Raw genomic sequence first — 57,671 nt, forward strand, 5'->3', positions numbered from 1 at the left:
TCTCTTGATACGTAAGGCAACTTTTTGCCCACGAATAGGAAAATCCTGAATGGAAACTTCTGGAAGAAAGCCCTTTGATTCGAGCTCAGTTATCCCGTAACCAGAGGGAGCTATATTCTTCTCTTCMAGAWAGATCTGAAGCTCTTTCGACTCTTTTTCGACTTTGAGTATTTCGAAATAATCCAGAATGCCTTCTGGTAATAAAAAACTGATAAGGGTTTGTTCGGCTGGATTCAAGGGAATTTGTAATTACTATTAACTACAAAAGAAACAAATTATTCGATTACCCCCAACTTTTCCGCTTGATCCCNATAAGGGTTTGTTCGGCTGGATTCAAGGGAATTTGTAATTACTATTAACTACAAAAGAAACAAATTATTCGATTACCCCCAACTTTTCCGCTTGATCCCTGTTTTGAACACTATAATCTTAAAAAAGCCAATAAACCAAAAAAGCCTTACATTTCTGTAAGGCTTTTGGAAGTGGTGCCACCTGGATTCGAACCAGGGACACAAGGATTTTCAGTCCTTTGCTCTACCGACTGAGCTATGGCACCATCCGTTTGGGATTGCAAATGTAGTGTTCTTTTTTCAAAAGCAAAACTTTTTTTCAATTATTTCATTCTTATACTGATTATCAATTAATTAATTTTTTATCATGCTAAAAATATGCCTTAAACAATGCTTAGAATGAGTACAAACAAATAATTTTATATATTTTTTTATGCATGCATAGTAATTTATTTAGATTAATATCCTAATTTAGCGTAAACAATCTAATATTGCATGGTGGCACAGATCCTCTTTCTAGTACTTACACTTGCAGCAATTGCGCTGTTTACAGTAAACCTGCGTAAAATAATTCGCAATATCCGCTTAGGCAAACCGGTCGATCGCAATGATCAGCCACAAAAAAGGCTAATGACAATGCTTCGTGTAGCCTTTGGACAATCAAAAATGGTAGTGCGCCCCATCCCTGCTTTTCTACACTTTTTTGTTTACATCGGCTTTGTAATCATTAACCTTGAAGTGCTCGAAATTATGATCGATGGACTTTTTGGCACACACCGCATTTTTAATGGATTAGGCAGTTTATATAACTTTTTAATCGGTTCGTTCGAAATACTTGCCTTTACCGTTTGGGTTTCCTGCGTTATTTTCCTGATCCGCAGAAATGTCATTAAACTTAAGCGCTTTAGTGGTGTAGAGATGAAAAGCTGGCCAAAATCGGATGCTAATTACATTTTAATTACTGAGATTTTATTAATGAGTGCATTTTTGCTCATGAATGCCGCAGATGCCAAACTGCAACTCCTGGGAGCCAGCCATTATATTAGCGCAGGTGCATTCCCGGTGAGTCAGTATTTGATGAACATCCTGCCTTCAACTGAAAGTGCATTGATCATTGTGGAACGCAGCTGTTGGTGGTTTCACATCATCGGAATTTTAGCATTCTTAAACTATCTTCCCTACTCCAAACATTTTCACATCCTGTTCGCTTTCCCAAATACGTATTTTTCCAATTTGGAACCTAAAGGTGAATTTACCAATATGGCTTCAGTTACCAATGAGGTAAAAGCGATGCTCGATCCATCTTTTGTTCCGGCAGAAACTGAGCCTGGTAAATTCGGTGCAAAGGATGTAACCGATTTAAGTTGGGTAAATTTAATGAATGCTTATACCTGTACCGAATGTGGTAGATGTACATCTGTATGCCCTGCAAACATCACTGGCAAACTTTTATCGCCAAGGAAAATCATGATGGATACCCGCGACCGCATTACAGAAGTTGGCAAAAACATTGACAAACACGGGACTGAACATCAGGATGGAAAATCTTTATTGGACGATTACATCAGCAGAGAGGAAATATGGGCTTGTACCAGCTGTAATGCATGCGTAGAAGCCTGCCCGGTAAATATAGATCCTTTACAAATTATAATGGAGCTTCGCCGCTTTGCAGTGATGGAAGAATCGCAGGCACCTGCAAGCATTAATGCCATGTTGGGGAATATAGAAAATAACCAGGCACCCTGGAAATACTCACCGGCCGACCGCTTTAACTGGGCACAGGAAAATTAACAAAAACAGTTTTCAGTTGGCATTGAATTAAAATAATAATTACATCAGGCTTGAACCTGATACTAGATAATACAACAATGGAATTTAAAGTACCTACAATGGCCGAATTAATGGCCGCAGGTGAAGAACCGGAAATATTATTTTGGGTTGGATGTGCAGGAAGTTACGATGAACGGGCACAGAAAATTACCCGCGACATTTGTAAAATCCTTCATCATGTAGGTATAAAATACGCTGTTTTAGGAACCGAGGAGAGCTGTACTGGCGATCCGGCGAAAAGAGCAGGGAACGAATTTCTTTTCCAGATGCAGGCCATGACCAATATTGAGGTTTTGAATGCCTATAACATTAAAAAAATAGTAACCGGCTGTCCGCATTGTTTCAACACCATCAAAAATGAATATCCTGGCTTAGGTGGCTCCTACGAGGTGATTCATCATACGCAGTTGATACAGGATTTAATTAACGAAGGAAAGCTTAAAGCCGAGGGTGGCGAAAGCTTCAAAGGTAAAAAAATCACCTATCACGATCCATGTTATTTAGGTCGCGGGAACGGGATTTATGAAGCTCCACGCAAAGCCCTGGAAGTTTTGGATGCACAGCTTGTAGAAATGAAACGTTGCAAAAGCAATGGCTTATGCTGTGGTGCAGGTGGCGCACAAATGTTTAAAGAACCGGAAAAAGGAAAAAAAGATATCAATGTTGAACGTATCGATGAAGCTTTGGAAACCAATCCACAGTTTATTGCAGCAGGATGCCCATTTTGCATGACCATGCTGAGCGACGGTATCAAATTAAAAGATAAGGAGCAGGAAGTTAAGGTACTGGATATTGCAGAAATTACCGCAAGGGCAAATGGGTTGTAAATAATTTCACGAAAATTTCTCTATGGTTTCATCGTTTTGAGCGGAGTGGAAGGTAGTCGAAGAATCTCCATTAGGCGATGGCCACAGTCGAGAGGACGATAAGCCGCAATTAATCATCAGATTTTACTTCTGCTTTAGACACTTCAGCCGGCGGTAGCTTCGTAATATTTTCCAGGTTATTACGAATCTGGTTCAATTCTTCTGCTTCCATATTTTTTACCGGTATAATGATCTGCGTAGCCATCGAATCTACATCGCCTCCCCTATCTTTATAGGTCTGCACAATCACATCATCTCCTTTGGTACGGATATACAGTTTACCTGAATTTGTTGTCCCATAATAATCCATATCTTTAAACTTAGCGAGCTTGAACGCGAAATATTCAGTTTTACCGTTATTAAAATAACGCTTATAACGGCAGAACCCATTGTTGGTAACATTAAGTTCATAACGTTTAACCTGGCTATTTTCCTGACTGGTATCGTAGTGATCGGTAAATGATTTTTGCAGAAAACTGGTGTATTGCTCCATAGATGCCGGATCGGAAAAAGCACATAAAAACACACAAAAAGCCGAAATAAGGGATATTTTCAAGCAGAGTGTAAACTTTTTCATCAGGTTGGCGTTTTAAACACACCAATTTAATTAAAATCATAAATTTGTACATGAGTTTTTCTCCACAATCAAGAGTTTGGATATACCAAAGCGATCGAAAGTTTACTTCAACCGAAGAAAATGAGATCATAAACAAGTTATCATCTTTTACCAACCAATGGAAGGCGCATGGTAATGAACTGCTGGCTAAAGCAGAAATCCGTTATGGTTTTTTTATTATCCTGATTGTTGACGAAAGCAAGGCCGGTGTTACCGGTTGCTCTATCGATAGCTCCGTAAAGTTGATCAAAGAAATTGAGCAGGAATATCATGTCGATCTTTTTAACCGTTTCAATATGGCTTATAAAGTAAATGGAGAGGTTGTGGTAAACAGCAAAGAAGATTTTGAAACCTTGGTGAATATTAAACAGGTTACTCCAGAAACAATTGTATTTAACAATATGGTTCAAAATTTGGCAGAACTTGAAAGCAAGTGGGAAGTTCCATTTCGAAACAGCTGGCATGCTACTGTTTTTGCACATCTACTTTAATAATTATGTTCATTGTAGACCTTAAATATATCGTTCCACTTGAAGAGCTGGATGAACACATGAAAGCCCATGTGCAGTATTTAAAGAAGTATTATGATAAAAACATTTTTGTGGCTTCCGGCCGCAAAGTGCCACGGACCGGTGGCATAATCTTAGCCCTCGCTAAAGATGAAGATGCATTAAAAAAAATTCTGATGGAAGATCCCTTTTACAAGCACCGATTGGCCGATTTTACCATTACCCAGTTTTTAACCTCGCAATACCATCCTGATCTTGAAAGCCTCTTGGGCTAACCAATCGTAAAACGTATAGTGCTAATGCAGATTATTTTTAGTTCAGCACCAAACAATTAGCGCGCAAAAAACATTATATTGGTTAACTCAACTAATGTGTATGAAGCGCTGGCTCAAAATCTCTTTAAAAATCCTATCGGTTTTTGTTATCCTGATTATATTGACCTGGTTGGCAGGCGCATTTTACATTAGCAGAAATAAAAAGGAAGTACTCGCCTCCATCCTATCCCAGCTGAACAAAAACCTGAACGGAAAGATTACCGCAACGAGTATGGAACCCACGCTTTTGAAAAGTTTTCCGGGAGTTTCGGTATCATTAAACGGGGTTTTATTGAGAGACAGTTTATGGGCACAACATAAGCACGACCTATTGAAAGCGCAGGATATAGATGTATCCTTAAATGTACTTTCGCTTATTGTAGGCAACATTAACATTCAACAGATTGCCATCAACAATGCGGATATATACATCTACACTGATACTACAGGGTACAGCAATACCAGTATTTTTAAAAGTAAACCCAAAACAGCAGAGAAATCTACCTCCAAATCATCTGCACTGGAAATCAAGAAAATAGATTTTAATAAAGTAAACCTGGTATTGGATAACAAAAAACGCTTCAAACTCTTTAATTTCAACATCGATCAGATCCAGGGTAGAATGGAGTATCCGGATAGCGGCTGGACAGGTAAAATTAAACTGGCCACTAAGGTAAATAGTTTCGCCTTTAATACACGAAAGGGAAGCTTTTTGAAAGATAAAACCTTAAGCGGAATGCTCAAGGCACATTACAGTCGCGATTTGGATGCTGTTATATTGAGCCCTGAAATACTGAATATAGACAACCATCCTTTCAAAATCGGTGCTAAAATTGAACTTGACAAGTCTGCATTCGCCATCAGCATCGCTGTGGATGATATATTGTTCAAAGACGTTGCTTTACTTTTATCCCCTAATATTTCTTCTAAATTGTTGAAATTCGGAATCGAAAAACCGGTAAACATCCGAGGCAATATTGTTGATGACGGTTCAGGGAAATATGGCGATCCTTTGATTAAGGTAGGGATAACAGTGCGGAACAATATCGTTTCAATTCCGGCGGGTAAATTAACAGACTGTAATTTTGATGGATCTTTTACCAACCGGGATACCGTTGGTGGTGTTATCGGGGATGAAAACTCCTCCATTAAGTTCCACAGGCTTACCGCAAAATACTTTAATGCACCGCTCAAAATCGATACTTTTACCGTTAATAACCTCTCGCGACCAATTGCTACCGGATTGGTTACTTCACAGTTTCCGTTATCGAACCTCAACAATTCATTGGGTACGAATGACTTTGAATTTAAAAACGGAACCGCAAACCTAAGGTTATATTGCAAAGCCGATATTGATAATTTCAGGTTTACAAAGCCTGTTGTTTCAGGAAAAATAGCAATTGCAGATGCTGATATATTGTATATTCCCAGAAAGCTCCATTTGGTAAAAAGTGCCCTGAATATCAATTTCAACCAAAATGATTTATCAATACAGAACGGGCATTTCCAGCTTGGCAAAAGCGAGCTGAATGTAAGCTGTAGTATTGCCAATTTTGCCAACCTTTACTACACTGCACCTGAAAAAATATTGGTTAACCTGAAAATGTCGAGTCCACAATTGTACCTGAAAGAATTTTTACCTTTTTTAGGTCCAAGAACTGCAAAAAAAACACAGTCAGGTGGAAATAAAAAAGTAGTTTCCAAGGAACTGAGCAATGTGCTCGAAGTTTCGAAAATGAATATCCGTTTAACGGTCGATAAAGCCATTTACAATAATTTCCTGGCTAAAAACCTCGATGCAGACATCTCTTTACGTGGTGGCGGCATATTCTTTAATAAGATAAGTGTGGCCCATGCTGGCGGACAACTATCTTTAGACGGGAATATTATGCAGGAAGCTGCCTCAAATAGTTTTAAGATCAATTCAAAGATCAGCCATGTGAGCGTTAAAGACTTCTTCTATTCCTTTGATAATTTCGGACAGAATACCATTACAAACAAAAATTTAAAAGGTTACCTGTCCTCGCTGGTTAACATTTCCGGCAAAATATCCCATACCGGAAAAATTCTTCCCAGATCAATCAATGGCAAAGTGGTTTTCAATCTTAACAATGCAGCACTGGTAAATTTTGATCCAATGGTTAAAGTTGGAAAGTTTGCTTTTGCAAACCGGAATTTATCAAATGTTGAAATTAAAAACCTGGATGGAACACTCACTATTAAAGGCGATAAAGTAGAAATCAGTCCGATGCTCGTAAATTCCAGCGCATTAAATTTTAATGTAAAAGGTACATATGCGCTTGGCGTGGGTACAAACGTAGCCATGGATATTCCGCTGAGAAACCCTAAAGGAGATGAAAATCTGACCAAAGCAGAAAAACGGGAAGCCCGTATGCGTGGTATCGTACTGCATTTAAAAGCTGTTGACGATGATAAGGGCGGAATAAAGATCAGATGGAATAAAGACCACGATTAATCAATTATTCACTGATTCACAATTTAATCATTAAAAATCAAGCGGCCCGAGCCTGTTCATATTTCTAAGAATTAAATACTGGCGGTGCCTGATGTACGGAGTTGCATTCTTTGGTGTCCACCTTCTTGGGTTTGGAAAACAGGAAGCGATTAATGCAGCTTGCTTTTTGGTTAATTTGGTACACGATTTACCATAATACTCCTGTGCAGCAGCCTCGGCACCGTAAATGCCATCGCCCATCTCGATAACATTTAAGTAAACCTCTAAAATTCTTTCTTTACTCCAAAAAATCTCGATCAATAGCGTAAAATAGGCTTCAAATCCTTTCCTGATCCATGATCTGCCAGGCCATAAAAAAACATTTTTAGCAGTTTGTTGTGAAATAGTACTTCCACCCTTTACCTTTTTACCTTTTGCGTTACTGGCGAAAGCTTTTTCGATGGCCTTCATATCAAAACCAATATGCTTTAAAAAGAGTTGATCTTCTGCTGATACCGCTGCCCGTTTCATGTTATCAGACATATCATCAAACTTTACCCACTTTTTTTCAGTTTTAAACGGCTTTCCGTCAGCCTTGCGCTCAATGTTTCGCAATACCATTAAAAGCGTAATTGGCGGATTGATAAAACGCAACGCAATTACCCAAAATACAGAAACCAGCAAAAAATATAAAAATACCTTTGTGGCAATGTTGGTAATCCTTTTAAGGAGGGGATGTTTTGTCTTATTTTTGGTTTTGCTTGTCCGGGTTTTCGCCATGTGGCAAAGGTAATTAAAGCGGCGGAAGATGGGAAGTACCGGAGCGGTGAATGATAAAAAAAATATTTAAAGCAACCAGAAATAAAACGCTCCTGCAAAATTATCGTTGTAAACCTATAATACAAGTTAAAATCACTTTGTTTATGTATTTTGTGATTCAGATTTTCAAACTGACCCCAAAAAAAAATCAACCAAATGAAAAAACTATTTTACCTCATTCTTGCTGTTACTTTATGGAGCTGCAGTACAAGCAAAAATATCACCAACAGATCAGAAAAATGGATAACACTTTTTAACGGAAAAGACATTAAAGACTGGAATGTGAAAATTCACCACCACGATTACAACGTAAATTTTGGAAATACTTTTAGGGTGGAAAACGGAATAATACAGGTTCGTTATGATCAATACGGTGATTTTAATGATCAGTTCGGCCATCTTTATTATAAAACACCATTTTCTTATTATCACCTCAAATTAAAATACCGTTTTGTTGGCGAACTGCAAAAAGGTGCCCCAAGTTATACTTTACGCAACAGTGGGCTAATGTTCCACTCCCAAGATCCAAAAACAATGCCCAAGGAGCAGGATTGGCCAATTTCGATTGAAATGCAGTTTTTAGGAGGTTTGAGTGATGGAAGGCCCCGCCCTACCGGAAACATGTGCTCACCTGGAACTGATATTTTTTATCAGGGTAAATTATACGACGGCCATTGCCTTGATTCAAAATCCAAAACCTACGATGGCGATCAGTGGGTATCAGCAGAGCTAATTGTTATGGGCGATTCGCTGGTTACACACATTATCAACGGAGATACTGTTTTACAATACAGCAAACCTCAAATTGGCGGAGGTGTGGCCAACCGTTACGATCCTAAAATAAAGATTGATGGTAAAGCGCTTAAGCAGGGTTTCATTGCCTTGCAAAGTGAAGGTCAGCCTGTCGATTTTAAGGATATCCAGATTATGGAACTTCCTCAACAGGGCAACAAAAAATCTAATTAAACATTTTTCGATATCATACGTTACAAGAGCATGAAAGTTGCACTAATTACAGGAGGAAGTAAGGGAATCGGTTTTGGTATTGCCGAAGCCCTCCTAAAAAACGGTTACAAGGTAGCCATAACCAGCAGAACAATTGCAAGCGCAAATGAAGCCGCATCTCATCTTGTAGCTCATGGCGATGTATTGGCCATTGAGGCAGATGTTGCCAATTTCACTTCTCAGCAGGAAGCAGTTAACCTAATTCTGGAAAAATGGGGCCAGTTAGATGTACTCATCGCCAATGCTGGAATAGGTCATTTTGCGCCTATTGATGAATTAAGTATTGATTTATGGAAGGAAACCATTGATACGAACCTAACAGGTGTTTTTTACAGCATCAAGGCTACGGTTGATGAAATTAAAAGAACAAACGGACATATCTTTACCATTTCAAGCTTGGCAGGAACAAACTTTTTTGCCGGTGGATCGGCCTACAATGCCAGTAAGTTTGGTTTAACAGGTTTTACCCAATCGGTGATGCTTGATTTAAGGAAATATGGTGTAAAGGTAAGCACAATTATGCCGGGTTCGGTAGCAAGCCATTTCAATGATCATCAACCCGATTCAGAAAATGACGCCTGGAAAATTCAGCCGGAGGATATGGGCAAACTTATTGTTGATTTATTGGCTATGCCAGCCCGAACATTGCCTAGTAAGGTAGAAATCAGGCCAACAACGCCTAAAGGCTAACTGAAGGATAATTTTCTATACAGCTTATTCATTGAACTTGCGGGGATTTATTATTTCCGCAGGTTATTGTTTTCATTACTGCATCAATTTAATATTGACTTAAGTTTTGTAAATTCTATCAACTCAACATCAAATGCCCTGACTTTGTTACAAGATTAAAGCAAATATGCCCTGACTTTGTTACAAGATTTGTTAAAATATGCCCTGACTTTGTTACAAAACACAGATTATGGCGTTTACGATACCTCTTGAATAAACTACAGAACAAAGCCTATAACATCATCCTAAAATCTATTGATTAGATCATAAAAAAAGTCCCGATTTGCATCGGGACTTTTAATTGATTCGTTAAAGAATGCTTATTCAGCAATTACTTCGAAAGGAACCTGAACTTTAACTTCTTTGTGTAAGTTTAAGTTAGCAACATATTCGCCAACAAATTTTGGTTCAGTTTCGAAAGTAATACGACGACGGTCTACATCAAAGCCTTGTGCTTTTAATGCTTCAGCAATCTGGATGGTATTAACCGCTCCAAAGATTTTTCCGCTTTCGCCAGCTTTAGCACCGATAGAAAGTTTAACATCAGTTAAACGCTCAGCAACACCTTCAGCATCTTTCTTAATTTTATCTTGTTTGAAAGCAGCTTGCTTTAAGTTTTCTGCTAAAACTTTTTTAGCAGAAGAAGTAGCCAATGCTCCAAATCCTTGAGGGATTAAATAGTTACGGCCATAACCTGGCTTTACTGTAACTACATCATCTTTCTCGCCAAGGCCTTTAATATCTTGTTTTAAAATAATTTCCATATCTCTAGCCTCCTATTTTAATTGATCAGCAACGAAAGGTAACAAACCGATATGACGGGCACGTTTAACTGCCTGAGCCACTTTACGTTGGAATTTTAACGAAGTACCAGTTAAACGGCGTGGTAATAATTTACCTTGATCGTTAATAAATTTCAACAAGAAATTTGCATCCTTGTAATCGATGTATTTAATTCCGTTTTTCTTGAAACGGCAATATTTTTTACGGTTATCCTCTACTTTAGGGGCGGTTACGTATTGTATTTGTTCTCTTGCCATTACGCTGCAACCTCCTTAGTTTTTTTGTTAAAAGCACCACTACGCTTTTTCTCATTGTAAGCAATAGCGTGTTTGTCTAAACGGATGGTTAAGAAACGTAACACACGCTCATCGCGTTTTAATTCAAGCTCTAATTTTGCGATCAACTCACCTGAAGATTTGTATTCAGTTAAGCTGAAGAATCCGTTTGATTTTTTCTCAATTGGATACGCTAATTTTCTCAAACCCCAATTATCCTCTTGGACAATTTCGGCTCCATTATCAACAAGAACTGCTTTATATTTGGCTAATGCCTCTTTAGCAACTTCTTCTGATAACAAAGGGGTTAGAACGATAACAGTTTCGTACTGATTCATTGTTATAAATTATGTTTTTAATTTTTTAATCCCGAGGTATATTACGGGGATGCAAAAGTAACAATATATTTCTTAAAATCAAATGATTAATAAGATTTTATACCGAAAGAAATACTATTGGCCAGGAATGATGAGAGATAAACCTAAGCGAATAGGTAAATTAAAGAATCGCAGGTGAGATATGTTAATATACAATGTCTCAAATCTTAGATTCAACCACCTTAAATAAAAAAAGGGAGACTATCTATCCGACAATCTCCCAACATCAATTAGCTGTATTATTTAATAAGTTTGAATCGTTTTAACAAAACTTTCATCTTTAAACTTAACCACAAAGGTTAATTCTTTTGAATCTGTTTTACTGATATTGAATTTTTTGGTCAACTGTGATTTGTCTTTAAACACTTCGTTGTAAACCTCATCATTGTACTCGTTGTATACTTTAACTTCAATCGGGTTTTTATCCAGGTTATCCAGGTTAAGCGTAATCACCTGATCATTTTGAGTGTAAACAGGTTTAAAGATATTTGATAATTTTGGCTCAGATACAATTGCCTCACCATTTTTAATCGTTACTGTATATTTGGCCAATTTTACATCCGACTCTACTTTAAGCACGTAGTTTCCGTCAGGAAGCGCATTTAAATCATAAATTTTGCTTGAAGCAGCCGAAGCATGAATCTTTTCTTCAAACAGAACTTCTTCATCTGAACCAATAAGTGATAAATTTACATCCTCTGCTTTATCTACAGAAAAACGGATATATTTATCTTTTTCACCTTTTACTTTTAAAGTAAAATTATCATCGTTAGCGTGAACACCCGTAGCAGTAAAAAATAACGCTGCTATTAAACCGATTTTTAAGAACTTTTTCATAACCAATATTTTTAAAGAGTTAATCATTATATGATGGTACTAAGGTATAGAGGCAACTGAAATATAGATGATTGCATATTTTCCACTTTCTATGCTATATTACCCGCAATACACCACTATTTTGCCATAAATTAGAATGAAGCATATTTTTTCCTTATTTTAGTAAGATAAATTATAAAACAATGAAGCCAAGTTTCGAAGTGGTAGAGCCTTCTTTCGGAAGTTCGTTCTACTATTCTAAATATGTAGAGAATGCCAACAACATGGCGCATCTCTGGCATTACCATCCCGAAATAGAAATGGTTTTTGTGAACGGCGGCGCCGGGAAGCGGCAGATCGGTAGCCATGTTTCATACTATACAGAGGGTGACCTGATTTTAATCGGCAGCAACCTTCCTCATTGTGGTTTTACCGATACCAATACCGGGAACAAAAACGAAACCGTAATCCAGATGAAACCTGATTTTTTGGGTTCCGCTTTTTTAGGACTGCAAGAAATTAAGGGAATTCAGGAATTGTTTGACAAATCAAAGGCGGGCATTGCTTTTGGCAGCGGTACCAAAAGTGCGGTTGGCGATAAAATTGAATTGATGGACGACCAAGCTCCATTTGAAAGGCTTTTAACGCTGCTGAGTGTATTAAAGGAACTTGAAAACGCCAAAGACTATAAAATTTTAAATGCCGATGGGTTCTCCATGGAAATGCAGGTGCAGGATAATGACCGCATTAATATGATTTTCAATTATGTAAAAGATCATTTTCAAGACCAGATCAGTTTACAGCACGTTGCAGAAATGTCGAGCATGACAGTGCCATCATTTTGCCGCTATTTTAAAAAAATTACCAAAAAAACCTTTACGCATTTTGTAAACGAGTACCGTGTGGTGCATGCTTCTAAACTTCTGGCTGAAAAACCCATTAGCATTGCAAATATATCTTATGAGAGCGGTTTTAACAATTTTAGCCATTTTAATAAATTGTTTAAGGAATTTACAGGCAAAAGTGCATCAGAATACAGACATGAATTAAAATCAGTAATCAAATAAACAAAATATGAAAACGCTCGTTTTATTGTTAATATCTAATCTAATCGGCATAACGTTACATGCCCAATATGTAGAAATCAATCTGGTAAACTGCAAAATAAGTGATTCGGAACAGAAGAAAATTGAAAAACTGATCGCTTACGAGCGGATGTTCTGCAACGAAATTTTCGAAACCAGAGAAAATATCTCGGTACCGGTTAAAATAAATCTTTATGGAAAATCAAAGGATTACCGTGTAGAAAAAAGCAAGTACAATGCACCGTCAACCACTGGTTTTTATATTCCGGCAATAAACCAGGCCTTTATTATGAAGAGTGGCGATTTTATCCCAGTGGCATTGCATGAAGCCAGTCATAGTATTTTCCAGTATAATTATCAAAAAGCACCTAAATGGTTAAATGAAGGACTGGCCGAGTTTTTTGAAACCCTGGATTTTGACAGTGAAGGAAATTTATATTCTTACCCGCAGAGCAACCGGATCAAAAGTATAAAGTCGGGTTTAGATTATAAGGATACCGAGCGGTTAAAAACGTTTTTCAGGATTTATGATGGTGCTTTTTACGGGCATGGGATTGATGACAACTACAATACCGCTTACAGTATGATCTATTATTTTGTTAAAAATAAAAGAACTGCAGCATTAAAAAACATCATCAAGCTAACTTCACAGGGTTATGATACCGAAAAAGCGATAGCACTTACTTACGGGAGTTTTGATGCATTTGATGCAAGCTATAAACAGTTTTATAACTTGCATTATTAAAAGGATCAGTATTGCTTAACCTTTATACGGTAGTTACCCTTGTAATATTCTTTCATTTTAATCACCTCTTTCGATTTTTCGGTTAGCCAGAAAATAGCATAACTGTCTTTACTGTAATTGATTTTAAGCAGCCAGCAATTAACTGATGCATCTGCATTCAATTTTAAATTATCCTTACCAGTTACTACATAGCGATGGTAGGTTGCTGATTTTTCGTTGGGATCAAAAAAGGAAATATCAAATTGCTGGCCAACTTTTTTAATTGGCAATAACGCATAAGTTTCTAAATCCTGCTCCCACGAAATGATCGGAATATCCAATTTAACAGGCCCTTTCTTAATTGCATCATTATTTTTCACGGTATCAGATGGCTGCATCATGCCAGTTTTATAATCGTAGGCATAAATACCCCTGCGTTTATAATTGGCATAATGATAAATTGGTGCAAGCGTTTTTTTATCACAGATATTGGTTATTGTGGCCAAAAGTGAATCACCATGAAGCCATTTCCAACCAAATTCTACAACTTCATTTTTATCTCTCTTTTTAAAAGCAATTGTTCTTTCCCATAAATCTCCAACAGTACGTTTGGTTTCTAAAGAATCAGCCATATAAACCAGGTAGCTGTTTTTTCCTTCTTTCAGATTGCTCATCACCAGTTTATGGTTTTGAGCATTTATGGTGTCAACCTGTGCCATCAAAGTGCCCGAAAAAGACAACAACATTGCGCTAATAAAAATTAATATTCTCATTTATAAAGTTTTATGGTTAGATTAATTTTAGCCTTGAATGTTACGCAATCTTTTGTAAATCATTTAAGTATTCCAACTTTTCCACATTCCAACTTTTCAATCTTGCAACACCTAAATTTTTCCTATTTTCGTGGCGATGGAAAATTTTATTGTTTCTGCCCGTAAATACCGCCCAGCCACCTTCGAAACCGTAGTTGGCCAGCAGCATATTACAGGTACGCTGAAAAATGCCATCAAAAACAATCAGCTTGCGCAGGCATTTTTATTTTGCGGTCCGCGTGGTGTGGGTAAAACAACCTGTGCCCGTATCCTGGCAAAAACCATAAACTGTACCAACCCTACAGCAGAAATGGAAGCCTGCGGCCAATGCGACAACTGTCTTTCTTTCCAGAACGGACATTCTTTCAATGTGCACGAATTAGATGCGGCATCAAACAACTCTGTTGATGATATCCGTAGTTTAATTGAACAGGTACGTATACCGCCACAAGCGGGGAAATATAAAATCTATATTATTGACGAGGTTCACATGTTATCGCAAAGTGCATTTAATGCCTTTCTGAAAACTTTGGAAGAACCGCCTTCTTATGCCATTTTTATCCTGGCTACTACGGAGAAACATAAAATCCTGCCGACTATTTTATCGCGTTGTCAGATTTTTGATTTCAACCGTATTCAGGTAGAAGATATTGCCAATCACCTATCAACCATTGCCCAGCGCGAAAATATCGCATTTGAAAGTGATGGTTTACATATCATTGCTCAAAAAGCAGATGGCGGTTTGCGTGATGCACTTTCGATGTTTGATCAGATTGCCAGTTATGCCAATAAGAATATTACTTATAAGGCAGTAATCGATAACCTGAACATTCTTGATTACGATTACTTTTTTAAACTTACCTCTTATTTAACCGCAGCAGAAGTTAGCCAAACCTTACTTTTGTTTGATGAGATTCTGAACAACGGTTTTGATGGAAATAATTTTATTAATGGCCTGGCTTCTCACTTCCGTAATTTATTGGTAGGTAAAGATGCATCAACCATTAAACTTTTAGAAGTTAGCGAAAATATTAAGCAAAAATATCTCGATCAGTGCCGGCAAACAGAACTTTCGTTCCTTTTAACTGCCTTAAACCTGGCCAATACCTGCGATTTAAATTATAAAAATTCTAAAAACCAACGTTTACAGGTAGAACTGGCATTAATTAAAATGTGCCATATCCGGTCTGTCGTCAATTTAGCACAACAACCTTTAAATACGAGTAACACAGCAACTGACGGAGATCAGGATAAAAAAAAAACTAATGTCGTAGCCGGGCAGGTTGAAACACCAAAGCCAAAAGCAGAAAGCGAAACCATTGCTTCTACGCCTATTCCAATAGCTAAAAATCCGGTTTCAGCCAGCATTGCTATAGCAGATAAAGCGAAAGAAACACCAAGGGTTAGTCCTCCACCATCTGCCACCTCCATTAGCATTAATATCCCAAAGGCAAATGCGATAAGCACACTTATTCCTTCATTAAATGATCTGGAACGTGTAGCCCAGGGCGATGATGATGACGGACCTAAAAAAGTTACCGGCGATGCCAGAGAACCATTCAGTTACGACCGTTTACTGGAAGTTTGGAATGCCTTTACCCAAAAGATGAAGGCTACCGATCGGATTAATCTTTTTACCATTTTAAATAATTTTGCCCCAACGCTTTTAAACCCCGAACTGATCGAAATTTCTGTTGAAAGCAAAACCCAGGAACACCTTGTGCAGCAAGAATCGGTAGAGCTGTTAAATTTCCTGAGGAATGAACTCCGCAATTTCGGTGTAGAAGTTACTTACAAACTAATGGAACGCAAAATTGAAAACAGGCTTTACGGTAATCGCGAAAAGTACGACTACCTGGTAAATAAAAACCCTAAGCTTGATGAATTGCGCAGAAGGTTTAATCTAGATATTAATCCGTAGTCAATTTTGCGTGCTCACTTTAATTCCTAAGAGAATTTAGTTTAAATATCGATATGCCTAGTTAATTTCAGGGGTATCGTTAATAGGATAACCTTCCTCATCCAAATCATCGCGGTTATCTTCAGGTGTGCGGGCAAGAATTTCATCTTCAGGACTTAATTTTACACTTTCACCATTATCCACATGCATACCCAACTCCTCTAAATTATCTTCAGCAACTTCTTCATCGCGTGCGTATTCATCACCAATGTAAGGGTTGGCTTCATCATAAGTAGAATCGTCATCTTTGGCACCAGCTGCTACCGTTTCATATCCCATCGGATGATCGTAATCTTCATCCGTACCTTTCACATCAAGTTCGTAACTCTGTTTATTCTCATCGTAAGAAAGGTTTTCCTTATTTATTTCGCTGTTTTCTGTAGTGCTGTGTATTTTATCCTGCGATCCTTTATTCTCGTTAATTTCCATGATATATATCTCCTTTAATTTATAGTGATATAACAAAAGGATTCAGATAAGGTTTGTTTGGCAATTAACAATACTAAAATTAAGGTGAATGCTAAATGAAACTTGTCGATCTTGATCTGGCTGTGGAGGTTTTAGATTGTTTTTGAAATACTTTATTCAGTTCAGACGGATAGATTTTTAATTGTTAATATCATTTGGCGTGTCCCAAGCTGCGCAAGGGTCGGGCTATACACTCCAAGTCCTCGCCTGATGAATCCCAATTTAATGTCGGGAGGGCTGTGGGCTTTCCGTTGCTATCCCTCACGCAGCAAAGCGTCTAAAAATTACTATCTTGAAAGTATATCATTCTGCTATCGGTTTATGGGGAAACAGACCGAGGGATACGTCAACGCAAATAGTACCTTCTGGGCCAATCCACCTAAACCCGATTATTCATCGGGAGCAGAAGCGGGAGCAGAACTGCTGCAACCCAAATGCTTCTGTATCCGCTTTCCAAATGCAATCAACTCTATAACAAATAGCTATTAAAGCTGAAAAACCCATCATAAGAAAAGCGCCCTGATTTTTAAATCAGGACGCTAAATATTTCAAGAGTTGTCAGCTTCCATGCCAGAAGCATATTAAAGTTGACAACTCAGCTTATAAACTAGCCAAAGAAGTATTTAAGGTTTCACTAGGGCGCATTGCCTTGCTTGCCAATTCATCATTAGGGTTGTAATAACCGCCAATGTTTTGAGGTTTACCTTGCGAACCGATTAATTCTTCATTGATTTTTGCTTCGTTTTCCAATAGCGTTTTAGCCAATGGCGCAAATCTAGCTTGTAAATCAGCATCCTTGGTTTGTGCTGCTAATGCTTCAGCCCAGTATAAAGCCAAATAGAAATGAGAACCACGGTTATCGATAGTACCTAACTTTCTGCCCGGAGATTTATCTGTTGCCAAGAATTTTGCATTAGCCTCATCTAAAGCATCGGCCAATACCTGCGCTTTTGCATTATTTTGTGTTTGAGACAAGTGCTCTAAAGAAGCCTGAAGGGCAAGGAATTCTCCTAATGAATCCCAGCGTAAATAACCTTCTTCAATAAACTGCTCTATATGTTTTGGGGCAGAACCACCGGCACCGGTTTCAAACAAACCACCGCCATTCATTAAAGGAACAATAGAAAGCATTTTAGCAGATGTTCCCAACTCTAAAATCGGAAATAAATCTGTCAAATAATCACGCAGTACGTTACCTGTAACCGAAATGGTATCCAAACCTTTGCGGATACGCTCCAAAGTAAATTTGGTAGCTTCTATCGGTGCCAGAATACGGATATCCAAACCAGTAGTATCATGATCTTTTAAGTAAGTATTTACTTTAGTGATGATTTCTCTGTCGTGCGCTCTATTTTCATCTAACCAGAAAACGGCCGGAGTTTCAGATAAACGTGCCCTGTTAACAGCCAGTTTAACCCAATCCTGAATTGGAGCATCTTTGGTTTGGCACATGCGGAAAATATCGCCTTTTTCTACCTTTTGATCAAAAAATACTTTACCATCAGCATCAGTTACACGGATTGTTCCTGAACCAGCTGCCTGAAAAGTTTTATCATGCGAACCATATTCTTCAGCTTTCTGGGCCATTAAACCAACATTTGGCACCGATCCTATTGTGGTTACATCAAAAGCACCATGCGCTTTACAATCATCAATGGTTGCGGTATAAACACCAGCGTAAGAACGGTCTGGAATTAAGGCGATGGTATCCTGCGCTTTACCTTCTTTGTTCCACATCTGGCCCGAGGTACGGATCATTGCCGGCATAGATGCATCAACAATCACATCACTTGGTACATGCAGGTTGGTAATTCCCTTATCAGAGTTTACCATCGCTAAAGCCGGTCCGTTTGCAATAGCCTGCGCTAAAGCAGCTTCAACTTCTGCCTGTTTTTCGTTACCGGCAATTTTTGCATAAACATCACCTAAGCCGTTACGGGTATCAATGTTGAGTGCTGCGAACAGATCAGCATATTTAGCAAAAACATCTGCAAAGTAAACTTCTACAATGGCTCCGAAAATTATTGGATCAGAAACTTTCATCATCGTAGCCTTTAAGTGTGCAGATAATAAAACGCCTTCAGCTTTTGCTTCAGCAATTTCTTTTGTTACAAAAGTTTTTAATGCCGATAAACTCAATGCAGAGCTATCAATCACCTCTCCTGCTTTTAATGGCGATAAACCTTTTAATTCGGTTACCGTACCATCTTCACCTACAAACTCAATTTTAAACTGACCTGCTTCTGCAACTGTTGTAGATTTTTCTGAACCATAAAAATCTCCTTCAGTCATACTGGCCACTTTCGTTTTCGAATCAGCCGACCATTTACCCATTGAATGTGGGTTTTGTTTAGCGTAATTTTTAACCGCTTTAGGTGCTCTACGGTCTGAGTTACCCTCACGTAAAACAGGGTTTACAGCCGAGCCTAAAACCTTTGCATATTTAGTTTTAATTGCTTTTTCTTCTTCGCTCTGCGCATTATCAGGATAATTTGGAATAGCAAAACCCTGTGCTTGTAATTCTGTAATGGCACCAACCAATTGTGGAATGGAAGCCGAGATATTTGGTAATTTAATAATGTTTGCTTCCGGAGTGGTAGCCAATGCACCAAGCTCTCCCAAAGCGTCACCAATTTTTTGATCGTCTTTTAAATACTCAGGAAAGTTTGCCAAAATTCTTCCTGCTAAAGAAATATCTCTGGTTTCTACATCAATACCAGCTGATGCGGTAAAAGCTTGTACGATAGGTAAAAGTGAATAGGTTGCCAACATTGGCGCCTCATCGGTTTTGGTGTAGATAATTTTTGATGTATTTGACATATTATATTGATTTTGCTTATTAAGGTTAACTATTCAACCGGTTTTAAAGTTTGCAAACCGGTATTTTTAAAATCGCCTAAAGATAAAATAATCGAATGAATTAAGGAACATCACAATGTTATTTATGATAAGGATAGTAACAGAAAAATGATCCACATAGAAACTAACCGATGGAATACCACAATTGCTTACAAAAAACAAGAAAAGATCATATCCTATTGTGATTACAACAAAAATTGATTCATTAATATGATTTTTAGCTGCCCATGGCAGGAAGCTTTCATGACCCTCATGATTTGTCGCTGCCCATGGCAGGAAGCTTTCCTGACCCTCATGATCTGTCGCTGCCCACGGCAGGGAGCTTTCATGACCCTCATGATCTGCCGCTGCCCATGGCGCGAAACTTTCATGACTTTATTATCTGTTGCCGCCTATGGCGCGAAGTTTTCAGCATAAACAGACCTTACCCGCTTCATATTTTGGCTAAACTTTTGTAGGATCAAAAGCTTATATATCTATCTATTTTAAATTTTTTACTTGAAATGACCGAACCTACCCTAGATCAGCTGTTAAACGCCCGCAAATTCGAAGAGGCGAAAACACTGATGCAAAACGGCGAAAAGCTCCCTAAAAATATCCAAGAATATCAAAAATCATCTATTTTGGATAACCTCTTAAGAGAGAAACAATACGAAATCCTCAACATGATGGTGAAAGATAAAACCATCGAAACCGACATCTACGAATTCGATAATTTTGACAAAAGTGTTTTCCAGAGTATTGTCCGCAATCTGGGTGATAACGAAGATCATATCACATTTTTTAACGATTTTATTACGCATTTCGATAACTTAAATGATGAAGTAAATGCCAAAACTTTATTAGGCTATCTCCTCGAAAATGGTGTAAGTTTAGCTGTAATTAAAGCGGCAATCAATGCGGGTTGTAGTGCAGGTTTTAAAAATAATGCAGAAGAAAATTATATCCATCAGGTAGTGAAAAGCAGCATTCGCAGGTACAACCTTAGTGATGAACAAATCACCGATCTACTAAAAGGTTATATTGATATCCTGATTAATGAAGGTGTAGACATTAATGAAGGCAATGTGGTACAGGAAACACCACTGATTGCGGCTATAAAATTTAACAAGAAAAATTTAATTGAACATTTGCTCGAAAATGGTGCCGATCCTAACCATACCGATAACGATGGTAATTCTGCTTTCTTTTATGCGGTTGCCCATTCGCAAAGCGAAAATATTTATGATATGCTCCGAAATTCCGCTTCACCGAATTTCGACCAGATCAATAAAAATGGAGTAAGCCTGCTGTTCGAATATACAAGGATGATAGCGAACAGTGAAAGCAGTATTCATTTTCTAAAAAAACTAGTTGAGGATGGTGCAGATTTATACCAAACCAGTAAGTGGTACAGCGCAGATAAAACACCATTAGACTTAATTGCCGAAAAACACGCAGATGTATTGCAAGCTTTATTGGAAACCGGCCGGGTAGATGTAAATAGAAGGGATGACCAGGGCAATACGCTACTGCATAAAGTTTGCGCCTATAATGTAAATTACGAAGCGGAAAAAGCCAGGGAAACGTACCGGAAAGTAAAGCTCCTGATTGAAAACGGTGCGGATGTTACTTTATCAAACGACAAGGATGAAACGGCTTTAATGCTTGCATCTGATGATAACCTGAAAATAAAAACTGTTGAACTGCTCATGAAACAATCTTAATATATGTCGATGTCATTTATAATTGCCTGCGAAAGCGGTAAGCGAAAAATTGCCGAACTTTTACTGGCAAATGGAGAAGTAGAAATTGGTTATACAGACGAAAAAGGCAGAACCGCACTCCATTATGCGGCCCATCGCGGTTATTTAGATCTTGTGCAAATTTTAATCGACCGTGGAGCCGACCTGGATTATGAAGACCATGCCGGGGAAACACCTTTATATTTTGCCTGTTTACAAAAACAGAAACAAACGGCAATTTATTTAATTGATAAAGGCGCCAGGGTTAACATTAAAGACTTAAAGGGAAATAGCCTTTTGCATTTAACGGCGCAAAGCGGACAGATAGAAGTACTTGAAAAACTGCTTAACAAAGGGCTTGAGGTTGATGGCGAAAATAATGAAGCAGAAACACCATTACTTGTCGCCTCAGCATGGAGAAACAAAGAAATTGTGCAAAAGCTACTGGAATTTGGCGCCAATATTAATACCACTAACAAACATGGCGATTCTCCATTAATTTTTGCCGTAAAATCCAAAAACACACCAATGGTAGAGCTCATTCTGGACAAAGGTGCCAACATTAACCACATTAACCACGCGGGCGAATCGGCATTATTACTTGCCTGTTACGATGCCAACAGGATGCTTACCAAAATATTGGTAGAAAAAGGTGCAGATGTATTTGTTTCTTCTAAAGATGGCCTTTCGCCAATTTGGTATGCCTGTGCCAATAATCAGAAAGAAATCGTCGATTTATTTTTAGCCAACGGGGTTGATGTAAATTACGCAAAACCACTTTCGGGCAAAGATGATTCGATGTATTCGTATCTTGAATGGGTAGAAACCGCAAATAACATATCCATTTCAGCAAGTTTTTCTTTTGAAAACAGTTACAGTTACGGCGGCGAAAGCATGTTGCATGTAGCAGCAAAAAGCGGCCATTTGAGTATGCTGAAAATGTTGATTGAAAAAGGTGCAAATGTGAACATTCAGGATGAAAGTGGCAATACTGCGCTACATTATGCCGCAGCCAATGGGAAAAAGGATGCCGTAAAATTTCTGCTCGAACAATTAGCAGATCCAGGCATCGTTAACGTGAAAGAACAAAAAACAATCGATTATTCAAACATCAAAGGTTTTAACGAAATTACAGAACTGTTGTTAAACGCAGGGCCAAAAGGCGATCTGCATGCACCTTTAAAAACGGTACCCGTAGAAAATGAAGTTCTGCCCATAAAAAATGACATATCAGCAAAAAAGCAAGCCCTTTTGGATTTGAAAGAACTATTGGATGCCGGAATATTATCGCAGGAAGAATTTGATGCCGAAAAAGCCAAAATATTAAACGGATAGCAGATTTAGTGCGACAAATATTTGATTAAATTTTTAAGCTTAAATATTTAGTTCTAAATTTATCATTAAGAATTTTCCTGGCCGGTGCTCACTCCGGTCAGGAAAGTTTGACATTAATGCTCCCAAAATGAAATCTACTACCAAAACACAGCTGCAATTATTTATCCTGCTTTCACTTTCAGTGTTGATCTACAGCTGCTCACCTAAGCTTTATGTGGATGAAGATAAACGTTATCAAGCCGGAACATTAACAGATGCACAAGTAGATTCTCTCCATTTTTACCTGAAAGAGAATCAAAGATTAACGCTTAAAGATACAATCATCATCAAATATGACTTCAACAGGGATGACTGCTGGAAGGATTTAAGTTATCAGAATGCAGAATTTTTAAATAATGTAAGGTGGACATTCCAAAAAAACATCCTCGAAAAGGCAGAAGCCAGACCTAAAGTTGCCATTTACCAATACCGTGAAGTAGGCGAAAGTTTCAGTCCCATAAAATCAAAAGGCCTGGAAATAGAAACCGACTCCGGCTTTTTAAAAAAACTGTTGTTCAAAGAAAACACCTCATGTGGTACTTCCGCAATTATCCTTCCTAACGGCAAATTTTTATTGGTAAAATCAGATCCGCAATTTTCTGCGCTGCTTTTAAACGCGAAGGATATCGAAAAAAAACTGCTTGAAAATCTGGTGAAGTAAACCAGATAACGTATTTTTTCTATAACAATCTAAAGTGGTTTAAAAAACCCTACTAAATGTTTTGTTGTGCCGTAATTTGGTTTCACTAACCGTTTCCAAATCAACATGAATCAAAATACAACTTTAAGCAAGTCAGGTTAGGGTACGTTACTCTTATTTTTTATGGTTGTAGCAATTATGGCCTGACTGAAAACATCTAATTGATTTTCATGTTATATTTTTCGAAGATTAATTTAATCAAAACCGGTTAATATGAAAAATAAGATTTTTTACGCCTCAATGCTCTCAACCGCAGTAATTTTCGGTTGCCAATCGAAGTCGAATTCGCAAAAACAGGGAGAAGATACCACGCTTACAACTAAAACAGGCGCAATTAATTTACCAGCGCCCGATACCAATGCGGCAAAAAGCAAGTTTAGTAAAGTAATTGGCTGGCCCGAAGGTAAAACGCCTATCGCTCCAGAAGGATTTGTGGTAACCAAATTTGCTTCCAATATCAAAAGTCCGCGCAATACCTATATTGCCCCAAATGGCGATGTCCTGGTTGCACTTTCAAATTCGGAAAGGAGCACTACTGAAAGCATTGCAAATACGGTATCAGGTAAAGCTAAATCTGAAGTTCCAGGAAAAAGTGCCAATACCATTTTACTTTACCGCGATGATAACAAAGATGGCAAACCAGAAACGGTTACTACATTTTTAAATGGCCTCAATCAACCTTTCGGAATGCTGATTATTGGCAACTCATTTTATGTAGCCAATACAGATGGTTTATGGCAGTACCCATATAAAACGGGTGACACCAAGATTACCGCTACAGGGAAAAAGATTTTAAGTTTGCCTGCGGGAGGTTATAACAACCATTGGACAAGAAATCTGATTGCAAATGCAGATCAAAGCAAAATATATGTTACTGTAGGTTCGGGCAGTAATGTTGGTGAAAATGGAATGGAAAATGAAGTTCGAAGAGCGAATATCCTGGAAATAAATCCTGATGGAAGTGGAGAAAAAATTTACGCCAGCGGTTTGAGAAATCCTGTCGGAATAGATTGGGCACCTTCAAGCAAGGTACTTTGGACAGCAGTTAATGAACGCGATGGATTGGGCGACGACCTTGTACCCGATTACATTACCAGTGTAAAACAAGGTGCTTTTTATGGATGGCCATTTTCATATTATGGTCAGAATGAAGACCCTCGTTTAAAAGGTAAAAACCCGGAGATGGTTAAAAAAGCAATAGCACCCGATGTAGCAGTTGGTGCCCATACTGCATCATTAGGATTGGCGTTTTATAAAGACACAAAATTTCCTCAAAAATACCAGGGAGGAGCATTTATAGGTCAGCACGGCTCATGGAACAGGTCGGCAATTTCAGGTTACAAAGTTGCTTTCGTGCCTTTTAAAGATGGAAAACCAGCAGGTAAACCTGAAGATTTTTTAACTGGCTTTGTAGCAGATGTTGATAAGGCCGATGTATATGGCCGTCCGGTTGGCGTTACCCTAACACCCGATGGCGCTTTATTGGTTGCCGACGATGTTAGCGGCGTAATTTGGAGAGTTGCTGCAAAATAATTAATACAATAGCCACAGATTCACAGAATACGTTAAATTTATCTGCCAAATCTGTGGCTAAACTTCCAATTCTTATCCTCTTGAAACCGAACCTTACCCTATTATTTACCCTATTTTCTGTTAGCTGCTTAGCACAAACCATCAAACCCGATTCAGTAAAAAAGCTTAGCGAGATTACAGTAAAAGGTTATTACAATCACCAACCCCTGTTAAGATCGGTATCTGCGGTGAATCTGATCGACAGCAGCGCAATCAGAAATCAACAGAGCAGTTCACTGGTGAGTACACTGAATTCCATTTCAGGTGTAAGAATGGAAGAACGTTCACCAGGCAGTTACCGCTTATCGCTTCGTGGAAGCTTATTACGTTCGCCTTTTGGCATCAGGAATATTAAAATCTATATCGATGATTTTCCTTTAACCGATGCTGGTGGTAACACTTATTTAAATGCGTTGGATATGGCCGCCATCGGCAACATAGAAATCTACAAAGGACCGGAGGCCAGTACATTTGGAGCAAATACAGGAGGTGCCGTTTTAATTAGTCCACCAAATTTTGAAAGAAATGAAATCAGTGTTTCTGCCATAGCTGGTTCATACGGACTTTTCCACCAAACGGCCGCTATCAATCATCAATTTAAAAATTACAGCTTTAATTTTACAGAGGGTTATCAAAAAAGTGATGGTTTCCGCCAGAATAGTGCCATGGATAGAAAGTATTTCCAAACGGCACACCAGTGGAATTATAGTACTGCCGGAAGTTTAAAAGCCTTTGCATTTTATAGTGACCTTGGATATCACACACCGGGAGGCTTAACTGCTGCTCAATTGGAACAAGATCCTAAATTGGCACGTCCTGCAACAGCCACACTACCTGGTGCCATTGCACAACAGGCAGCCATTTATAATAAAACTATTTTCGGCGGGCTATCCAATTCTTATCAGATCAATCCTCATTTTAAACATGTTATTGCGCTCTTTACATCATATACCGATTTCAAAAATCCTTTTATCACCAATTATGAAAAACGTTATGAAAGTACATTGGGCTTGCGTACATTTTTAGATTATGAAAAGGAATATGACGATTTTAAATTTAATGCACAAGTTGGGTTAGAAAGTTCAGCAACCAAAAGCGAAATCAATAATTTTAACAACAACGGTGGTGAAGCAACTTCCATGCAAGCTTCTGATCGTTTAAAAGCAAGCCAGGATTTTGCTTATTTAAGATTAAACTTCGATATCAACAGAAAGTTGCTGATTGAACTTGCATCAAGTCTTAATTTCTACAAGTATAAATACGAAAGTTATTTTCCTGTAGTGATCGCTTCACAACAACGGAAATTTGATCCACAATTTATGCCAAAGGTTGCGCTATCTTATTTAATAACGAACGATTTTTCTGCAAGGGCTTCAGTAAGTAGAGGCTATTCGCCACCCACTATCGCAGAGGTAAGGTCATCAGATAATAACATCAACAATAATTTGCAGGCAGAATCTGGCTGGAATTACGAACTCGGCTTGCGTTACAAAACAAAAAACAACCGCTTTTATGCCAATGCAAACCTATTCAGCTACCAGCTTCAGGATGCAATTGTAAGAAGGCTAAACCAAAATGATACAGAATATTTTATCAATGCCGGCGGAACAAAGCAAAGAGGCATTGAAATTGAAACAGCCATTTGGATTATCAGAAACCCTGCTTCTTTTTTAAGCGGGTTACAATTTAAAAGCAATTATACTTTTAGTCATTTCAGATTTAAAGATTTTGTAAGCGGTAATACAACTTATAGCGGCAATAAACTGACTGGTGTTCCGGCAAATATTTCAATTAACAGTTTGGAATTTAACTTTCCAAAAGAATGTTACCTTTTCCTGCAGCACAATTACACTTCTACCATACCATTAAATGATGCAAATACTGTTTTTGCCAAAAGATACCACCTTGTAGAAGCAAAAGCCGGCATCCGTAATGTAAAGCTGAGTAAAATCCATTTCGAATTATATGCGGGGGTAAATAATTTACTCAATGCTAATTATAGCCTGGGTAATGACTTAAATGCTGCAAACGGAAGATATTTTAATCCAGCGGCAGGAATCAATTTTTATACTGGCCTGGCTATAAAACTTTAACAATAAAAATTCCCACCAATAACTATTGTTATATGGTGGGAATCAGTGATGCTAAAATGCAGCAACTTTTTCGTTCGCTCTGATCACAAGGTCGTTGACAACGATATCAGTATTATAATGTCTTTTGCCATCCTTACCATCGTACGAAACTGCTTCCAATCTACCCTCAATAGTCAAACCGGTACCTTTCTTAATTTGGTTGGCCAGTTCAGCTTTCGCATTCCAAAATGTTAGGGTAAACCAATTCACTTTTTTAATTTCAACGCCATTAGCGTCTTTGTACGATTCATTTACAGCCATGTTAACTTTGGCAATTTTGTAATCTCCAACAATTTTAACATCGGCATCTGCCCCTGCAAATCCACTTAATACTACTTTGTTAGCTGCACTTTCCATAATCTTGAATTTTTATAAGTTTCTTAATGTTTAACGAACAGTCATCATAATCGATAACCGACAGGACAAAAGTGCAAGTAGATTCAGAAATTAGTCGGATTGTAAATATTTATAGTCGTTTATAAACGTTTATATTCGGATAAACCGCTCGTATGACCTCTAATAAGGTTTTTTATTTTTTTTCTTTCAACCATTTTATTTTATAATTTAGAACATCATCCCATAATAAAAAGAAATTATTATGGAACGTTTATGTTTAGATTGCGGAACCCTCGTAAAAGGGAGAACGGATAAAAAATTTTGCAATGATTCTTGTCGCAACAATTACAACAATCATTTAAAGATTAAAGACGATCTTGTTCTCAAACGGATTAACAGCATTTTAAAAAAGAACCGCAATATACTGATGCAACTTAACCCCAGTGGTAAGGCAAAGGTTACACGAAAAGAATTAATTGCTGCTGGCTTTAATTTTGATTACCATACTTATAGCTATACGGCTCAGAATGGAAATGTCTATATTTTCTGTTAAGAATATGGGTACCTTTTTTTAAATGATGAGCGGTATCTGTTGGTAAAAAGAGAAGAAAAACTTTGGTTAGCTTAATTGGTTCGAATTACAGAACAAAAATTGCGGTATTTTTTATTTAAGCTCCAGATGTTTACATTTAACAGCTTATGATAAATTACAACAACAAAGTTTTCAAACCCGTTAGCAATACCGAAAACGGCGAAACTTCAGATGAAACTGTTTTTACCTACCAACAGACAGGAAATATTCTTACTGCCGGATATACTGGTGGAAAAATTGTCTCTGGACATTTAATCGGTCTTGTGGATGAGCATGGCAATATCGAAATGAGGTATCACCAGGTAAATAATAAAGGAGAATTAATGACCGGAATTTGCCAGTCGGTACCAGAACATTTGCCGAATGGCAAAATCAGACTTCATGAAACCTGGCAGTGGACATCGGGCGACAGATCAAAAGGTAAATCTATTATTGAGGAACAATAAGGTTAATTATTTTGCACAAATCTCGTAAATAAGGTTAATGTGAGGTAGTTCATATAACTCTCTTAATGGTCAAAATTTATTACGTTCTTACAGCAGCTATTTCATGTGTTTGTACTATGATTACCACACCAGGTCGAGTAAAAATGCTACCATCCACAATTAAAAACTTAATTTTGATCAGCAGCCACCCATCCAAATTTTGAATAAACATGTCAATAAATAAAAGTCCGATTTTACATTTGCCTCCTTTGCTAAAAACTGCTGCTGATTTGATATACGATCCCTTAGGTTATCAAATCATTAACCTAAAAATGGAAAGTGAAAGTCAGGAATATTCAGCCTGCAGCTTCGAATTAAACAGTTTAAAAATTATCTACCGTGTTTCAAAAATCACCCCTACTAAAACCGGGCAGTTTGTAACCATATGGAAACGGAATAAGGCTGGGATTACTATTCCTTTTGATGAACAGGATGATTTTGACCTGATGATCATCACTGCAATAAGCGAGCACAACTTCGGTCAGTTTATTTTCCCGAAGAACACATTGGCACAACAAAGAATTATCACGAAAAATGGCGTGGGCGGAAAAAGAGGAATCAGAATTTATCCTCCATGGGATACCGTAACCAATAAACAGGCAGAGAAAACCCAGCAGTGGCAACTTGCATATTTTTTCTCTATTAATCTAAACCAATCTACCGATTTAGCATTGGCAAAGAAATTAATTAATACCTAGATTAAAATTAAACACAGCAAGTTTCGGGTAGGTTGCCCCATCACTACCGACTACTTTTGGTTATATTTTTTTTAAGACCATGAAAGCACAGGAAGAAATTAATTTCAACAGGATAGCCGAGGCCATCAGTTACATCAGGGCCAACTTTAAAACACAACCCGGCCTGGAAGAAATTGCAGAACAGGTAAATTTAAGTCCTTTTCATTTTCAAAGGTTATTTAGTGAATGGGCCGGTACCACACCCAAACGTTTTTTGCAATACATCAGTATCGGTTATGCCAAAGAAATGTTAAAAAGTAACCAGAGTTTATTTGATACCGCCCTCGAAACCGGATTATCAGGAACCAGCCGTTTACACGATCTTTTTGTAAATATTGAAGGCATGACGCCCGGAGAATATAAAAATGGTGGCGAAAATCTCCATATTAACTACAGTTTCGCAGAAAGTCCGTTCGGAAACATTATAGTAGCAAGTACACCTAAAGGAATCTGTCATATCGCATTTTATGAAGATGAAAATATTGCGTTTACCAATTTGCAAAAGCAGTTTCCATCAGCCCTTTACCAACAGTTATTGGATAAGGAGCAACAGAACGCTTTATATATTTTCAGTCACGATTGGAGCAAACTGCACCAGGTTAAGCTACATTTAAAAGGGACCGATTTTCAGTTAAAAGTTTGGGAAGCTTTGCTAAAAATACCAATGGGTAAATTGGCCACCTATGGTAACATTGCCAAACAATTACAAAACCAAAATGCATCAAGAGCTGTTGGAACTGCAATAGGCGATAATCCGGTAGCTTTTCTTATTCCCTGCCATCGGGTAATTCAATCGAGCGGTGCTTTAGGGGGTTATCATTGGGGTACAGATCGAAAAACGGCTATAATAGGATGGGAAGCAGCACAAGCCAACAAGCAAATATGAGGAACAATAGCCTAAACACAATGGATTTATTCAGCACCACAATAGATACCAATAAGAACCTGCTACCTTACGGCGGAACCGTAAATTATTATGGAAAATTATTCACCTTATCAGAAGCTGACCATTATTTCAATATCCTGATGAATACCATCGAGTGGAAAAATGATGAAGCTTTTATTATGGGTAAACACATCATCACCAAAAGAAAAGTAGCCTGGTATGGCGATGAATCGTATTCGTATACTTACTCCAATAAATCGAAATTGGCCCTCCCCTGGACAAAAGAACTGCTGGAATTAAAAAAACTCTCGGAAGCGCAAACCGGCACTACATTTAATTCCTGTTTACTCAACTTATACCACAATGGTGATGAAGGAATGGCCTACCACAGTGATGACGAAAAAGCATTGGCTAAAGATTCGGCTATTGCATCTTTAAGTTTCGGTGCCGAAAGAAGATTTTTATTCAAACACAAACAGACCAAAGAAACGGTTGCTTTATTTTTGGAAAATGGAAGTTTACTGGTAATGAAGGATGAAACACAAACAAACTGGCTGCACCGTTTGCCTCGTACTAAAAAAGTAAATCAGCCAAGGGTAAACCTAACGTTTAGGACGATGGTATAACAATGTTGATGAATTAAATTTTTAAAACACTGGGTTCAAACGTACAAGAAAAAAAAATGAGCACAAAATGCGCTCATTTTTCTTAAATAAACTATTCTATATTAATGCTTAAATTCTTTAATGTCTACAATACGGTCGTCATCTGCATTTTTCTTTAAAAACGATGTGCCATTTGCATTAGCCACCCAGGTATATCCATTTTGAATATTTCCAACCAGGGTTTCAGGCGCATTAATTAAATCGGCAGGCAAAGGCAGGTTAAAACTTTCACCTGTAGCGGTATTAACCTGGTATAAAGAATTAGCGGTTAAAAAAACCAAAGTTGTTTTATCCTTCGAGTACATAAAAAACTTCCCCTGGATCCGTTCGTCCGGGTTTTGTCTTTTTACAGGATATACCCTTGAGTTTATCGTTGTAATAAAAAAATCATTGTTGATCAGAATATTACTCCGTGTTAATTCTTCAAGGCCATTGGTATATTTTTTATCTTCAGCACCTTTTGATGCCTTATTTAAACTCACCACTTCAGTTACGCCATCTTTAACTGTAATGATATAAAATGGCGCCATTTTACCGGCATTATTGGCAACCTGTACCAATGCCGCTGTTTTTTGGGTATTGATAAAAGAGGCAAGGATAAATTTCTTTGCGGGTGCACTTGGTGCATCATCAATGGTAATGGTTGTATCTTTGTATTGAATGGCGAAACGATCGGCAGCAGCTGAGGCACCTGAATCTGTTTTTACAATGGTAAGAATGTTCTTTTTCGATTTAGGAAAAACGTTAAAATCTTCAGTGGCAGCAAATGCTTTTGCTTTGTAGGTTTTTTCTGAACTGCCACAACCGAATAAAACAACGGAAAGGAAGAGTGCATAAAGCGTAATTTTCATAGGTATGTTTATTTATATATTTTTTGCTAATTTATAATCTTTATTGCTTCCTTATAATCAAAGTCACCATAAAATTACTTGCCGATAAACTGTAAACAACTGCATTGGAAAGACGGGATGTACATAGGATTTCCCGTTGCTTTCAAAATCCATAGTTTAAACAAACTCAACTCCCGACTTATCGCTAAATTACTTATTTTTGATTTGAGAGATAAACAATGGCGAACCCTTCAAATTTTCTAACCAGGAATAAAAGTATAATCTTATACGGTTTGTTTCTGGCTTTATTGTTATTTCTATTAAAATGGCTCGAATTTCGCCTAATTATCATCAGCCATGCTTTCGAAATTTATGCAGGTTCGATAGCCGTTATTTTTACTGCTTTAGGGATCTGGCTGGCACTTAAATTAACCAAACCGAAAACCATCCTGATCGAAAAAGAAGTTTTTACACAAAAGCCGGAAATTTTTACCCTCAATGAAAACGCACTTGCCAGGTTAAACATTAGCAAAAGGGAACTAGAAGTTTTGCAGCTCATGTCCACAGGCTTAAGTAACCAGGAAATTGCCTTAAAATTATTTGTTTCGCTTAATACCATAAAAACGCATAATGCAAGGCTTTTCGAAAAACTTGAGGTTAAACGCCGAACACAAGCCATAGAAACGGCGAAAAGATTACATATTATTCCTTAACCGACTCATACTTTGGGGCTAAATTAGATGAATTTCAGAAAAATCACCCTTAAGTATGAAGGATAAAAAGAATGTTCCAACCAACTTTGCGGTACAAACTTTAAAAAATTTATAGAAATATGAAAAAGAACGTAATCGTATTCGGGCTCATTGCAGGATTTATCGTATCAGTTTTAATGGTACTTTCTATGGCTAGATGCTATGGTGATCCTAACCTTGAGCACAGCATGCTTATTGGCTATTCCTCTATGGTGCTGGCATTCTCATTTATTTTTGTGGGCATCAAAAACTACCGCGATAAATACAATCACGGCTCAATCAGCTTTGGTAAGGCTTTTAAAATCGGGCTTTTTATCAGCTTAATTGCCTCTACCATATATGTTGTGGTTTGGTTAATTGATTTTTATGTATTTATGCCAGATTTTATGGACAGATATGTAGCGCAGGCCTTGAGAGAAGCCAAAACCAATGGCGCCTCAGCAGCTGAAATTGCAAAGCAGACAAAAGAGCTGGCCGCTAATCAGCAGTTATACAAAAACCCTGTAATGGTTGTATTATTTACCTATATGGAAATTTTACCTGTGGGTATAGTGGTATCGCTTTTAGCTGCACTCATTTTAAAAAGAAGACCGGTTGCTCCCGTGGCTTTCCAATCGTAAAAAAAAGCTCATTTTGTAAATTACCTTAACTTTGATTGTGAAAGTCCTTAGATAAATGAAAATCTATATAGAAACAGCGCGTTTAATTTTGCGTGAATTGGTTACTGAAGATGCGGATGGCATGTTTGAAATGGACAGCGACCATGAGGTACAGCTTTACCTCGGTAACAATCCTGTAAAATCCATTGAGCAGAGCAAAGCAGATATAGCATTTATCAGAAAACAATATGTTGAAAATGGCATCGGCCGATGGGCAGTAATTGAAAAAGAAACAGGAAATTTTACAGGCTGGTGCGGCCTGAAACTGGTTAAGGAAACCAATAATAACCACACTAATTATTACGATCTTGGCTATCGGTTCAGCAAAAAGTACTGGGGAAAAGGATACGCCACGGAAACCGCAATGGCAACCAGAAATTATGGATTTGAGGTATTAATGCTTGATGAAATTATTGGCATTGCAGATACTGGTAACCGAGGATCAATCCATGTTTTAGAAAAAACGGGTTTAAAGCGCATTAATATTTTTGATTACCACGGCATACCGCACCATTGGATGAAGATTTCAAACCCAGTTTAGCGCGATTAAAGCTGATTCTTGCTTTTTATGGTTTAGTTTTTGATGGTTAAAGGAAAATTATTAAAACCATCGTTATGAAACACCTTATCTTCTGCGGAATGCTGATCTTACTATTTAGTTCTTGTAAAGAAAAATTAGATCCAGCATCCTTTACCAATACCAAATGGGAATTAACTGAGCTGCCGGGCTTAACGCTACCAAACTCATCAAAAGCAACCTTAAACTTTGCCGATAGCCTTAAAATAAGCGGAAAATCTTTTTGTAATAATTATGGCGGGCATGCCGAAATTGCCGATCATAAAATAATGGTTAAAAATGTTTTCGGTACTAAAATGTTCTGTCAGGAAACCGATGCGGCCGAGCGTTCGTACTTACATGCATTAAACCAGGTAAACAATGCAAAAGTAACAGACAATAAGCTTTACCTGCTTAACGGTGATAAAACACTGCTTGTTTTTACCAAAACGAATTAGAAAATTACAATCAAAAAGGCTGAACGAAGTATTTTTACTATTTTCGGCCTTTTGAGTTTAACGCAGAAGTAATGCCATCCATAAAAGAAAACCTTAGCTTTTTTTTCTCCACCGTAAGAAATGCATTTAGTTTATTTCAACAGAATGACCCTTTACGGCTGGCAGGTGCAACTGCGTTTTTTACCAATTTTGCCCTTCCCCCTATTTTAATTATCCTGATCAGGCTTTTCGGAATGTTTACCGACAGAAGGCTGCTGGCTACGCATCTGTTTGAGCGTTTGGCCAGCATACTGGATAACGAAAGTATTTTGCAGATCAGAACCACGCTTAGAAATATCAGGGGGGCCGATCAGGCCTGGTATGTTACGCTGTTCAGTTTTATATTTTTCCTTTTCGTTGCAACAACATTATTCAATGTAATTAAAAATTCACTCGAACAGATTTGGAACATCGGTCAAAAAGATAAAAAAGGGATTATCAATACGCTTAAATCCAGGGCGATTTCGGTTACCATTATCCTTTTGGCCGGAATATTGTTTTTTATTGGTTTACTGGCCGATAGCGTGCAGGCCTTTATCGGTGCATATTTAAAAAACGGATCACCATCTTTCGGCTTAGTGCTTACCTCCATTATCAACCAGTTGGTATTTGTGGTGATTGTAACTACTTGGTTTACAATATTATTCCGTTATTTAACCAACGGAAGGCCAACCTGGCGTGCAGCCATTTCGGGTGGATTGTTAACAGGTTGTTTATTTACCGCGGGTAAGTATATTTTAAGGATTCTTTTGCCATTGAGCAACATCAGTAACATTTATGGATCAGCAGGCTCCATAATCGTAATTATGCTTTTCGTGTTTTACTCCTCACTGATATTTTATTTCGGAGCATCGTTTATAAAAGCCTTAAGTGTAGGCAGGGCTACGCCGATTATACCAAAAAACGGATCATTTGCATACGAACTTACCGAGGTTGAACCGGAAAAAGAGCACTAATTCGCTCAGTAAACAAGGGTTGCAAAAGCATTTATTTGTTCAGATTCAGAATCAATTTATCAAGAAGGTTTTTTAACTGATTAATTTCATCATGGCTTATACCGAGATTATCTGACAGCTGAGCACGCAACACAGGAGCCTTTTCTTTTAAAGCATGTCCTTTTTCAGTAAGTGATATTACAATACTTCTTTCATCTTTTAATGACCTCACGCGTTCAACCAGTCCTGTTTCCTGCATGCGCTTAAGCAAAGGCGTTAAGGTATTGGATTGAAGCATCAGTTTCTGTGAAAGTGTGGTTAAGCTAACCGAATCAGTTTCCCAAAGCACCATTAACACAAGATACTGCGGATAGGTAATTCCAAAACTATCCAGCACTGGCTGATAACATTTGGTAACCAACCTGGAAGCAGCATACAGCGGGAAACACAGTTGATTTTCCAGTTTAATCGCATCATTTATTTCCATCACAACTTTCTTTACTAATCACAAAAAAGTATCCAGCTAAGTAAATAATTTTTAACTGAAATTTCCAATCACGAATTTAATCATTAAAAAATCGTTATTGCAGGGTAAGCAATAACGATTCTATTTTAATTCGATTAAATTACTTCCAGCTTCACATCAACGTTGCCGCGTGTGGCATTTGAGTATGGACAGATTGTGTGGGCTTTTTCTACCAGTTCCTGGGCTTGCGCTGCTTCAACTCCTGGTATATGCACCTGTAGGGATACACCAAGTGCAAAGCCTCCCTGCCCATTGGAGTGGAGCGAAACATTTGCTTTAACGCTAGAGGGTTCTTCAGGTTTAACTTTTGCCTGGCCCATAATTAAATTGAGCGCACTATCAAAACAGGCGGCATAGCCCGCAGCAAAAAGCTGTTCGGGGTTGGTATAGCCTTGTTCGCTTCCGCCTAATTCTTTTGGCATTCTAACTTCCAATTCCAACACACCATTTTCACTTGTTATTTTTCCATTACGTCCACCGGTTACAGTAGCACTAGTTTCATACAACGTTTTCATATTATGTCTATTTTTAAAATCGTAAACGATTATATCGTTTACGATACAAATGTAAACATCTATTTTTAAAATGCAAATTTTATTGCCAAAACTTATTTAATTCAAATGTTGGGCACAAAAAAAGGTGTTCATTATTACATGAACACCTTTTAAATCTTTGACAAGTAAGCTTACAAAATCCTATAACCTAAGCCAACTGTAAACAAGTTTAACTTGGTACCAGGATAACCGGCTTTATTAATTTTTGATAAACCAAGTTCGTAACGTGCATCAAAGCTCAACTTTTTAAGATCCAAGCCTGCACCGAACTGCCAGGCCAAAGCCTGGTTTTTAAAGTCGGCTCTGAAAACATTTCCAGCAGCCTGACCGAAACTTTGGTTTTCATCCAATATTAAGGAAAACATTGGTCCGGTGTTTAATCGAAGACCAATACCAGCGGCACCAAATTTAGTACCTACCAATAAAGGAACATCCAAACTTGTAAAACGAACTTTATTTACTTCTCCCGTTGCATCACTTACCAAATCTGCTTTCTTACCTGAAACATAAAGTTCTGGCTGGAAGTAAACACCTGCCGCTCCAACCCTGGCCCATAAGCCACCGTAAAAACCTGTACGGTTGTTACTGTTAAAAGTGTTTTCACTATCAAATTTCGAAAAATTTGCACCAGCTTTAATGCCCAGCTGGAATGATGGCAATACCTGTGCGCTGGCAAATAGGCCAACAAGCAAAAAGGCAACGGTTAAAGATAAAAATTTCATATGCGTTTAATTTTAGCTGGTGGCATTGTTGATCGCTTCCTGTTCTTTTAAGGCGTCAACATTGTTTTTATCACCAAAGTTTTGTGTTTTACCTGCAAAGTAATCTAAAATTCCTGAAATAGTATCTAAGTTATCAGCTAAATTTTGATGTATATCTGGTAGGTCTTTTTCTAAACGGCCATCACCAAGTTCAATATTATCAACTTCGATTTTTCCAATTTTCTGAATAAGTGCCTGTTGAGAGTTTTGTAAATCTTCCAATTCACGCACAATCTTCTCCATTAATTCAAACTTCTTTAAAGTGTTCATAGGTCTTATTTTTTAGTTCAACTATTTCTTATAAACCCACAGCCACTCATTTTGTTTTACACCGCATTTTTTTAACAGATAGATTTGGAATTGCCAAAAACAACTAATAAATTAGTTTAATAATTAATTATGATGAAAAGACTTTGCTATTTATTGATTTTTGTTTGCTTGCATCAAGTAACTTTCGCACAAACGGCCGCTGTGGTAGATAAGGAAAAACTATTTGAATTTTATCAAAATCAACGTTATGCCGAAGCTGGGCAGTATCTAAAAGAGATTTATGGTGAAAATATAACTGATATCAAAATCCTTAATCAGATGGGGTATTGCTTTTTAATGGGAGGTAACACTGTTGAGGCAGAAAAATTTTACACCAGGGCCTATACACTTCAATCACAAAATCTTCCCGTTCTTTTCAGTCTCGGCAACATCAGTACAAAGAGGGGAAATACCGAAAAGGCCAGGCGCTATTATGGAGAAATTCTGAAAATTGATACCAATAACTTTAATGTACACAAACTAATGGCCAATCTGTACAGTTCGCCAAAAGATGATTCGATAAAACGCATATATCTTTTAAAAGCAAACCAGATCAATCCAATTGAAGGTGATGTAGCAACCGACCTTGCAGAGGTACTTTCCAACTATCAGGAATATGAAAAGGCTTACAGTGTACTTGATATTGCCATTAAGGGAGACAGCGATAACCTGGTATTGCAACGTACAAAACTGCCCATTGCCAATCAGTTAAAAAAATACGCTGAGGTAATAGCCGCAGGAGAAAAATTATTAAAAGATGGTGCCGATGCGGGGGTAATAAAAGATGTAGCAAAGGCTTATTATTACACCAAACAATATCAGAAAGCAATTGATCTGTTTAAATTACTGGAAGCAACCGCTATGCAAAATGAGGCCACTTTATATTATACCTCACTCAGTTACCGGGCAATAAAAAATTATCCTCTGGCAGCTAATTATACCAAAAAAACAATTGATGAGGCTATTTCGCCAAATACCTCCAGTTACTATTCACTTTTAGGGCTGGTTTATGAAGAAAACAATCAACTGACGCTCGCAAACGGAGCTTATAAAAAAGGGCTGCAATTTAAAGTGAACGCTACCTTATATTACCGCCTTGCAGTATTTTACGATACCCGGTTAAAACAAGGTAAAAACGCCCTTAAATATTATAATCTTTATTTAAAAAGCAAACCGAGTTTAACGGATGATAAGGAAGAAATCAAGTTTACCAAAGATAGGATAGCACAATTAAACCTGACTGATTAAACCAGATCCTCGAAAACAGGTTTCACATTATCCCAAAATTCATCAAGTGCAATCATCCTGGGCTTAAAAAAGGAAATCAGTTGCGGCCAGTGCTGTTGGTTAAATATGCTCACCCCGGTAATGCTGATGGAAATCTGAGATACTGTTTTACCAAAATCATCGTCGGCATCTCTTATCCAATCCCATTCTTCGCCAACCGTATTGGTAAACAGTAGTTTAAATTCTTCGAACTGTTCAAATATGAGGTGCCTGATATCGGCATCTGAATGCGAAAGTTGAATGCTGATAAAAGCCTTTTTATTGTCGACATCCATTTTAAAAAAGATGTTCTTCACCCCTGTTTTGTAATTTGTCCAATTTACAGTAGAACCACTTGCAGAAGGAACAGGTTTCATGTATTGTCCGAAACTGATCCAAAATTGTTGACGTAAACGGGCTGATTCTTCTTTACTGTACATTTAATTTTTACTGCATCTGATGGAAAGTGCATCACAATTCAATTAATCTGTCTCCCCTTTAGCCTGTCGGAACGCCTGATCATGCATTTAAGCAAGTCCTTCGACAGGCTAAAGGAGACAAATTTATATGTTGATACAACTTTCTGTGAAGCCGCAATATTAAGCGATTAATATTTATATTCAAAATGATAGCTGCCAGAGCCAATCTGTTCTTTTTTATCGCTTTTTGGCAAAACTACGGTTGCGGAGGCATTAGGCGGAATCGTTACATCAAGCTTAAAAAGGCCTTCGGCAATTGTCCATGATGATTTAACAGTACCATAAACAGTTTCCAGTTCGGCAGATGCAGCTGTTAATTTTCCACCTGGCCGGGGCGCAATAACAACCGATTTATAGCCCGGTTGATCTGCTACGGGATTAATGCCGGCAATATTTTTATACATCCAATCGCCAATAGCACCATATGCATAGTGGTTAAAACTATTCATATCTGCCGTCTGAAAAGATCCATCTTGTTTGATGCCATCCCATCGTTCCCAAATGGTGGTGGCCCCCATTTTTACAGGGTAAAGCCATGAAGGGTAACTTTCCTGCATTAAAAGATCATATGCAACACTTTCATGCCCGAAGCGGCTTAATACATGGCATAGGTATGGGGTGCCCAAAAAACCTGTTGTTAAGTGGTTTCCGTAATCTCTCACGTTATCTACCAACCTTTGAGCAGCCTGCGCACGCAGATTTTCGGGCAGCATATCAAACTGTAAAGCTAAAACATAGGCCGTTTGCGTATTCGAAATCAATTTACCGCTCGGGGTCATATTTTCTTTGATATAAGCGGCTTTTATCTGTTCGAGCAGTGTAGTGTATTTGGCCACATCATCAGCTTTGCCCAAAACTTTTGCAGCATTTAGCAACAATTGTGTAGAGTGTGCATAAAAAGTTTGAGCGATCATGTATTTATCGGTAACAGCAGCACGGCCGTCGTTATCATCATTAGGGCGGTAAAACAACCAGTCTCCAAAGTGGGATCCTGTATTCCAAAGGTTGTTTTTTGATACTGATGTGATATAATCGACCCACTTTTTCATGCTGCCATATTGCGTTTCCAGTATGCCTTTATCACCATAAGCTATATACATATCCCAGGGGATAATCGTGGCTACATCTGCCCAGCCGGCCGATCCGGCATCACTTTGATTTAGCACATTGGGTACCACAAAAGGTACACTCCCGCTAGGAAGCTGATCCGCAGAAACATCTTTCAACCATTTGGTAAAAAAGCCCGATACATCCATATTGTAAGCGGCCGTTGTTGCAAAGGCCTGCGCATCACCCGTCCAGCCCAAACGTTCGTCCCTTTGAGGGCAATCTGTTGGTACATCTACAAAATTACCCTTCTGCCCCCATGAAATGTTGTGTTGCAGCTGGTTTAAAAGTGCATTGGAAGTGCTAAATTTTCCGCTGGTTTTCATATCAGAATAAACAGCCACAGCGGTGAGGTTTTCGAGTTTAAGTTCGCCCGGATAGCCTTCAATTTTAACATACCTAAATCCCTGAAATGAAAAATGTGGCTCGAATACCTGTTCGGTTTCACCCTTTAAAATATAGTTATTCTGCTGTTTGGCCGATCTGAGGTTGGTGGTGTAAAAATTGCCTTCTTTGGTTAATACTTCTGCATGACTGATGGAAATTTTTGTCCCGGCAGCACCTTTTGCTTTCAACATCACCCAGCCTACCAAATTCTGCCCAAAATCAACAACAGTTTCTCCAAGTGGGGTTTTGAATATTTTCAAGGCCTTAAATTCTTCATGTTTACTTACTTGCGGCCCACTCATTCCGATCAGTTTCTCCGGTCCGCTGGCTATTTCCTGAACTGGTTTCCAGCTGGCATTTTCTTTGAAACCGTAAGTATTCCAACCCGCAATTTCCAATCTTGCATCATAGGTTTCTCCATCATATATGTTTGATGAACGTATTGGCCCGTAAGCGGTTTTCCAACTGTTATCGGTGATAAAGGTCTCTTTGCTTCCGTCGTTATATTCTACTTCAAGCTGTAACAATAAAGCCCTGGTATCGCCATAAAACTGTTTTTGGTTGGCAAAACCGATCCGGCCTTTGTACCATCCATCGCCAAGCGAAACACCAATTACGTTCCCACCTTTTTTCAATGATTTTTTAATATCGTAAACCTGGTACTGAATGTGGTCTTTATAGCTCGTCCATCCTGGTGCAAAATATGCATTTCCCACACGCGTCCCGTTGATGTGGGCCTCATATAAACCTTTTGCAGTAATATATGCCACTGCAGATTTAATTTCTTTTTTGAGCGTAATTTCTTTTCTAAAAAGCGGACTGGCCATAGCAGTATCCCTTCCTTCTACCGAAATCCATTTTGCGCTCCAGTCCTCAGGTTTTAAGCCTGTTTGGAAATACTGAACCGGAGACCATGCAGATGTATTTCCATGATTATCTTTTACCCTTACCTGCCAGTAATACCTGGTTTTTGAGGAAAGTGCAGGGCCATTGTAGGCAACAAGCACGGATTGATCGTTATTAACGGTTGCTTTCCATAAAACCCGATCAATTTTTGCTGAGGTACCCAGTCTTATTTCGTAATTATTCTGTTTGGTATTTTTGATATCCGAGTTGATCTTCCAGCTAAACCTGGGTTTTGGATTATCAATACTAAAAGGATTTACTAAATGCTCAACAGTTAAATCTCTTACTGAAATTTTCTGCGCAAATATTTGTGTGGTAAATAACAACAAAAATGCAGTGTTTAGCACTGCAAATGAGTGACGGAAAATCTTGTTCATAAATGGTTAGCGTTAATTTTTAGTCTTAACACCACGATATTGAGAAATATTATCCGCTCAACCATCCTGCACTGTCATGAAAAATTAAGCGTTACATCTACGCCAATAAGTACTTAAAAAACTAATTAACAATCCGTTAATAAATAAAAATGAATTAAAAATAATGTTAGCGGTTCATTAAACGGGCTACATATTTCCCAATGATATCGAACTCTAAATTTACAGTATCGCCAACTTCAACTTCCTGTAAATTGGTATGTTCAAAAGTGTAAGGAATAATGAATACTGAAAATTCATCATCTGCCGAATTTACAACCGTTAGGCTGATTCCGTTTACGCAGGCCGATCCTTTCTCCACGGTTACGTTTCCGGCAGAAGCATCGTACTTAAAACGGTATTCCCAGCTGCCATCCAGTTCTTCGCGTTTGATACAAACCGCAGTCTGGTCTACATGGCCCTGCACAATGTGTCCGTCCAAACGTGCATTCATCTGCATACAGCGCTCCAGATTAACCTTGCTGCCTACTTTTAAAGCATCTAAATTGGTTTTGTTTAGCGTTTCATCTATTGCCGTAACAGTATGTGTTCCATCATTTAATGCCACAACAGTTAAACAAACTCCGTTATGCGCAACGCTCTGGTCTATTTTCAGCTCATGGCTGATGGATGATGAAATGGTAAAATGAATGTTTGTGTGATCGTTTTTAATGGCGGTAACCTCGCCAAGTGTTTCTATAATTCCTGTGAACATTTATAATGTATTTTTTTTCATCGTCATTCCCGCGCAGGCGGGAATCTTAATCCTCAATACAAATCCTACCGAGGTATTGCGATTCGCAATCAAGTTGATAATGACGATCGCGCTAAATCTATTTGTTAATATTTCAATCTATTTTTTCTCCAGTCTGAAGTTTTTTTAACCACGTCACTTCCTACCGTAACCGCTTGTTTACTAAAAAGTTGTGCAGCGATCAACGCAGCGATCAGTGCTTCTGTTTCATCCTGTACCTTCAAATTTTCAGCTTTAAAGTATTTCCCTACAAAATGGGTATCAAAGTTGCCACCTTTAAATACTTCGTGCTGCATTACAAATTTACCAAAACCCAAGGTAGTTTCTATCCCGGTAATATCATATTCTTCAATGGCCCTAACCATACGGTCAATGGCCTCTTCCCTGCTTTTACCATAAGTAATCAGTTTGGCGATCATCGGATCATAATAAATCGGAATTTCCATGCCCTGCTCAAAGCCATCATCAACCCTTACGCCATTGCCTTTAGGTGTATTATAGGTTTGCAGGGTACCGATATCGGGAAGGAAATTATTCGCCGGATCTTCTGCATAAACCCTGAGTTCAACCGCATGACCACTTATTTTTAAATCTTCCTGAGAAAAACTCAATTTTTCGCCCGAAGCGATTTTAATCTGCTCTTTTACCAGATCAATACCTGTAATCAGCTCCGTTACCGGGTGCTCCACCTGTAAGCGGGTATTCATTTCCAGGAAAAAGAAATCCAGGTTTTCATCCAGAATGAATTCTACTGTACCTGCTCCGGTGTAGTTTACCGAACGGGCCACATCTACAGCACATTTACCCATCTGCTGCCTTATTTCTTCAGTTAAAATAGATGAGGGTGCTTCTTCCACCACTTTCTGATGACGGCGTTGCACGGAACATTCCCGTTCAAAAAGATGAACAATATTGCCATGGGTATCGCCCAATACCTGTATTTCGATGTGCCTTGGCGAGGTAACATAGCGTTCGATAAAAACCGCGCCATCACCAAAGGCTGAAGTAGCCTCACTAATGGCAAGCTGCATCTGCTCTTCAAAATCTTCCGCTCGCTCTACTATACGCATCCCCTTGCCACCACCGCCAGCAGCAGCTTTAATTAAAATGGGAAAGCCAACTTCGATAGCGCGTTGTTTTGCTTCATTAACATCCTCAATGGCCTCTTCCGTTCCCGGCACCATGGGGATGTTGTATTTTAATGCCGCTGCCTTTGCAGATAATTTATTACCCATCGTTTCCATGGCCTGCGGAGATGGACCGACCAAAATCAACCCTGCATCAGCAACTTTTTGTGCAAAACCTGCATTTTCAGATAAAAAACCATAACCAGGATGAATGGCTTGGGCACCTGTTAGTTTGCAGGCATCGATAATTTTTTCACCAACCAGATAACTTTGATTGGAAGGTGCTGGTCCGATAAAAACTGCTTCATCCGCATAACGAACATGAAGTGCATTCCGGTCGGCTTCAGAAAAAACAGCTACGGTTTTTATTCCCATTTCCTTTGCAGAACGCATAATGCGCAAAGCAATTTCACCACGGTTAGCGATGAGCAGTTTTGAAATTGGAGCTAGAGGTTTGGAGGAATCAGGCATTTTGGTTAGACTTTATATATATTCAGATTGAGCGATGAGCCATCTGACTATTGACCATAAACTATAAAACTATTGAATAAAAATCGGACTCCCGTTTGCCGGCTTCCGACTGCACCTACAAATGTAATATTATTTCAATAGCCTGATCGATCATTTCGGCACTGAGATCCAGGTGTGTTACCAGGCGGACGGTACTGGCACTCGTGGTATTGCAATGCAGGCCCTTCTCTTTCAACTGGTGTACAATTTTTTCTGCTGAACCTTTTTCCACTTCAAAAATGACAATATTGGTTTCAACAGGCATTACCGATTTTACATATTTTGCCGAGCTTAATGCATTGGCCAAGGCTTTTGCATGGGTATGATCATCCTTTAAACGCGTTACATGATTATCGAGTGCATAAATGCCTGCAGCTGCTAAAAACCCTGCCTGGCGCATGCCCCCACCAAAAGCTTTCCTGATTTTCCGCGCTTTATGGATCATTTCCTTATTACCAAGTAAAACTGATCCTACCGGTGCGCCCAGTCCTTTAGATAAACATACTGAAATACCATTAAAATACTTTCCATATTCAAAGGCCTGGTCTCCGGTTGCAACTAAAGCATTAAAAATGCGTGCACCATCCAGATGTAGCTTTAATCCCTTTATATTACATAAGTGATGAATCGGCGCAATCTGAGCCAATGTATAACAGCTTCCGCCACCCTTATTTACCGTATTTTCTAAAACCACCAAACTGGAATTAGGGTAATGAATATTGTCTTCATTAATTTCAGGCTCAATCAGCTCCGGAGTTAAAATACCGCGTTCGCCATGCAACAGCCTGACCGATGCTGCCGAGTGATAGGCAATACCTCCGATTTCGTAACGGTAAACGTGGGCAGTCTGATCGCAGATTACCTCATCCATCGGCTGGGTAAAACACTTAATGGCTATCTGGTTGGTCATCGTTCCGGAAGGACAAAATAATCCGGCTTCCATATTAAAGGTAGCAGCGAGTTTTGTTTCCAGTGCATGCACGGTTTCGTCTTCCCCAAAAACATCATCTCCCACTTTTGCATTCATCATGGCCTCCAACATTCCGGCGGTTGGCCTGGTTACCGTATCACTCCTGAAATCTAAAAATCTGTTGTTCATTATGCTATCTTGTTGTAAAATATTGCTGACGTTTAAAAAAAAGACCAATGCCTTTTCTGGTATAATTTTAAGGTTTTTCGCGGATTAAACACCCTATATAGTGTATTTTTTACACACTTAAAATCCCACAACAACAAATTGTTAAAAAATTATTAAAAAAAAGGATACAAAATATAAGAGTTTTTATACTTTTATCGTGCTAAAACCAAAAATAAATAAAATGATAGTAATTGCAGACGGTGGATCTACCAAAACAAATTGGTGTTTGATTAACGAGGCCGGCAGAAAAATTTACTTTAACACCGAAGGTTACAATCCATATTTTTCAAAAGGAGAGTACATTGTAAAGTCTTTGAATGAGACTCTTCCAGACCACTTGGAAAGAGAGAAATTAACAGCAGTTTATTACTACGGCGCCGGTTGTTCTACACCTGCAAACGTAAAAATTGTGGCTGATGCCATGCAACAGATTTTTACCAATGCAACCATATTTGTAGGTCATGATTTACTTGCCTCTTCTAGGGCACTTCTTGGAAACGAGCCAGGATTTGCTGCTATATTAGGTACAGGAACCAACTCATGTTTGTACGATGGATCTGAAATTACCATGAATATCGATTCATTGGGTTACTTCCTGGGTGATGAAGGTAGCGGTTCGTATATCGGTAAACGTATTTTAAGCGATTACATGAAAGGTTACATGCCAAAAGGTTTACGTGAGGCTTTTTACGACAATTACGCTTTAACCAACGAGGATATTTTTGATAACATTTACAACAAGCCATTGCCGAACCGTTTCTGCGCAAGCTTTAGTAAATTCTTATACGACTTTAAAGATAACTACGAAGATTATGCTTTTGCAACCATTGATTATGCCTTTACAGCATTTTTCGAAGCCTTGGTAATCCACTATCCAAACTACAAAGACCATAAATTAAACTGTGTGGGTTCTGTAGGTTATAGTTTCCGTGATATTTTAAGTATTGTAGCCGACCGTTACGAAATGGGTGTGGGTAAAATTATCCGCTCACCTATAGATGATCTGGTTCATTATCATCTTGAGCTAGCGCCTAAGGCATAGTTTCAGTTTGGAGTTTCCAATGCTGAATCCCTAATTGATCTGAACTCAGATTACACAAAAAATCCCCGGTTTTAAATTTAAAACCGGGGATTTTTATATTTATAAAATGCCGTTTGCTTGGTCTTTCATTGCACTGCGATTTCAAATCCCAGTTCACAGATCTCACTTCTCAGCCCGCTAAAACGAAATTTCCTTACCAAAAAGCTTTGCGTATTTACGTTTATCAAAGCGGTACAAAGTAGCGGCACGATAAGAAACCCCTTTCTGTTTTTCATCCAGCTCTTTTAATACGCCAAAACTTACAATCTTCTTTCTGAAATTTCTTTTATCAAGTTTTTTACCAAGTACCAATTCATATACATGCTGCAATTGGGTCAAGGTAAACTTTTCTGGCAGAAGTTCAAAAGCGATGGGCTGATGTTTAATCCGCCTTTTGATTTTTTCTAAACCTTTATCGTAAATTTTCTGGTGATCGAAAGCCAGTTTAGGCAGATCGGTTATAGGCAGCCAATTGGCGCGTTTTGCATAAGTACTGATCGGGCGCAGTTCTTTATCACCACCTAAACGGATCAGTGCATAGTAAGCCAAAGTAATTACCCTACCCTGAGGGTGCCTGTGCGGATCGCCAAAAGCATAATATTGCTCCATGTAAATACCGCGTAAGCCGGTAAGTTCGTATAAAATGCGTGAGGCAGACTGATCTAAACTCTCATCAGGACCAACTATATTACCGGGCAGTGCCCACCAATCTTTAAACGGTTCTTCATTCCTTTCAATGAGCAAGATTTTTAATTCCTTACCATCAAATCCAAACAAAACGCAATCTATAGAGAATACAGAATCTAAGTGGGGTAAAATTTGTTCCAAAGTAAAATTTAGTTATTTTAAGCAGATAAAGGTATGACTTTCAATATTAAGTAAAAAAAATAAAATAAATTACTTAGTGTAAAAAATACACACTATATTCGTATTATAAAGATGGAGCCAAATATAAAAAATATAGCTGTACTAACTTCTGGAGGCGATGCCCCAGGAATGAATGCCGCAATCAGAGCTGTTGTTCGTACCGGAATTTACCATGGCATTAATATGTTCGGGGTAATGCAAGGCTACCAGGGTTTAATTACCGACAACATAAAACCTATGGACGCCCGTTCTGTAAGTAACATTTTACACTTGGGCGGCACCATATTAAAAACAGCACGCTGTTTAGAGTTTAAAACAGACGAAGGTCAACAGATTGCATATAATAATTTAAAGAAAAACGGTATCGACGGATTAGTGGTAATCGGTGGTGATGGAACGTTCACCGGAGCAAAGCGTTTTTCGGAAACTTTTGGAGTTAAGGTAATCGGTATACCGGGCACAATTGATAACGATTTGGTAGGATCAGATTTTACATTAGGTTACGATACGGCGATAAATACAGTAATCGAAGCCATCGACAAAATCAGAGATACTGCCGATGCGCACGACCGCCTGTTTTTTATAGAGGTAATGGGCCGCGATTCTGGATGTATTGCATTGAGAAGTTCGATTGCCAGCGGTGCCGAAGCAGTGTTATTGCCTGAAAAGGAAACCAGTGTAACCGAACTGATTGAAAAGCTTGCGCTCGGTGCAGCAACAAAAAAATCGTCGAGTATTGTTATTGTAGCCGAAGGCCATAAACAGGGCGGTGCATACGACATTGCCAAAAGGGTAAAGGAAACTTTTGATCATTATGATACCAAAGTAACCATACTTGGCCACCTGCAACGGGGCGGTAGTCCGAGCAGTTTCGACAGGATTTTAGGCAGCCGTTTAGGATTTGCGGCAGTAAATGCGTTAATTGCGGGCGAAACGGAGCAAATGGTTGGTTTAAAAGGAAATGAAATAAAATTAACCAGCATAAGAGAGGCTTTAACCGCTCATTCTTTTAAACTCGAGCCTGATTTAATGGAAATGACAGAAGTACTTTCAATATAATATGGTAGCAGTTGTTTATAGCGGATCAAAAACAGCATTCTGGAAAATAACCCAAAATGGACAGGTTGTTGCACACTGCAATACTACCGGCTTAAACCCCTGCTTTGTTGATCCTAAAACGATCTTACAAATCTTAAATAAAAAAGTTGCCCTGGTCAACAATGCAGAAAATATTAAGAAAATTTATTTTTTTGCAGCCGGAGCATCATCAGCAGATAGAAAAGAAGAGCTATCTAAAACATTGGCTTCATTTTTTAAATACAGTAAAATTGTTGTAGAAAATGATCTTTTCGGAGCTGCTAAAGCTGCCTGTTACGATCGACCCGGTATTGTAGGGATGTTGGGCAGCGGTGCACACTGCGCTTACTTTGATGGTAAAAAGCCAGTGAACAATAACTTTGGCTTGGGCTATATTTTAGGCGATGAAGGCTCTTCAAATTACTTCGGAAAAATTTTGCTTAAAGAATTTTTAAGCCTTAAAATGCCGAAAGATATTGAAACCAAGTTTTTGTTGACGCACAATTTAGACCGTCCACAAATATTAGAACGCATTTACAATAAGCCTCAGGCCAATATATTTCTAACCTCCTTTTTCGATTTCATTACCCAAAACAGCAAACACGAATACATCCGTGGGCTGATTGATCAAGGATTTGAAAAATACATGGAAACTTATGTTCTTCCGATGGCAGAAAAATATAACGACCGCGAAATACATGTTGTAGGCAAGGTTGCTGCTGAGCTCGAAGACCGCTTAAGGTTTGTGGCTGAGAGATACGATATAAAAATTAAAAGCATTATTAAAGAACCAATACAAAATTTATTAAAACATTACATTAATTAACAAAACAATGAGCAAAATTGGAATAAACGGCTTTGGCCGTATCGGCCGCTTGGTTTTCAGAGCCGCATTAAAAAGAGGATTGGATATTGTAGCGATTAACGATTTGATCGAGCCAGATTATATGGCATACATGTTGAAATATGATACTACCCACGGTAAATTTGACGGTACTATCGAAGTTGTTGATGGTAACTTAGTTGTTAACGGTAAAACTATCCGTGTAACTGCAGAAAGAAATCCTGCTGATTTAAAATGGGATGCCGTAGGTGTTGAAGTTGTAATTGAATCTACAGGTTTATTTTTAACACGTGCTGATGCTGAAAAACACATCGCTGCGGGTGCTAAAAAAGTTGTTTTCTCTGCTCCGGCTAAAGATGGCGATATCCCTACTTATGTAATGGGCGTTAACCACCATAAATTAACTGCAGATCAAACTATTGTTTCGAATGCATCTTGTACCACAAACTGTTTAGCACCAATTGCTAAAGTATTAAACGATAACTTTGGTATTGTTGAAGGTTTAATGAGCACAATCCACGCAGTAACAGCAACTCAAAAAACAGTTGATGGTCCTTCTGCTAAAGATTGGAGAGGTGGACGTGGTGGTTTCTCTAACATCATCCCTTCATCTACAGGTGCTGCAAAAGCAGTAGGCATGGTTTTACCTGAATTAAAAGGTAAATTAACTGGTATGTCTTTCCGTGTTCCTGTTGCTGACGTTTCTGTAGTTGATTTAACTGCACGTTTAGAAAAACCAGCTACTTACGAGCAAATCAAAGCTGCTATGAAAGCTGCTTCTGAAGGTGAATTAAAAGGTGTATTGGCTTATACTGAAGATGAAGTTGTATCATCTGATTTCATCGGTGATGATCACGCTTCTATCTTCGATGCAAAAGCAGGTATCTCATTAAATGATAATTTCGTTAAAGTTGTATCTTGGTACGACAATGAGTGGGGATATTCTTCTGCATTAGCTAAATTCGTAGAATATTACGCAAGTTTATAATATAAAAAAGCGCTAAGCGCTTTTTTATTCAATTAAAAGGCAACATTAATCAAATAATGTTGCCTTTTTGTTTTGAAGATGTTTTTCACCTATAAAAAATATTTTATTAAGGCCATTAAAAATATTTTTTAATCAAAAAGATCACTGAAAAACACATAAAAAATTAAATTAGGTTATAAAAGCACCTTAAAAATTGATAAAAATCATTTTTAAACCAAAAATTGATAGTATTTGACTATATCATATCATAATTTGACAATATTTAACAATTAGTTAACATATTTTTGCCTTATATTTGCAATACAGTCGTTTTAAACCCCAATATCTTCAAGAAAAAGATCGGTAAATAAAAAATGACAAAAAAAATACTTAAAATTTTCTTAGTGTATTTTTTACACTATCAAATTTTTTACTATATTTGTAGAGTAATAAACGGAACGATGTTTATCACCAATAAAAAAGATAAATCATTTTCCTGAGAAACCCCGGTTTAGATGGAAGATTAAAGACAAAGCCTGGCTCATAACAGGTTTATATTTGGTTAGAAAAAAGAGACAAGTCTGGATAGATTGTCTCTTTTCTTATTTTAATGGTATTTGTATCCCAAATCATGAACTACCCTTCCTTATACTTAAAATTTGGATTTCCTTCCCGAGCTTTCATAATATTTATCTTTCAATCATTTTTTCTGAATTTACTATCATAACACTTAAGTCTATTCAGCTTTTTACTTCAGCTTCTTAAAAATTCAAATCTTATTACAACAGCTATTCCGTATAGGATCTTTTTTTCTAAAATCCATATAAATATCGGCCTTAAAATTACCAAACCATCAAATGGCATGGAAACTTCGAGCAAGGGTTTCATCGGCCAATATTATAATGATGGCATTCAAAAACCTAGCTTTAATAATTTTACCCATAAAAAAAGGGCGTAGCCACTGGCTACACCCTCTATCTAAATTAACGCTCTCAACTATGAAGTTGATATAAGGCTCTCACCCCTTATAGGGAACAATATTACTATAGAAAGATTAAGATTTGATGAAGATTTGAATTTAAAAGCATAAAAATGTTAAATCTTCACCAACCACCGCAGCTTCCATATACGATTGCTGCCAGGTACATGATTTTTTTATACTCCAGCACTGCTATTTCAGTTAAATCTGCTGTTCAACACTTTTCACAGTCAAAACTGAACGAAAAAGGATATCTCCCAATGGCTGATTGAATTTAATTGCTCCAGGCTATCCCAGAGCGGTCCATTCATACCTGACTGAGTATTATTTTTCAATTTCCAACCACTTCCCAAGTTTTTTCCATGGGATGGATAATATTATCATTAAAAATCCAAGTAAGAGTTCCATATTTAAATATAATAAAACTTATTGTAATAAACCTAAAAATGGCCGGTTGGCCTAAATAAAGAAGCCTCCCTTAATAGAGAGGCTAAAAGTTTAATCTAAATCGTCCCGTTGATTTAATTTTTACTTACCCAAATCTAAATACAAATGATGTAATTAAGACATCAAATTTCATCTTGTAAATCAATATGTAAATATGTATAATACTATGTAAACATAGGTTTTACTTATTTACAGTGCATTAACATCAAGCCATTTCTTTAACCAGCTTACTGCGGATGCGGCTCAATGTTTCTAAACGCATACCAAGATAGCTCGCAATACAGCGGAGCGGAACTTTAGAAACATCAAAATGATTCATTTCCAAAAATTTCTCATATCGCCTTTCTGCCGACGGAATCCGGGCTATAATGGCGCGCTCAGAAGCGGCATGGTATTGAAGTGCTAAAATTTTTCTACCTATAATGTTGGTTTCGTGGTAGTTTTCGTAAAGCTTATCAATCAGCAGGTTAGGAATTGCAACCAATTCTGAATTTTCCAATGCTTGTAAATACTCTATAGATGGTTGAATATTTTCTTCCGGATGCTGAATGGCACCAACAAATTCGTTTCCTAAACTAATCCATGTGGTAATTTCTTTGTCGTCATCTTTAATAAAACCTCTGACGATACCTGTTGCCACAAAAAAAACATAATCATTGTTGTCAATCGGGGATAAAATGTATTTGTTTTTTTTGACTAGCAGTGGTTTTACATTTTTTTCCATTTCCTGGATAAATCCAGGCGTTATCGAACATAAAGTGCTGAAATAATTCAATACAGCATTAACCAGAAATTGCTTTCGCGATTCAAGCATACAAACAGGGATAGACTTTAGACCCCTAATTATAGCGAATTCTGTTGAAACATTAAAATAAAGTCGATTATTGAGACAATTGTGCTGTTAAAAGCACGTTATCAAGCGATTTGTTTGATATTTTTAAGCGCAATCTGATTAATCCATGTAAAAACCCTAAGCTTCTTCTCATCAAATCACGAAAAACCGGAGAAAACTTCCGCAAAAGTCTGAATTAGAATTGTTTTTGCTGTTTCCTCATCATTTATCTTTCTGATAATTGATCCGTAAATGGCCGCCGAATATTGTGAATAAAGTATTTTGAAAGAAGTACTATCTTGATTTCTCAAACTCCTGAAAAGTATTTCCTGATCAGACAGCCATACCTGTAGGCCCTCATTTTGGTTTTGATCTTCAATACGATTCATTGATACATACATGATAAACTGATAATAAGGGTTTAACATGCTGAGGCATCATTTGTTTAGTAAACCATCTAATAATCAAACAACTAAATAGAGTATTCCAAAAAGCACTATCTGTAATAAGTATTATTTATATTTCTTTTCTATAACCAATGTTCAGCGTTTGGTGTTAAAAATAACATTTAGGCCTCCGGCTTTTTGCCGTTTGAAGGTAGTAGCCGATAGAGATTTCATGTGATCCGTAATCATAATTGCCTAATTTGTTTAAACTGTAATCGTAACCATAACCGATGCGAAGGTTTTCGCGGACAAAAAATTCTGTAATCAGTCCGATAGCACTCCTTGCCCGTATATCGCTCTGTAATTCTGGTTTCGGGTAAAGTTTAACTGATGTTCTGTATACACCGCCAAGCCATAATTTTTGTTTTATCATTAAAAAAGCATTCAAATCCAAAGATGTAGGCCCGTTAAGGTCATCTTTAATCAAAAAAGCTGATTTGAACATAAAATCATTGTTTACCGGGAATACCATCCCGGCCGAAAGGTAAAAATGCGGTTTCGAAGTAATGCTAAGCAGATTGTTATCTCTAAAAACAGGCAGGTACTGACTTAAGAGATTATTAGCGGAGAAACCTATAAAAAACTTTTCGTTGGAATAATGAACCCCAGCCCTGATATCAGGAACCAGTCTGCTTTCATAACCTGTAGGAATTCTGTTATCTCCAGTTTCAGTAGGATCTAACAAACTTCCGTTCAATCCCATTTGCATGATGCCCAATCCTACGCCAAAGGCCAGTACATTGGTTTCAGTGCGATCGAGCTTAATGCGGTAAGCAAAATTACCGGATAAGTTAAGTGAACTTTGGGCCCCGATCTTATCTTTTGATACCAACAGGCCAAGACCTAAACTTTCATCTTTAACGGCTTCATCGACAGATATTGACAATGTTTGTGGCGCACCTTGAATCCCTGTCCACTGTGCCCGTACAAATGCCTGCATATAAAGTTCTTCCTTATAACCTGCATATGCGGGGTTGATGTATAGGCCATTGAATATATACTGCCCGAATTGCGCATTCTGCTGTGCAAAAAGGCACAAAACAAGTAAATTAAAAAATGCCGTTAAAATTATCTTTTTCATATCCTCACCTTTTAACTTGCGTTTACCTCATTACGGTTACATAACCTTTAAATTCCTGCCATTTTGCTGTTTCAGTTTTTACTTTAAGCACATAGAAATAGGTTCCATCTACTAAACCATTCGCTGCCCAATCATTAAGATAGCCAGCTTTCTCATAAACGGTGCTTCCCCACCGGTTAATAATGGTAAGTTGGTTTTCGCTGAACCGATCGAGGCTTTCGATAAAAAAGGTTTCATTTTTTCCATCTCCGTTTGGCGTAAAAACATTGGGAATCTTTAATCCTGTAATTTCTTTTGTATCAATGGATGTATTGTTTGATGGATCAGGATCAGTTTCATTAATGGTTACCGTTGCGCTATTTATGATGTTACCGGGTTTCATTGCCCTAACATTAATAACGAGTTCTACAAAACTGCCATTTGCAAGCGATGGTATGCCCCATGAAACTGTTTTTGTCTGGTTGTTATAACTTGCAGTACCCACAACAGTTGGATCCAAACTGACAAATGTCAGGTTTTCGGGAAGATCATCTTTTACACGAACATTGGTGGCCATGCCCAGTCCATTATTACGTACCAGCAAATTGTATTTAAATACCTCTGTATTGATCACCGGTCTGCTTTCGGATCTTTTAATGATAGAAACATCAGCTGAAAGTTGTGCTTCCATAATCACTTCCATCTCCTCTGAAAGATCAGAACTACAGCCACCCAAACTAAAGGTAATTACGGTGTATTTCCCAGCTGAATTTACCACATAATCCTGCGCGGTGGCACCTGCAATTGCATCGCCATTTTTGAACCACTGGTAAGATGTGGCACCCGTTCCATTGGCCCTTAGTTTAACAGTAACACCGGGTTTGAGGTTTAGGGTATTGGCACTGTTAGATTGCGCAAAGCATGCCGCTGCAGGAAACAGCAGCATACCTAACACAGTGATGCCTAACTTATTAAACCTCATGATTGTTAAACCTACCCTTTTGAATCCTTTATGGGGCTACAGCAATAGTTGCTTTACCAGGTTTAACAGTAACGGTAATGGCTTTACTTGCAGTTGCGGTACAGCTGGTAGATGGTACAATAACAGCGGTGCCTACCGAATACTTACCTTCGGCAGTAAATACGTAAGCATCAGGAGTAACCCCGGCTTTCAAAGTAAAAAGTTCATTATTTGTTCCCGATTGCGCACCCAGGGTGGTAAGATCGGTTACTGCAACACCTGCTTTGGTTGCTGCCCATGTGTAAACTAGCGATACGCCGGTTGGCAACGTCAATGCTGGATCTTTACTTGCAGTAATTACTGTGCTTGCAGTTTGATCTGTACAATAAACGCTTCCAGGTGCATTTACAGCAATTGCTGGTGGAGGCAATTTTTCAACAACAGTATTATCTGATGCATCACTAGGACAAAGATTTATATCCGCTGGTACAACCTGAACAGAATAAGTGTGGGTGCCTGTTGCTAGCGTTGCAGGCACATTAAAAATAGCATCAGTAGCTGTAGCATAGCTTACAGGTGCTTGTACTGTCCCATCAACAGTCCAGACTATTTTATCATTAGCAACTGGGGTGTACCCGGTAAATGTTGGGGTAAGTTTTAAAGTACCGGTTCCACACAGGTATACGTTGGGTGTTGTTTGGGCCAAGGCACCCAAGGGCAATAGGAACATCAAGAATACAAAGATCCTTAAATGGTGTTTTGTAGATTTTTTTGTCATGGTTTGATTTTTTAGGGATGAATGATTTATTTTCTTTTTAATTAATCGCTACAGTTGGTTTATGCGGCACGAGTTTTACCCTAAAATTGAAAGGGATTGCACGCTCGCAGCCATTGGCATTTTTAATGGTTAGCACGCCCTGATAAACTGCAACAGGGGTTGTTGAAGGAATATTTATTGTGATTTCGGCAGGTGGCAAAGTTTGGCTGGAAACAGCAGGGAGTAAACCGCCAGCCCAGGAAATGCTATAAGTTATTGGATTGAATACAGGGTTGGCATAAGCAACTTTTGTACTCATAAGCCCTTCACAAATGCCAGGATCAGGGCCTAACGTTAAATTGGGTTGAGGGTTTACAGTAACAATAAAATCTACTTTTTTGCCGCAATACGTAGCATCATCTGCAAGGTTGTAACTAATGGTGGCATTACCACTGGCAATTGCTGTTACTTTCCCCGCGGCATCTACTGTTGCAACAGCAGCATCGCTGGTGCTCCAGGTTCCGTTTGGATAGGCATTTGTAAAGGTTGCGGTTGTTCCCCCGCACATGGTTGCCACACCAACAATTGCTGGCACGGGAGCATATTGCTTTACTTTTACTTCTACAGCCTGTGCACCTCCTGCATTTTTACAAAGCGTAATTGTATTTACTGCCTCTACATAATAATTTGTTGTGGCCGTTAAAGCTGGCGTTATAAAAGTAGTACCGGTTTTAAGTAATGTACCACCTGTTTGTAAATTGTACCAGTTATACGTAAATGCTGCATCAGGATTAGCTATAGCAAGCGTGGCAGATGATCCGCTACAAATTATTGCACCTGGTACAGCAAGCGTTGGTAAGGGGTTCACTTTAAGCTTTACCCTCAAACGTTCGGAAACTGCGGTAACACAATACGTTCGACTGGCCTGAACATAGTAATTGTAATCTCCGGCGGGAAGAGTAGCTGGAGGGGTAAAAATTAAACCAGTATACACTAAATTACCTCCCGTTTGGGCATCATACCATTTATATTCGGTACAGGCTTGTGCATTTTGAACTGAAAAGCTAGCAGTTTGCCCCTGACATACCGTTTTTTCATCTGTTGTTGAAGGATCGACCAATGTCCGCGGTTTTGCCAGCTTGCGTTTGATATCGTAAATCCTCAAACGGCTAAAGGCCCCTGTAATTCCGCCCATGGTAATTTCCAAACGGTCGTAAACATTTGTTACCAAAAAAGTGAGCGCATATTTACTAGTTGAACCGGGTAAAAGCTTCAGGTTTAAAAATGTACCCGTATTTTGAAATGCTGGTCCGGCTACAACACCATTTAAATAAGGCTGTATGGTAAAGCCGGTTAAAAGACTTAAATCCAAAAGCCCACCCCCTGGGTTCTCGAGGATGATGGTAACCGAATCTGCAGGCTGTGAGGGCTTATTGAAAATGGTTGTCAGGTAAACCTGATTTAACACAGATGCACCAACATCAATCAATGCAAAACTATTGGGGTCTGAATCAATGGCATTAAATGGATCAGTTACACTACCCGTTAAGTTTGCGATACCGCCTAAAGGTGTTGGTTTTACGCCAGAGAGCACATCTATGGCCTCATCGCAATTAATTGATCCTGTGCTGAGTTCCATGATATAGGCATGAAAAACTTTCATCGATAAGGCTGTAGATGCCACTGCCCCTGAAATTTTGATATAAATCCCGTTAAAAGCTTGTGTAGGGGTTACGGTAATTTCGATCTCACCACCACCTCCTATTACGCCCGCAATATTTGCCGAGGTATAAACCGGATTTCGTGTTGCATCGTAGCCAGCTGCATTACCCAATCCCAAACCAGGATAATTATTTGCAGGTACGGTGTGCAGATTGGTAAAACTCCCGATTTCAAAACTGCTTACCAACCCCAATAATTCTTTCGGCAGTGCCAACTTCAATGTAACCGGTGTGTTTGCAGCTATAGTACGCTTGGTGGTATTGGTACCATCGGTGGTAAATTCTAAAAATTGGGTTGCTGATCCTGTGAGGCCTAAAAGCCCGATATCTACAGATAAAGTTGAAGCATCTTTAACCTGTCCGTTCACTGC

General features: G+C 38.3%; 58 protein-coding genes and 1 tRNA gene (1 of these 59 running past the window's edge). 30 read left to right on the forward strand and 29 right to left on the reverse strand.

Going from position 1 to position 57,671, the window contains the following annotated elements; translation table 11 throughout:
* Nucleotides 1–237, reverse strand: a 237-nt coding sequence (locus tag ASE74_RS25300) for a hypothetical protein (protein ID WP_055914980.1), incomplete at its 3' end; no start/stop codon positions are given.
* 246 nt (nucleotides 238–483) lie between these two features.
* Nucleotides 484–556: transfer RNA gene (locus tag ASE74_RS23490), tRNA-Phe, on the reverse strand.
* 229 nt (nucleotides 557–785) lie between these two features.
* Here ASE74_RS23490 and ASE74_RS23495 point away from each other — a divergent pair.
* Together ASE74_RS23495 and ASE74_RS23500 are read left to right on the forward strand one after the other, a co-directional pair.
* A complete protein-coding gene (locus ASE74_RS23495) occupies nucleotides 786–2,081 on the forward strand; it encodes a (Fe-S)-binding protein (RefSeq protein ID WP_055914982.1) in 1,296 nt (431 codons plus the stop codon).
* A gap of 77 nt (nucleotides 2,082–2,158) precedes the next feature.
* Nucleotides 2,159–2,947 carry a (Fe-S)-binding protein gene (locus tag ASE74_RS23500; RefSeq protein ID WP_055914984.1) on the forward strand — a complete coding sequence of 263 codons (789 nt, stop codon included), beginning with the start codon at nucleotides 2,159–2,161 and terminating at the stop codon, nucleotides 2,945–2,947.
* A gap of 109 nt (nucleotides 2,948–3,056) precedes the next feature.
* On the opposite strand, the gene ASE74_RS23505 is transcribed toward ASE74_RS23500, so the two are convergent.
* The gene (locus ASE74_RS23505) at nucleotides 3,057–3,563 is read right to left on the reverse strand and encodes a hypothetical protein (RefSeq protein WP_055914987.1); all 507 of its coding nucleotides are present in this window, start codon (nucleotides 3,561–3,563) and stop codon (nucleotides 3,057–3,059) included.
* Between the two features lie 50 nt (nucleotides 3,564–3,613).
* Here ASE74_RS23505 and ASE74_RS23510 point away from each other — a divergent pair, with 50 nt between their 5' ends.
* From ASE74_RS23510 to ASE74_RS23520, 3 genes are all read left to right on the forward strand, one after another.
* The gene (locus tag ASE74_RS23510) at nucleotides 3,614–4,093 is read left to right on the forward strand and encodes a hypothetical protein (RefSeq protein WP_055914990.1); all 480 of its coding nucleotides are present in this window, start codon (nucleotides 3,614–3,616) and stop codon (nucleotides 4,091–4,093) included.
* Between the two features lie 5 nt (nucleotides 4,094–4,098).
* Nucleotides 4,099–4,386: a YciI family protein gene (locus ASE74_RS23515; RefSeq protein WP_055914993.1), complete on the forward strand. Its 288-nt coding sequence runs from the start codon at nucleotides 4,099–4,101 to the stop codon at nucleotides 4,384–4,386.
* A gap of 100 nt (nucleotides 4,387–4,486) precedes the next feature.
* A complete protein-coding gene (locus ASE74_RS23520) occupies nucleotides 4,487–6,901 on the forward strand; it encodes an AsmA family protein (RefSeq protein ID WP_055914996.1) in 2,415 nt (804 codons plus the stop codon).
* A 30-nt stretch (nucleotides 6,902–6,931) separates the two neighbouring features.
* Here ASE74_RS23520 and mtgA read toward each other — a convergent pair whose 3' ends face one another.
* Complete coding sequence (gene mtgA / locus ASE74_RS23525) at nucleotides 6,932–7,660, reverse strand: monofunctional biosynthetic peptidoglycan transglycosylase (RefSeq protein ID WP_055914999.1); 729 nt, start codon at nucleotides 7,658–7,660, stop codon at nucleotides 6,932–6,934.
* 195 nt (nucleotides 7,661–7,855) lie between these two features.
* Here mtgA and ASE74_RS23530 point away from each other — a divergent pair, with 195 nt between their 5' ends.
* Nucleotides 7,856–8,665 (forward strand): DUF1080 domain-containing protein, encoded by an 810-nt coding sequence (locus tag ASE74_RS23530; protein ID WP_055915002.1) that lies wholly within the window; start codon nucleotides 7,856–7,858, stop codon nucleotides 8,663–8,665.
* A 30-nt stretch (nucleotides 8,666–8,695) separates the two neighbouring features.
* Nucleotides 8,696–9,394: an SDR family oxidoreductase gene (locus tag ASE74_RS23535; protein ID WP_055915005.1), complete on the forward strand. Its 699-nt coding sequence runs from the start codon at nucleotides 8,696–8,698 to the stop codon at nucleotides 9,392–9,394.
* A 359-nt stretch (nucleotides 9,395–9,753) separates the two neighbouring features.
* Here ASE74_RS23535 and rplI read toward each other — a convergent pair whose 3' ends face one another.
* From rplI to ASE74_RS23555, 4 genes are all read right to left on the reverse strand, one after another.
* On the reverse strand, nucleotides 9,754–10,197 hold the full coding sequence (gene rplI / locus ASE74_RS23540; protein ID WP_025144599.1) for a 50S ribosomal protein L9: 444 nt from the start codon (nucleotides 10,195–10,197) through the stop codon (nucleotides 9,754–9,756).
* A gap of 12 nt (nucleotides 10,198–10,209) precedes the next feature.
* Entirely contained in the window at nucleotides 10,210–10,473 is a 264-nt protein-coding gene (gene rpsR, locus ASE74_RS23545; RefSeq protein WP_010599582.1) for a 30S ribosomal protein S18, read from the reverse strand.
* Complete coding sequence (gene rpsF / locus ASE74_RS23550; protein ID WP_055915007.1) at nucleotides 10,473–10,829, reverse strand: 30S ribosomal protein S6; 357 nt, start codon at nucleotides 10,827–10,829, stop codon at nucleotides 10,473–10,475. Before rpsF ends, rpsR begins: the two co-directional genes overlap by 1 nt.
* A 282-nt stretch (nucleotides 10,830–11,111) precedes the next feature.
* Nucleotides 11,112–11,705: a hypothetical protein gene (locus ASE74_RS23555; RefSeq protein WP_157255515.1), complete on the reverse strand. Its 594-nt coding sequence runs from the start codon at nucleotides 11,703–11,705 to the stop codon at nucleotides 11,112–11,114.
* Between the two features lie 182 nt (nucleotides 11,706–11,887).
* Between ASE74_RS23555 and ASE74_RS23560 the strand changes: the two genes are divergently transcribed.
* The gene (locus ASE74_RS23560; protein ID WP_055915013.1) at nucleotides 11,888–12,751 is read left to right on the forward strand and encodes an AraC family transcriptional regulator; all 864 of its coding nucleotides are present in this window, start codon (nucleotides 11,888–11,890) and stop codon (nucleotides 12,749–12,751) included.
* A 7-nt stretch (nucleotides 12,752–12,758) separates the two neighbouring features.
* Nucleotides 12,759–13,514, forward strand: coding sequence for a DUF1570 domain-containing protein (locus tag ASE74_RS23565; protein WP_055915016.1), 756 nt, complete (start codon nucleotides 12,759–12,761; stop codon nucleotides 13,512–13,514).
* Between the two features lie 5 nt (nucleotides 13,515–13,519).
* On the opposite strand, the gene ASE74_RS23570 is transcribed toward ASE74_RS23565, so the two are convergent.
* Nucleotides 13,520–14,266 (reverse strand): hypothetical protein, encoded by a 747-nt coding sequence (locus ASE74_RS23570; RefSeq protein WP_157255516.1) that lies wholly within the window; start codon nucleotides 14,264–14,266, stop codon nucleotides 13,520–13,522.
* Between the two features lie 136 nt (nucleotides 14,267–14,402).
* On the opposite strand from ASE74_RS23570, the gene ASE74_RS23575 reads away from it, so the two are divergent.
* On the forward strand, nucleotides 14,403–16,226 hold the full coding sequence (locus ASE74_RS23575) for a DNA polymerase III subunit gamma/tau (protein ID WP_055915022.1): 1,824 nt from the start codon (nucleotides 14,403–14,405) through the stop codon (nucleotides 16,224–16,226).
* A 57-nt stretch (nucleotides 16,227–16,283) separates the two neighbouring features.
* On the opposite strand, the gene ASE74_RS23580 is transcribed toward ASE74_RS23575, so the two are convergent.
* Nucleotides 16,284–16,694 carry a hypothetical protein gene (locus ASE74_RS23580; RefSeq protein ID WP_055915025.1) on the reverse strand — a complete coding sequence of 137 codons (411 nt, stop codon included), beginning with the start codon at nucleotides 16,692–16,694 and terminating at the stop codon, nucleotides 16,284–16,286.
* 639 nt (nucleotides 16,695–17,333) lie between these two features.
* The gene (locus tag ASE74_RS23585) at nucleotides 17,334–19,553 is read right to left on the reverse strand and encodes an NADP-dependent isocitrate dehydrogenase (RefSeq protein WP_055915028.1); all 2,220 of its coding nucleotides are present in this window, start codon (nucleotides 19,551–19,553) and stop codon (nucleotides 17,334–17,336) included.
* A 542-nt stretch (nucleotides 19,554–20,095) separates the two neighbouring features.
* Between ASE74_RS23585 and ASE74_RS23590 the strand changes: the two genes are divergently transcribed.
* The 5 genes from ASE74_RS23590 (at nucleotide 20,096) to ASE74_RS23610 (ending at nucleotide 27,055) form a co-directional block, all read left to right on the forward strand.
* On the forward strand, nucleotides 20,096–21,298 hold the full coding sequence (locus ASE74_RS23590; RefSeq protein ID WP_055915031.1) for an ankyrin repeat domain-containing protein: 1,203 nt from the start codon (nucleotides 20,096–20,098) through the stop codon (nucleotides 21,296–21,298).
* A gap of 9 nt (nucleotides 21,299–21,307) precedes the next feature.
* On the forward strand, nucleotides 21,308–22,651 hold the full coding sequence (locus ASE74_RS23595) for an ankyrin repeat domain-containing protein (protein WP_235526207.1): 1,344 nt from the start codon (nucleotides 21,308–21,310) through the stop codon (nucleotides 22,649–22,651).
* Between the two features lie 127 nt (nucleotides 22,652–22,778).
* Nucleotides 22,779–23,351: a hypothetical protein gene (locus ASE74_RS23600; protein WP_055915037.1), complete on the forward strand. Its 573-nt coding sequence runs from the start codon at nucleotides 22,779–22,781 to the stop codon at nucleotides 23,349–23,351.
* A gap of 252 nt (nucleotides 23,352–23,603) precedes the next feature.
* Nucleotides 23,604–24,923 (forward strand): sorbosone dehydrogenase family protein, encoded by a 1,320-nt coding sequence (locus tag ASE74_RS23605; protein WP_055915040.1) that lies wholly within the window; start codon nucleotides 23,604–23,606, stop codon nucleotides 24,921–24,923.
* 53 nt (nucleotides 24,924–24,976) lie between these two features.
* Nucleotides 24,977–27,055, forward strand: coding sequence for a TonB-dependent receptor (locus tag ASE74_RS23610; RefSeq protein WP_235526208.1), 2,079 nt, complete (start codon nucleotides 24,977–24,979; stop codon nucleotides 27,053–27,055).
* A gap of 51 nt (nucleotides 27,056–27,106) precedes the next feature.
* Here ASE74_RS23610 and ASE74_RS23615 read toward each other — a convergent pair whose 3' ends face one another.
* Nucleotides 27,107–27,451, reverse strand: coding sequence for a single-stranded DNA-binding protein (locus tag ASE74_RS23615; protein ID WP_055915043.1), 345 nt, complete (start codon nucleotides 27,449–27,451; stop codon nucleotides 27,107–27,109).
* A 241-nt stretch (nucleotides 27,452–27,692) separates the two neighbouring features.
* Here ASE74_RS23615 and ASE74_RS23620 point away from each other — a divergent pair, with 241 nt between their 5' ends.
* The 5 genes from ASE74_RS23620 to ASE74_RS23640 all read left to right on the forward strand — a co-directional run bounded on the left by ASE74_RS23620 (nucleotide 27,693) and on the right by ASE74_RS23640 (nucleotide 30,756).
* Nucleotides 27,693–27,983 (forward strand): hypothetical protein, encoded by a 291-nt coding sequence (locus tag ASE74_RS23620; RefSeq protein ID WP_055915046.1) that lies wholly within the window; start codon nucleotides 27,693–27,695, stop codon nucleotides 27,981–27,983.
* Between the two features lie 146 nt (nucleotides 27,984–28,129).
* Nucleotides 28,130–28,468 carry a hypothetical protein gene (locus ASE74_RS23625; protein ID WP_055915049.1) on the forward strand — a complete coding sequence of 113 codons (339 nt, stop codon included), beginning with the start codon at nucleotides 28,130–28,132 and terminating at the stop codon, nucleotides 28,466–28,468.
* A gap of 209 nt (nucleotides 28,469–28,677) precedes the next feature.
* On the forward strand, nucleotides 28,678–29,205 hold the full coding sequence (locus ASE74_RS23630) for a MepB family protein (protein ID WP_055915052.1): 528 nt from the start codon (nucleotides 28,678–28,680) through the stop codon (nucleotides 29,203–29,205).
* A gap of 79 nt (nucleotides 29,206–29,284) precedes the next feature.
* The gene (locus ASE74_RS23635; RefSeq protein WP_055915054.1) at nucleotides 29,285–30,130 is read left to right on the forward strand and encodes a methylated-DNA--[protein]-cysteine S-methyltransferase; all 846 of its coding nucleotides are present in this window, start codon (nucleotides 29,285–29,287) and stop codon (nucleotides 30,128–30,130) included.
* Between the two features lie 20 nt (nucleotides 30,131–30,150).
* A complete protein-coding gene (locus ASE74_RS23640) occupies nucleotides 30,151–30,756 on the forward strand; it encodes an alpha-ketoglutarate-dependent dioxygenase AlkB (protein ID WP_055915058.1) in 606 nt (201 codons plus the stop codon).
* A 101-nt stretch (nucleotides 30,757–30,857) separates the two neighbouring features.
* Here the strand turns inward: ASE74_RS23640 and ASE74_RS23645 are convergent, their stop codons facing one another.
* Nucleotides 30,858–31,646 (reverse strand): hypothetical protein, encoded by a 789-nt coding sequence (locus ASE74_RS23645; RefSeq protein WP_055915061.1) that lies wholly within the window; start codon nucleotides 31,644–31,646, stop codon nucleotides 30,858–30,860.
* Between the two features lie 218 nt (nucleotides 31,647–31,864).
* On the opposite strand from ASE74_RS23645, the gene ASE74_RS23650 reads away from it, so the two are divergent.
* From ASE74_RS23650 to ASE74_RS23670, 5 genes are all read left to right on the forward strand, one after another.
* Complete coding sequence (locus ASE74_RS23650) at nucleotides 31,865–32,338, forward strand: response regulator transcription factor (protein WP_055915065.1); 474 nt, start codon at nucleotides 31,865–31,867, stop codon at nucleotides 32,336–32,338.
* Nucleotides 32,339–32,457: 119 nt separating this feature from the next.
* Nucleotides 32,458–32,997 carry a DUF4199 domain-containing protein gene (locus ASE74_RS23655; protein ID WP_055915067.1) on the forward strand — a complete coding sequence of 180 codons (540 nt, stop codon included), beginning with the start codon at nucleotides 32,458–32,460 and terminating at the stop codon, nucleotides 32,995–32,997.
* 55 nt (nucleotides 32,998–33,052) lie between these two features.
* Nucleotides 33,053–33,577, forward strand: a complete 525-nt coding sequence (locus ASE74_RS23660) for a GNAT family N-acetyltransferase (RefSeq protein ID WP_055915070.1) — start codon at nucleotides 33,053–33,055, stop codon at nucleotides 33,575–33,577.
* A gap of 74 nt (nucleotides 33,578–33,651) precedes the next feature.
* Complete coding sequence (locus ASE74_RS23665; protein ID WP_055915073.1) at nucleotides 33,652–34,050, forward strand: META domain-containing protein; 399 nt, start codon at nucleotides 33,652–33,654, stop codon at nucleotides 34,048–34,050.
* A 71-nt stretch (nucleotides 34,051–34,121) separates the two neighbouring features.
* The gene (locus ASE74_RS23670; RefSeq protein ID WP_055915076.1) at nucleotides 34,122–35,045 is read left to right on the forward strand and encodes a YihY/virulence factor BrkB family protein; all 924 of its coding nucleotides are present in this window, start codon (nucleotides 34,122–34,124) and stop codon (nucleotides 35,043–35,045) included.
* 31 nt (nucleotides 35,046–35,076) lie between these two features.
* Here the strand turns inward: ASE74_RS23670 and ASE74_RS23675 are convergent, their stop codons facing one another.
* From ASE74_RS23675 to ASE74_RS23690, 4 genes are all read right to left on the reverse strand, one after another.
* Nucleotides 35,077–35,511, reverse strand: a complete 435-nt coding sequence (locus tag ASE74_RS23675; RefSeq protein WP_055915078.1) for a MarR family winged helix-turn-helix transcriptional regulator — start codon at nucleotides 35,509–35,511, stop codon at nucleotides 35,077–35,079.
* A gap of 134 nt (nucleotides 35,512–35,645) precedes the next feature.
* Nucleotides 35,646–36,065, reverse strand: a complete 420-nt coding sequence (locus ASE74_RS23680; RefSeq protein WP_055915080.1) for an organic hydroperoxide resistance protein — start codon at nucleotides 36,063–36,065, stop codon at nucleotides 35,646–35,648.
* A 170-nt stretch (nucleotides 36,066–36,235) separates the two neighbouring features.
* Nucleotides 36,236–36,826 (reverse strand): porin family protein, encoded by a 591-nt coding sequence (locus ASE74_RS23685; protein WP_055915085.1) that lies wholly within the window; start codon nucleotides 36,824–36,826, stop codon nucleotides 36,236–36,238.
* 12 nt (nucleotides 36,827–36,838) lie between these two features.
* The gene (locus ASE74_RS23690; RefSeq protein ID WP_055915088.1) at nucleotides 36,839–37,135 is read right to left on the reverse strand and encodes a hypothetical protein; all 297 of its coding nucleotides are present in this window, start codon (nucleotides 37,133–37,135) and stop codon (nucleotides 36,839–36,841) included.
* Between the two features lie 129 nt (nucleotides 37,136–37,264).
* Between ASE74_RS23690 and ASE74_RS23695 the strand changes: the two genes are divergently transcribed.
* The gene (locus ASE74_RS23695; RefSeq protein WP_157255517.1) at nucleotides 37,265–38,422 is read left to right on the forward strand and encodes a lipopolysaccharide assembly protein LapB; all 1,158 of its coding nucleotides are present in this window, start codon (nucleotides 37,265–37,267) and stop codon (nucleotides 38,420–38,422) included.
* On the opposite strand, the gene ASE74_RS23700 is transcribed toward ASE74_RS23695, so the two are convergent.
* From ASE74_RS23700 to ASE74_RS23720, 5 genes are all read right to left on the reverse strand, one after another.
* Nucleotides 38,419–38,880, reverse strand: coding sequence for a DUF4268 domain-containing protein (locus tag ASE74_RS23700; RefSeq protein WP_055915094.1), 462 nt, complete (start codon nucleotides 38,878–38,880; stop codon nucleotides 38,419–38,421). The two genes, ASE74_RS23695 and ASE74_RS23700, sit on opposite strands and share 4 nt — an antisense overlap.
* Before the next feature lie 167 nt (nucleotides 38,881–39,047).
* The gene (locus ASE74_RS23705) at nucleotides 39,048–41,696 is read right to left on the reverse strand and encodes a glycoside hydrolase family 78 protein (protein WP_055915098.1); all 2,649 of its coding nucleotides are present in this window, start codon (nucleotides 41,694–41,696) and stop codon (nucleotides 39,048–39,050) included.
* 166 nt (nucleotides 41,697–41,862) lie between these two features.
* Nucleotides 41,863–42,447: a riboflavin synthase gene (locus ASE74_RS23710; RefSeq protein ID WP_055915101.1), complete on the reverse strand. Its 585-nt coding sequence runs from the start codon at nucleotides 42,445–42,447 to the stop codon at nucleotides 41,863–41,865.
* Nucleotides 42,448–42,572: 125 nt separating this feature from the next.
* A complete protein-coding gene (gene accC / locus ASE74_RS23715) occupies nucleotides 42,573–44,084 on the reverse strand; it encodes an acetyl-CoA carboxylase biotin carboxylase subunit (RefSeq protein ID WP_055915104.1) in 1,512 nt (503 codons plus the stop codon).
* 115 nt (nucleotides 44,085–44,199) lie between these two features.
* Nucleotides 44,200–45,222, reverse strand: coding sequence for a low specificity L-threonine aldolase (locus ASE74_RS23720; RefSeq protein WP_055915107.1), 1,023 nt, complete (start codon nucleotides 45,220–45,222; stop codon nucleotides 44,200–44,202).
* Nucleotides 45,223–45,442: 220 nt separating this feature from the next.
* Between ASE74_RS23720 and ASE74_RS23725 the strand changes: the two genes are divergently transcribed.
* Nucleotides 45,443–46,303 carry a hypothetical protein gene (locus ASE74_RS23725; RefSeq protein ID WP_055915110.1) on the forward strand — a complete coding sequence of 287 codons (861 nt, stop codon included), beginning with the start codon at nucleotides 45,443–45,445 and terminating at the stop codon, nucleotides 46,301–46,303.
* A 177-nt stretch (nucleotides 46,304–46,480) separates the two neighbouring features.
* On the opposite strand, the gene ASE74_RS23730 is transcribed toward ASE74_RS23725, so the two are convergent.
* On the reverse strand, nucleotides 46,481–47,170 hold the full coding sequence (locus tag ASE74_RS23730) for an NUDIX domain-containing protein (RefSeq protein WP_051692040.1): 690 nt from the start codon (nucleotides 47,168–47,170) through the stop codon (nucleotides 46,481–46,483).
* A 111-nt stretch (nucleotides 47,171–47,281) separates the two neighbouring features.
* Here ASE74_RS23730 and pfkA point away from each other — a divergent pair, with 111 nt between their 5' ends.
* The 3 genes from pfkA to gap are packed head-to-tail and all read left to right on the forward strand — an operon-like array spanning nucleotide 47,282 to nucleotide 50,118.
* Nucleotides 47,282–48,268, forward strand: coding sequence for a 6-phosphofructokinase (gene pfkA, locus ASE74_RS23735; protein ID WP_055915113.1), 987 nt, complete (start codon nucleotides 47,282–47,284; stop codon nucleotides 48,266–48,268).
* A gap of 1 nt (nucleotide 48,269) precedes the next feature.
* A complete protein-coding gene (locus tag ASE74_RS23740; protein WP_055915116.1) occupies nucleotides 48,270–49,112 on the forward strand; it encodes a hypothetical protein in 843 nt (280 codons plus the stop codon).
* A gap of 7 nt (nucleotides 49,113–49,119) precedes the next feature.
* Entirely contained in the window at nucleotides 49,120–50,118 is a 999-nt protein-coding gene (gene gap / locus ASE74_RS23745) for a type I glyceraldehyde-3-phosphate dehydrogenase (RefSeq protein ID WP_029280245.1), read from the forward strand.
* Between the two features lie 1,610 nt (nucleotides 50,119–51,728).
* On the opposite strand, the gene ASE74_RS23750 is transcribed toward gap, so the two are convergent.
* From ASE74_RS23750 to ASE74_RS23775, 6 genes are all read right to left on the reverse strand, one after another.
* Entirely contained in the window at nucleotides 51,729–52,247 is a 519-nt protein-coding gene (locus ASE74_RS23750) for a Crp/Fnr family transcriptional regulator (protein ID WP_235526209.1), read from the reverse strand.
* A gap of 266 nt (nucleotides 52,248–52,513) precedes the next feature.
* Complete coding sequence (locus ASE74_RS23755; RefSeq protein ID WP_157255518.1) at nucleotides 52,514–52,744, reverse strand: hypothetical protein; 231 nt, start codon at nucleotides 52,742–52,744, stop codon at nucleotides 52,514–52,516.
* A 166-nt stretch (nucleotides 52,745–52,910) separates the two neighbouring features.
* Nucleotides 52,911–53,882, reverse strand: coding sequence for a type IX secretion system membrane protein PorP/SprF (locus tag ASE74_RS23760; RefSeq protein WP_055915125.1), 972 nt, complete (start codon nucleotides 53,880–53,882; stop codon nucleotides 52,911–52,913).
* A 22-nt stretch (nucleotides 53,883–53,904) separates the two neighbouring features.
* Nucleotides 53,905–54,843, reverse strand: coding sequence for a gliding motility-associated C-terminal domain-containing protein (locus tag ASE74_RS23765; RefSeq protein WP_055915128.1), 939 nt, complete (start codon nucleotides 54,841–54,843; stop codon nucleotides 53,905–53,907).
* A 28-nt stretch (nucleotides 54,844–54,871) separates the two neighbouring features.
* On the reverse strand, nucleotides 54,872–55,600 hold the full coding sequence (locus tag ASE74_RS23770; protein ID WP_157255519.1) for a hypothetical protein: 729 nt from the start codon (nucleotides 55,598–55,600) through the stop codon (nucleotides 54,872–54,874).
* 37 nt (nucleotides 55,601–55,637) lie between these two features.
* Nucleotides 55,638–57,671 carry the 3' portion of an Ig-like domain-containing protein gene (locus ASE74_RS23775; protein ID WP_055915134.1) on the reverse strand. The gene runs 132 nt beyond the window's last position, so the window shows 2,034 of its 2,166 coding nt (coding positions 133–2,166); its start codon lies off the right edge, out of view; it ends in the stop codon at nucleotides 55,638–55,640.

This window comes from Pedobacter sp. Leaf216 (assembly GCF_001421515.1).
Taxonomy (GTDB): domain Bacteria; phylum Bacteroidota; class Bacteroidia; order Sphingobacteriales; family Sphingobacteriaceae; genus Pedobacter.

Coding starts and splice junctions, on each gene's coding strand:
- ASE74_RS23600 (WP_055915037.1), top strand. CDS start 22,779: ATGAAATCTACTACCAAAACACAGCTGCAATTATTTATCCTGCTTTCA.
- ASE74_RS23670 (WP_055915076.1), top strand. CDS start 34,122: ATGCCATCCATAAAAGAAAACCTTAGCTTTTTTTTCTCCACCGTAAGA.
- ASE74_RS23705 (WP_055915098.1), bottom strand. CDS start 41,696: ATGAACAAGATTTTCCGTCACTCATTTGCAGTGCTAAACACTGCATTT.
- accC (WP_055915104.1), bottom strand. CDS start 44,084: ATGCCTGATTCCTCCAAACCTCTAGCTCCAATTTCAAAACTGCTCATC.
- ASE74_RS23660 (WP_055915070.1), top strand. CDS start 33,053: ATGAAAATCTATATAGAAACAGCGCGTTTAATTTTGCGTGAATTGGTT.
- ASE74_RS23635 (WP_055915054.1), top strand. CDS start 29,285: ATGAAAGCACAGGAAGAAATTAATTTCAACAGGATAGCCGAGGCCATC.
- ASE74_RS23680 (WP_055915080.1), bottom strand. CDS start 36,065: ATGAAAACGTTGTATGAAACTAGTGCTACTGTAACCGGTGGACGTAAT.
- ASE74_RS23650 (WP_055915065.1), top strand. CDS start 31,865: ATGGCGAACCCTTCAAATTTTCTAACCAGGAATAAAAGTATAATCTTA.
- ASE74_RS23655 (WP_055915067.1), top strand. CDS start 32,458: ATGAAAAAGAACGTAATCGTATTCGGGCTCATTGCAGGATTTATCGTA.
- rplI (WP_025144599.1), bottom strand. CDS start 10,197: ATGGAAATTATTTTAAAACAAGATATTAAAGGCCTTGGCGAGAAAGAT.
- ASE74_RS23765 (WP_055915128.1), bottom strand. CDS start 54,843: ATGAGGTTTAATAAGTTAGGCATCACTGTGTTAGGTATGCTGCTGTTT.
- ASE74_RS23585 (WP_055915028.1), bottom strand. CDS start 19,553: ATGTCAAATACATCAAAAATTATCTACACCAAAACCGATGAGGCGCCA.
- ASE74_RS23510 (WP_055914990.1), top strand. CDS start 3,614: ATGAGTTTTTCTCCACAATCAAGAGTTTGGATATACCAAAGCGATCGA.
- rpsF (WP_055915007.1), bottom strand. CDS start 10,829: ATGAATCAGTACGAAACTGTTATCGTTCTAACCCCTTTGTTATCAGAA.
- ASE74_RS23565 (WP_055915016.1), top strand. CDS start 12,759: ATGAAAACGCTCGTTTTATTGTTAATATCTAATCTAATCGGCATAACG.
- ASE74_RS23560 (WP_055915013.1), top strand. CDS start 11,888: ATGAAGCCAAGTTTCGAAGTGGTAGAGCCTTCTTTCGGAAGTTCGTTC.
- ASE74_RS23620 (WP_055915046.1), top strand. CDS start 27,693: ATGGAACGTTTATGTTTAGATTGCGGAACCCTCGTAAAAGGGAGAACG.
- ASE74_RS23740 (WP_055915116.1), top strand. CDS start 48,270: ATGGTAGCAGTTGTTTATAGCGGATCAAAAACAGCATTCTGGAAAATA.
- ASE74_RS23700 (WP_055915094.1), bottom strand. CDS start 38,880: ATGTACAGTAAAGAAGAATCAGCCCGTTTACGTCAACAATTTTGGATC.
- ASE74_RS23495 (WP_055914982.1), top strand. CDS start 786: ATGGTGGCACAGATCCTCTTTCTAGTACTTACACTTGCAGCAATTGCG.
- mtgA (WP_055914999.1), bottom strand. CDS start 7,660: ATGGCGAAAACCCGGACAAGCAAAACCAAAAATAAGACAAAACATCCC.
- ASE74_RS23755 (WP_157255518.1), bottom strand. CDS start 52,744: ATGAATCGTATTGAAGATCAAAACCAAAATGAGGGCCTACAGGTATGG.
- ASE74_RS23720 (WP_055915107.1), bottom strand. CDS start 45,222: ATGAACAACAGATTTTTAGATTTCAGGAGTGATACGGTAACCAGGCCA.
- ASE74_RS23595 (WP_235526207.1), top strand. CDS start 21,308: ATGTCATTTATAATTGCCTGCGAAAGCGGTAAGCGAAAAATTGCCGAA.
- ASE74_RS23675 (WP_055915078.1), bottom strand. CDS start 35,511: ATGGAAATAAATGATGCGATTAAACTGGAAAATCAACTGTGTTTCCCG.
- ASE74_RS23570 (WP_157255516.1), bottom strand. CDS start 14,266: ATGAGAATATTAATTTTTATTAGCGCAATGTTGTTGTCTTTTTCGGGC.
- ASE74_RS23630 (WP_055915052.1), top strand. CDS start 28,678: ATGTCAATAAATAAAAGTCCGATTTTACATTTGCCTCCTTTGCTAAAA.
- ASE74_RS23515 (WP_055914993.1), top strand. CDS start 4,099: ATGTTCATTGTAGACCTTAAATATATCGTTCCACTTGAAGAGCTGGAT.
- ASE74_RS23505 (WP_055914987.1), bottom strand. CDS start 3,563: ATGAAAAAGTTTACACTCTGCTTGAAAATATCCCTTATTTCGGCTTTT.
- ASE74_RS23685 (WP_055915085.1), bottom strand. CDS start 36,826: ATGAAATTTTTATCTTTAACCGTTGCCTTTTTGCTTGTTGGCCTATTT.
- ASE74_RS23625 (WP_055915049.1), top strand. CDS start 28,130: ATGATAAATTACAACAACAAAGTTTTCAAACCCGTTAGCAATACCGAA.
- ASE74_RS23530 (WP_055915002.1), top strand. CDS start 7,856: ATGAAAAAACTATTTTACCTCATTCTTGCTGTTACTTTATGGAGCTGC.
- ASE74_RS23770 (WP_157255519.1), bottom strand. CDS start 55,600: ATGACAAAAAAATCTACAAAACACCATTTAAGGATCTTTGTATTCTTG.
- ASE74_RS23590 (WP_055915031.1), top strand. CDS start 20,096: ATGACCGAACCTACCCTAGATCAGCTGTTAAACGCCCGCAAATTCGAA.
- ASE74_RS23645 (WP_055915061.1), bottom strand. CDS start 31,646: ATGAAAATTACGCTTTATGCACTCTTCCTTTCCGTTGTTTTATTCGGT.
- ASE74_RS23500 (WP_055914984.1), top strand. CDS start 2,159: ATGGAATTTAAAGTACCTACAATGGCCGAATTAATGGCCGCAGGTGAA.
- ASE74_RS23575 (WP_055915022.1), top strand. CDS start 14,403: ATGGAAAATTTTATTGTTTCTGCCCGTAAATACCGCCCAGCCACCTTC.
- ASE74_RS23665 (WP_055915073.1), top strand. CDS start 33,652: ATGAAACACCTTATCTTCTGCGGAATGCTGATCTTACTATTTAGTTCT.
- ASE74_RS23640 (WP_055915058.1), top strand. CDS start 30,151: ATGGATTTATTCAGCACCACAATAGATACCAATAAGAACCTGCTACCT.
- ASE74_RS23695 (WP_157255517.1), top strand. CDS start 37,265: ATGATGAAAAGACTTTGCTATTTATTGATTTTTGTTTGCTTGCATCAA.
- ASE74_RS23615 (WP_055915043.1), bottom strand. CDS start 27,451: ATGGAAAGTGCAGCTAACAAAGTAGTATTAAGTGGATTTGCAGGGGCA.
- ASE74_RS23605 (WP_055915040.1), top strand. CDS start 23,604: ATGAAAAATAAGATTTTTTACGCCTCAATGCTCTCAACCGCAGTAATT.
- ASE74_RS23710 (WP_055915101.1), bottom strand. CDS start 42,447: ATGTTCACAGGAATTATAGAAACACTTGGCGAGGTTACCGCCATTAAA.
- ASE74_RS23690 (WP_055915088.1), bottom strand. CDS start 37,135: ATGAACACTTTAAAGAAGTTTGAATTAATGGAGAAGATTGTGCGTGAA.
- ASE74_RS23520 (WP_055914996.1), top strand. CDS start 4,487: ATGAAGCGCTGGCTCAAAATCTCTTTAAAAATCCTATCGGTTTTTGTT.
- gap (WP_029280245.1), top strand. CDS start 49,120: ATGAGCAAAATTGGAATAAACGGCTTTGGCCGTATCGGCCGCTTGGTT.
- ASE74_RS23580 (WP_055915025.1), bottom strand. CDS start 16,694: ATGGAAATTAACGAGAATAAAGGATCGCAGGATAAAATACACAGCACT.
- pfkA (WP_055915113.1), top strand. CDS start 47,282: ATGGAGCCAAATATAAAAAATATAGCTGTACTAACTTCTGGAGGCGAT.
- ASE74_RS23535 (WP_055915005.1), top strand. CDS start 8,696: ATGAAAGTTGCACTAATTACAGGAGGAAGTAAGGGAATCGGTTTTGGT.
- ASE74_RS23750 (WP_235526209.1), bottom strand. CDS start 52,247: ATGGAAAAAAATGTAAAACCACTGCTAGTCAAAAAAAACAAATACATT.
- ASE74_RS23725 (WP_055915110.1), top strand. CDS start 45,443: ATGATAGTAATTGCAGACGGTGGATCTACCAAAACAAATTGGTGTTTG.
- ASE74_RS23555 (WP_157255515.1), bottom strand. CDS start 11,705: ATGAAAAAGTTCTTAAAAATCGGTTTAATAGCAGCGTTATTTTTTACT.
- rpsR (WP_010599582.1), bottom strand. CDS start 10,473: ATGGCAAGAGAACAAATACAATACGTAACCGCCCCTAAAGTAGAGGAT.
- ASE74_RS23760 (WP_055915125.1), bottom strand. CDS start 53,882: ATGAAAAAGATAATTTTAACGGCATTTTTTAATTTACTTGTTTTGTGC.